Genomic DNA, 57,306 nt, shown 5'->3' with positions numbered 1-57,306 from the left:
TTTAAGGAGCGCGGACTATGTTGTTTCCCGAGTTAATGGTGGTGCTGATCGCCATCTGGCTGGGTGCCCGGTTAGGGGGTATCGGCATCGGCTTTGCCGGCGGATTTGGCGTGCTGGTGTTAACGCTGGTGTTTCAAATCAAACCCGGGGCCATCCCCTTCGATGTGATTGAAATCATTATGGCGGTGATCGCCGCGATTGCCGCGATGCAGATCGCCGGCGGTATGGATTACCTGGTCAGCCTGGCGGAACGCCTGTTGCGCCGCCATCCGCGCTATATCACCCTGCTGGCACCGCTGGTCACCTACGGTATGACGCTGCTGGCCGGCACCGGGCACACCGCTTTCTCCACCCTGCCGGTGATCGCCGAAGTGGCTAAAGAGCAGGGCGTGCGTCCGTCGCGCCCGCTGTCGATCGCCGTAGTCGCGTCGCAGATCGCCATTACCGCCTCGCCAATCTCCGCGGCGGTGGTATTTATGGCCGCGCTGCTGGAGCCGAAAGGCATCAGCTACCTGGCGCTGCTGGCGGTGGCGATCCCCTCCACCATGGTGGCAATATTTCTGGCGGCGCTGGTGACCAGCTTCCTCGGCGGAGAGCTGAAGGATGACCCGGTGTATCAGGCGCGGCTGGCAAAGGGCGAAATCACCCTGCGCGGTGCCAGCAAGTTCGAAGCGAAGCCCGGTGCGAAACGCGCCGTGCTGCTGTTCCTGCTCGGCATTATCGCGGTAGTCGGTTACGCCACCGCGATCAGCGATGCGGTAGGGCTAATCAGCAACCCGGTGCTGCCGCGTAACGAGGCGATCGTGGTGTTTATGCTGACGGTGGCGATGCTAATCTGCTTTTGCTGCAAAATTGACTGCGGCGAGATCCTCAGCGCCAGCACCTTCAAATCGGGCATGAGCGCCTGCATCTGCGTAATGGGCGTCGCCTGGCTGGGGGATACCTTCGTGAAGGCGCACCTCAGCGAAATCCAGGGCGCGGCCGGCCAGCTGCTCAACGACTACCCGTGGATGCTGGCGGTGGTGCTGTTCTTCGCCTCCACCCTGCTCTACTCGCAGGCCGCCACGACCAAGGCGCTGATGCCCGCCGCGCTGCTGCTGGGCGTGTCTCCCCTCACCGCCGTCGCTTCCTTTGCCGCAGTCTCCGCGCTGTTTGTGCTGCCAACCTACCCGACGCTGCTGGCGGCGGTAGAGATGGACGACACCGGCTCAACGCGCATCGGACGTTTTGTGTTTAACCACTCGTTCCTGATCCCCGGCACGCTGGCGATCGTGCTGTCAGTGGCGTTTGGCTTCCTGGTGGGTCACCTGGTGCTGTAGTCGCCCGGAGTCGGGCCGGGTGACACCGGCTCTGCTCCCTGTCAGGGCCCCGCATTCGCCTTAAATCTTCTTAATTTTCTGCATTTCAGTCATCAACTCTGGTCGTTACATCCTGAAAAAGTTACCGTCATCGCATCATGCTATCATTCGCCCATTCAGTATAAGGAACGTCCGGCCGGCCTCGGTTTCATCGTCTGAGCTGGCGGGCTTATTCACCGCGTCAGCAAGGATTAAGAGAACATCTTTATGGCTCAGCGCCTGATCACCCCCCTTTTGCTGCTGCTCAGCCTGCTGTGCAGCACTACCGCCAGCGCCTCATTATTTGGCCCGAAGAACAACAGCCAGTTTGTGCCGTCCAGCCAGGCGTTTGCCTTTGATTTCAGCCAGCAGGAGCGCCAGCTGACCCTCAACTGGCAGGTTAAACCCGGCTATTACCTCTATCGCCAGCAGATCAAAATCAGCGTACAGGGTGCTACCCTGGCGCAGTGGAGCCTGCCCGCCGGCGAGCCTCACGAAGATGAGTTTTACGGTAAAACCGAGATCTACCCGAACAACCTGACCCTGCCGTTTAACGTACTGCAGGCGGCCAGCGGCGCAGAGATGAGCGTCACCTGGCAGGGCTGTGCCGCCGCCGGTTTCTGCTACCCGCCGGAGACGCGTATCGTGCCGCTGAACGCGGTGGCAGACGCAGGAGCAGCAAACAGTGCCACTGCGGGCAGCCCCCCAACATCCGGGAATTCTGCACTCCACTCCTCCCCTGCTGAAGAGGTCACCAGCAGCGATCCGACTTCATCAGTGCCGGTATCGCCCACGGCTACTGGCCCGTCAGGCGCTTCCTCTGATAGTCAGCCCACTGCCGGAAGTGCTGCTGCGAGTCGTGTCATGCCTGGCAGCACAGCGCCTCAAGCGGCTGGCGACACATCTGCTGCAGCCGAACATAACGTTTCATCCGCGCCTGACCCCGTCTCCGCCCCGCTGCCCTTCTCCCCGCTGTGGGCACTGCTGATCGGCATCGGCGTGGCCTTTACCCCCTGCGTGCTGCCGATGTACCCGCTGATCTCCGGCATCATCCTCGGCGGCAACCGCCGCTACGGCATGAAGCGGCTGTTTGCGCTGGCGATGGTCTACGTACAGGGGATGGCGCTGACCTACACGCTGATGGGCATCGTAGTCGCCGCGGCCGGGCTGCGCTTCCAGGCCGCCCTGCAGGCCCCTGCGGTGCTGATCGGCCTGTCGGCACTGTTTATCCTGCTGGCGCTGTCGATGTTCGGCCTGTTCAGCCTGCAGCTGCCCTCCTCGCTGCAGACCCGGCTGACGCTGTGGAGCAACCGCCAGCAGGGCGGCTCGCTGCCGGGAGTATTCCTGATGGGCGCGCTGGCCGGGCTGATCTGTTCGCCCTGCACCACCGCGCCGCTCAGCGCCATCCTGCTGTATATCGCCCAGAGCGGCAATATGCTGGCCGGTGCCGGCACCCTCTACCTCTATGCGCTGGGCATGGGCCTGCCGCTGGTGCTGATCACCCTGTTTGGCAGCCGCGTACTGCCGAAAAGCGGCCCGTGGATGCAGACGGTCAAAGAGGGCTTTGGCTTTGTGATTCTGGCGCTGCCGGTGTTCCTGCTGGAGCGGGTGATCGGCGATGCCTGGGGGCTACGCCTGTGGAGCCTGCTTGGCGTAGCGTTCTTCGGCTGGGCGTTTATCACCAGCCTGAACAGCCCGCGCGGCTGGCGACGGGTGCTGCAGATCCTGCTGCTGGGCGCGATGCTGATCGCCGCCCGTCCGCTACAGGACTGGGCGTTCGGTGCGCCGCAGACGGCGGCCAGCGCCGCGCATATTAACTTTACCCCGGTCAGCACCACGCAACAGCTTGATCGGCAACTGCAGCAGGCGCAGGGACGCATCAGCATGCTCGACCTTTACGCCGACTGGTGCGTGGCCTGTAAAGAGTTTGAGAAGTACACCTTCAGCGACGCGGCGGTGCAGCAGACGCTGAAAAATATGCAGCTGCTGCAGGCGAACGTCACCGCTAACAACGCGACAGACGGCGCGCTGTTACAGCATCTGCAGGTGCTCGGGCTGCCAACCATCCTGTTCTTTGACGCGCAGGGCCGGGAGATCCCCGGATCGCGCGTGACCGGCTTTATGCGGCCCGCAGCGTTTAACGCGCATTTGCAGAAACTGGCCGACTCAGCAACACTAAGGTCTCAACCCTGACCGAGAGTCCGAGATAAGGAGCACCCCGTGCAGCGAGAAGCAGTTCTGGATCATGCACTGAACGTGCTGGAAATTAATGGCCTGGCGGCGACCACGCTGAGTATGATGGCCGGAGAAACCGGCAGCAGCGAGGCTGACCTGCGCGCCTTCTGGCCGGACCGCGAGGCGCTGCTGTATGACGCGCTGCGCTACCACGGCGAACAGATTGACAGCTGGCGGCGCCAGCTGCTGCTGGATGAGACCCTCAGCCCGGAAAAGAAGCTGCTGGCGCGCTATGAACGACTGGCCGAGGCGGTCAACAACCAGCGCTACCCCGGCTGCCTGTTTATCGCCGCCTGCAGCTTCTGGCCGCAGCCGGATCACCCGATTCACCAGCTGGCCGAACGGCAGAAGCAGGCATCGTGGCAGTACACCCACGAACTGCTGACCCGGCTGGAGGCCGATAATCCGGCGCTGGTCGCCCACCAGATGGAGCTGATTCTGGAAGGCTGCCTGTCGCGCCTGCTGGTTAAACGCAAGGTGCATGAAGTGGACATCGCGCGCAGCCTGGCGGAAGACGTGCTGACCATTGCGCTGTGCCGTAAGAACGGAGCGCTGGGCTGATCGCATTTTGCGCTGTAAGCCTAAAAATCACCCGCTCAGCATGATTTGGCGAAGTTTTTATGACAAAGCCGTTGACGTCGAACGGCCTTTACAGTTTAATACGCCCCGTTGCCCGGATAGCTCAGTCGGTAGAGCAGGGGATTGAAAATCCCCGTGTCCTTGGTTCGATTCCGAGTCCGGGCACCACTATTTAAAGAACCCAGCCACTGGCTGGGTTTTTGCTTTTCTGGGTACTGAATTCTGTATCTGACTCTCTTAAGTCACTGTTCTTGCCCATGAGCACTCCCCCTCCCCTACAGATCCGCCCCCGCGCTTCCCGACCAAAGATAAGCCGATAAAAAATGCGCCTTCGGATCAGGTGATGGTGGACTACCGTGATGTAGTCTATATTGTAGATATTCGATATATGGTCAAACTGTCACCGGGAGTCAAATCATGATTACACGGGAAAAAGACGCTGATTTTGAGGTTATTGCCGTCCCGGCAGATAACATCTCGTACTTTAAAACCAGTCGAGAGCATGCTGACATCTCCATTTCATTGCCAGAAGTTGACAATCGCCGGGATAATCAGACAAAGCATTACTATGTTGTGAAACGTCCGGCTTCCATTGATGACGCCGCCTTTAAAGTTGCCCTTGAGGCCGCTTTCCGCGCCGTAAGCAACCTTATCCTTCTGGCTACTGACGAAAAAACAATTACTGTTACTCGTGATGTTACCACCGAAAACAGAGTGGGTAACGCCACTCTAACCAACACCGAACGGCTGGAAAAACTCAAAAAGACCATCCTTGATGACAGTGAGTGGCTACCTGCTCAGGAAGTTTCACGCCGTGGCGGGGGAAGTATTACAGTAAGAAACCCCAGTGGCTTACCCAATCGTTGGAAGCGGGCTAGGAAAATCTTTGCCATCACATCAGAAGGCAGAGACCTCTATCCGGCTTACGCGCTGGATATTGGCGGGCAGCCGCTGCCACTGATGAAGAAAATCATCGATGTATTCGGAGAAACCAAAACCCCCTGGTCACTCGCCGTCTGGTTTGGCACTCTGAATAGCTGGCTGGGCAATAAAAAGCCTAAAGATCTCCTGATATCAGAACCCAATAAGGTACTGGAAGCGGCACGACGGGCTAAGGAAGGACCGGTACATGGCTAAAAAAATTAACACGCCTGGAAAAAATGCCGATCTCTCAGCCAGCCTGGTCGCCTGGCCGAAAGGGAAAATCATTGAGCGAATTCACCCATCGCAATATGGCGCAACAGAATTTAACCCCGGAGCAGGGAAAAGCCGCTTCAGCCCCATAAATGACGGTGAAGGGAAAAGCATTTCGACATTATACGGCGGAGATAGCCTGCCCGTTGCGTTGATGGAGACGGTGTTACACGATCTCCCTACTCCCTGTGAAGATGCCCCCATCGAACTGTCCGTGCTGGACAAGCTTGCCCGAAGTCAGATATCGCCTCGGAAAGATATTCAGTTTGTTGATCTCAATCCCCGTTTCATGAAAAAACATGGTATTACGCAGGGCGATTTACTGGGGTCCTCTGCAGATCATTATCCCGAAACGCGTCAGTGGGCAGAGAAAATCCACGATGATAACCCTGAAGCTCAGGGGATCCGGTGGTCTTCTAAACAGCATGGCGACAAGGCTGTTATGTTGTTTGGCGATCGTATTAATACCAGCGACCTTGACGTCACGATTGATTCCGAATCAGCCTCAACTTCAGTCGCAGTCACTAAAGCGATGGAAAACCTTGCCAGTGAAATGGCGCTGGTGCTGATTCCAGGCGGGTTAATCTAGATAAATCCTGAGTGGGCTGAACGCCCCGCGGTCGGCGTTCGACGGTCGGCGTTCGACGGTCGGCGTTCGGCGTTTGGCGTTTGGCGGTCGGCGGTCGGCGGTCGGCGGTCGGCGGCCGCAGTGAGCCAGCGGTTCGCTGCCGGGATAAATAGTCAGGCTAGAGCAAAGTAGCGAACCCTGAGCCGCCTCAGCTCTTCCTTACCTTCAGATAGTGCCAGAACCGCTCTGCCGTCAGGTTTAACCGCGCGCCGGAGCGGTAAACGTAGGCGGCAATATTCAGTGACAGGCTCGGGTCCATAATCGCCAGCCGTCCCTCCTCCAGATCCTGCTGAATCGAGTAGTAGGGCAGCCAGCCGACGCCGTCTCCCTTGAGGATCATCCGCTTCAGCAATTCACTCATCGATGAGACAAAGCGCAGCTGGAAGACGATCTCCGGATGGCGGTCAATCACCTGGTTCACCTGGCGGCCCATATAGCTGTCGTTGGCGTACTTCATCAGCGGCAGCGTGTCGCCGTCGAGGCTGAACAGCGGCTGGCCGTGCGGGTCGCAGGGGGTGACGAGGTGCAGCGCAGAATCGAAGATCTTGTGGTTGATAAACGGGTAGTTCATCAGCTCTTCGTTGTAGAACGACAGGATAAAGTCGCTCTTGCCCTCTTTCAGGTTAAACACCGCGTCATTGACATTGATCGATTCAACGAAGAACACCTTATCCGGGCCGTCGGTGTACTCCGCCAGCAGGTCGGGCAGCAGCAGCACCGAGAGCGACGGGGCGGCGTCAATGCGGATGCTCTGCTTGAGCTTGTGATCGCCTTTGATGCGGCCGATCTGAAAGTCCATATCGTCGAGCATATTGCGCGCGTAGCCGACGAATATTCTGCCCTGCGGCGTTAACTGAGGAGGATTGACGCTGCGATCAAACACGCTGAAGCCCAGTGCGGCCTCCAGCGACTTAATGCGTCGGCTGAACGAAGGCTGCGAAATATTGCGTTTTTCCGCCGCCAGCGTAAAGCTGCGGCACTCTTCCAGTGCGATCACGTCGTACAACCACTTCACTTCAAGATTACTGAGCACCGTCACAAATCCTTCAACAAGTCCGCCAACGCTATGCAAATTTAGCATGACGCATAGCATTTATGCAATTTATGCATCAGAAGCCCGGTGTTAATATCCGCCTATTCCATCGGGCCGGAATAGTTCCGCCCCGCACGTCATCCATTGAGTCAGGTAGCGTATGTCGATTATTGCATCAGTTAAAGAACACCTTTTAAGCCTCGGCATCAGGGATGTCGGTGAGATAATCCATAACCCGCATTACGATCTGCTGATCGCACACGAAACGGCAGCCGATCTGACCGGCCCGGCGCGCGGCGTGATGACCGCCTCCGGCGCCGTGGCGGTGGATACCGGCGAGTTCACCGGCCGTTCACCGCGCGATAAGTACATCGTGCGCGACGATCTGACGCAGAACACCCTGTGGTGGTCCGACGCCGGCCTCGGTCGCAACGACAACAAACCAATGACGCAGCAGGTCTGGAGCAGCCTGAAAGGCCTGGTGGCGCAGCAACTCTCCGCCAAACCGCTGTACATCATTGATGCCTGGTGCGGTGCCAGCAACGATACCCGTCTGGCGGTGCGCTTTGTGACCGAAATCGCCTGGCAGGCGCACTTCGTCAAAAACATGTTTATCGCCCCACAGGACGACGAGCTGGCCAGCTTTACGCCGGACTTTACGGTAATCAACGGCGCGGGCTGCACCAACCCGCACTGGCAGGCGCAGGGCCTTAATTCAGAGAACTTCGTCGCCTTTAACCTGAGCGAAAAAATTCAGCTGATCGGCGGCACCTGGTACGGCGGCGAAATGAAGAAAGGGCTGTTCTCGGTGATGAACTACCTGCTGCCGCTGCAGGGCATTGCCTCGATGCACTGCTCGGCCAACCGCGGCGAAGCGGGCGACGTAGCGCTGTTCTTCGGCCTGTCCGGCACCGGTAAAACCACCCTCTCCACTGACCCACAGCGCCAGCTGATCGGTGACGACGAGCACGGCTGGGACGACGACGGCGTATTTAACTTCGAGGGCGGCTGCTACGCCAAAACCATCAACCTGAAGCAGGAAGCGGAGCCGGAAATCTATGCCGCGATCCGCCGCAACGCGCTGCTTGAGAACGTGGTGGTGCGCGAGGACGGCAGCGTGGACTACGCCGACGGTTCAAAAACCGAAAACACCCGCGTCTCCTATCCGATCGATCATATTGAGAACATCGTGCGTCCGGTATCGCGCGCCGGCCAGCCTGCGCGCATTATCTTCCTGGCGGCGGACGCCTTCGGCGTGCTGCCGGCGGTATCACGCCTGACCCCGGACCAGATGCAGTATCACTTCCTCTCCGGCTTTACCTCCAAGCTGGCGGGCACCGAGCGCGGCATCACCGCGCCGACGCCTACCTTCTCCGCCTGCTACGGTGCGGCGTTCCTGCTGCTGCACCCGACCCAGTACGCAGACGTGCTGGCGGCCAAAGTGGCGCAGAGCGGTGCCGAAGCCTGGCTGGTCAATACCGGCTGGAACGGCGCGGGCGAGCGTCTGTCGCTGAAGGACACGCGGGCGATTATCAGCGCGATTCTGGAAGGCACCGCCGGTGATAACCAGACAGAAACCCTGCCGATCTTCAACCTGGCGATCCCGGCATCCATTCCGGGCGTGGAGAGCGCGAAGCTCGACCCGCGTAACGCCAACGGCAACTGGCAGGCAGAGGCGGAGAAGCTGGCGCAGCTGTTTATCAGTAACTTCGCGCACTACGCGACCACCGAAGCCGGTGCGCGTATTCAGTCGGCCGGCCCGGCGCTGTAATTCCGGCGGTTGAGTTCCCCGGCCTCTGAGTCGCCGGGAAAAGAAAATCCGTGGTACATGCCTGCCACGGATTTTTTTTGTCTGACGCCAGCCTCTCCCCCCGGCAAATGGCTCCCTGCTTCCTCGCCTCCTTTGTCACCTCTACCTGGCTCTGCAATCCTGGCGACGTCTCGCTCCCTGCTCAGCCAGAACTTCCAGCTCCCCTTCCTTTTATTGCATCTGATAAGTTCGGCATGATCAATACCTGTGTGACCTCCCTCCTGACCGGTCATTTTATTCCGCGAACCTTTATAAAGTGATTTAACTCACAAAAGCGTTCATTGACGATCGTAACCTGTCGCTGAATAAAACATTACCTGGCTCACAAAATTAAATTCATTATTAAACATGCAGTTAACCTATCCAGCCTGTATTGCAGAGATAAATAGAGTGATTTAAATCACAAATTTACCTCTTTAAAATCGCTGTCAAGATCGGCTCACCGGGAAAAACCTTAGCAAAGTGTGACCCACTTCTAAAAACGGAATCCCCCCATCATTAACATCAATCTTACTTTTAACGGCTCCCTTAACTCTGAGGTCAACCATGAAAATAGGATTAGTGATTAGTGGTGGTGATGTCAGCGGCATGAACAACTTTCTGTTTCAGATAAACCGGATGACCGACTCTGAAATAGTGGTCTTTGACGGCGGCATTAATGGTCTTATCGCCAACCGGGCGAAAGAAATATCCCGCCGTGACCTGGTCGATTTGTCGATATCCTCAGTACCGCTGATCGCCTCCGGCCGTAAAGAGGAGAAGTGTAAGAAGTCTGACTATGAGAAAATCGTTAAAAATATCCGGCAAAAGAAAATTGACTGCCTGATTATGGGCGGCGGTGACGGCTCTTTTCAGTTTCTTAAGGTGCTGAGCGGTTACGGCATCAACTGCTACGGCATCGGCATGACCATTGATAACGATATCAGCGGCAACAGTTATACCGTCGGTTTCTCCACCGCCTGCGAACAGGTGATTGCCGAGGTCGGCAAATTACGCAATACCGGCCGTGGCCTGCCGGGGCGGGTATTTATGATTGAGCTGCTGGGCGGCTACTGTGGCGAACTGACCCTGCAGGCGGCGCTGAAAAGCAACGCGGATATCGCGCTGATCCCGGAATCAGTCTGGGATATCGACCTGCTGGCGGAAAAAATAAAGAATAAAATCAAACAGCAGAACAGCGTGGTGATTTTATGCTCCGAGGGTTACACCAAAGAGTATACGCCGGGTTTCCAGGGCGCGATTGATACCATGATTGGAAAACTTGAGCACAAAATTGGTATTCGTATCCGTAAAACGATTCTTGGCTATGGGCTGAGAAGCGGTATGCCCACCGGCGAAGAGATTATTCAGGGCGCGATCCTGGCAGAGGAAGTGGTCAGATGTATTCACAGCGGCCTGAGCAATAAAATTATTGTCATCAATAATAACAACAAAGCCATACCGATAGATCTTGAAAACTCTGAAAAACGCCTGGTCGATAAAGAGAGCAATCTTTATAAGCTGGCGAAAATAACTCACCTTATCTGAGGGTCTACCATGCTTAAAGTACTCTGCGTATGTGGCTGCGGCCTCGGCTCCAGCTTTGCCATCGAAATGAGCGCCAAGTCGGTGTTGCAGAAGCTGTCGATTGACGCGGATATCGATCACACCACGGTATCCGAAGCCTCGTCATTTAAATATGACATTATTCTGACTCAGAAAATGTTTGCCGACATTTTAAATTCAGACGCCAGCGAAGAGGATAAACGTAAAGTGATTATCCTCAACCGGTTGACGGATAAGAAAGAGATTGAAGAAAAAATTCTTGCTTATATTAACGCAAAATAACAGGCGAGGTGTCACGTGGACGCAATTATCCATTTTATTGTGAAAGACTTTTTAGGCCAGGCGTCGATCCTGATTGCACTGATCGCCATGCTCGGGCTGATCCTGCAGAAAAAATCGATCGGCAAGACGGTGGAGGGAACCTTTAAAACCCTGCTCGGCTTCCTGATCATGATGGCCGGCATCAACATCATTGTGGAAGCGCTGACCTTCCTCAACGATATCTTCACCAGCGGCTTTGGTATGAAGGGCTACATTACCGACGTGGCGGCGATTGCCGGCGTGGCCAACCGCGAGCTGGGTTCAGAAGTGGCGCTGACGCTGCTGGTGATCTTCGCGGTCAATATCCTGATTGCCCGCATCACGCCGTTTAAATACATCTTCCTCACCGGCCAGGCGCTGCTGTGGATGGCGACCATTGGTACGGTGATCGGCTACAAGGCCGGGCTGACCGGCGCCACGCTGATCCTCACCGGTGGCATCTTCGGCGGCATCATGGCGGTGCTGATGCCGGCGATTGCCCAGCCTATCGTGCGCAAAATCACCGACTCGGATGACGTTGCCCTCGGCCACTTCTGCACCATCGGCTATCTGGTGCAGGCGGCGGTGGCACGGGTGATTGGCAAGAACTCACGCTCGACCGAGGACCTGGAACTGCCGGACAACTTTAAGTTCCTGCAGGACACCTATCTGTCGATGGCGGTGATTATGGTGCCGATGTACATCATCCCGGCGCTGTTCGCCGGGCCGACTTATATCGCCCAGTTTGCCGGTGAAACCAACTACGTCATGTATTCGTTTATGCAGTCGATGCAGTTTGTCGCCGGCGTCTTCGTGCTGTACAGCGGCGTGCGACTGCTGCTGAACGAACTGGTGCCGGCCTTCCGTGGTATCGCCATGCGCCTGGTGCCCAACGCCAAACCGGCGCTCGACTGCCCGGTGCTGTTCCCTTACGCCCCTAATGCGGTGATCGTCGGCTTCCTCGCCACCACCGTCGGCTCGATTATCGGCATGATCGTCTTCCCGATGTTTGGCCTGGCGATGATCCTGCCCGGCCTGCTGACCAACTTCTTCGCCGGCGGAGCAGCCGGGGTGTTTGGCAACGCGATGGGCGGCCGCAAAGGGGCGATTATCGGCGGCGTGGTACACGGCCTGTTTATTACCCTGCTACCGGCGATTCTGGTACCGCTGCTGGAGACCTTTGGCTTTAAAGGGGTCACCTTCAGCGATTCCGATGTAATCAGCACCGGGCTGGTACTCGGCCACGCCTTCCAGAATGACTGGGGCTTTGTCGCCGGCTTTATCGCCTTCGTGGTGTTTATCGTCTGGTTTGCTAACCGCAAGCTGAATAAGTAACGCGGGGAGTCATCCACCGCGTTACCCCTGGCCGGTGGAAACAATCCGCCACTGAGGAGGCAATATGCTGTCAATGTTGAAGAAGCTGTTTCATTCATCTGCGCCGCAGGCAGAGCCCGAAGATGAGGCGGCGGCAGAGCAAATAGCCCAGACGCTGCTGCAACTGGAAACCGAGTTAGCGGCCAACCCGGCAGATAATGCCACTCAGAAGCAGCTGATGGTGAAATATAACCAGGCAATCAAAATCTACTCCGCTCAGCCGCGTTACCGCCAGCGCGTTGATGATATTTTCGTAAAAATGGATGAACTCAGAAACACCATCCGCAGAAATCTATGAGGTGATATGAGCATTAAACAGTTTCTTTCCCGACACCCTTTTATTCAGGTAAAGAAAGAGATTAACACCTGGAATGAAATTATCGCTACCGCGGCCACGCCGCTGATTACAGGAGGGTTTGTTACAGCGGAGTATCCGCAGGCCGTGATTAATAACACGCTGGAGTACGGTGCTTATTACGTGTTTGATGAAGGTATTGCTATTCCACACGCCCGGCCGGAGTGTGGCGTGATTAAAAACTGCTTCAGTCTGGTGACGTTAAATCAGCCGGTCTCTATTCACGGCAGTGAGCCGGTGGACATTATCGTAATGTTCGGTGGCGTAAACGGTGATTCGCATATTACCGAAGGGATTGCATCAATCGTCGGACTACTGGAGCAGGAAGAAACGCTGTTGCAAATCAGGCAGGCCACCACGGCTGAAGATATTCTTGGGTTACTATGAAAACACTTATTCTGGTCAATGGCGTTCCGGCGTCAGGAAAAAGTTCGGTTGCCAGAGTCCTGGCTGACCGGTTTAGTTTCCCGCTACTGAGCATCGATCTGATTAAAGAACCTTTTATGGTGCAGTTTGCAGACATTATTGACCGACCGTTAAACCGGAAGCTGGGGCATGCCGCCTACGCCGCGATGTTCGATATTGTCAAAAATGCGCCGCCGGAAGTGAACTTTATTATGGATGCCTGGTTTGGCTTCCGCGAAAAAAACGTGCTGGAAGCCTATATCGCCTCAAGCGGCTGCCAGCAGGTCATTGAAATATGGAATCAGATAGCACCGGAAACGGTGGCACAACGCTACCGGTCACGCTGCGAGTGCCGTGTTAAAGGGCACCCCGGTGCGGAATATATTCCCGAATTAATGCAGCTGGCAGAAAAAGCCCGGCCAATGGCGGTCGGTGAGGTGTATACGCTGGACCAGGATCGCGCTGGTGACAGCGAAGAATTAATACGCTGGGTTCAGCAACGGCTGGATCCGAATAAATCGAAAATTACCCGTCTCTGAATGAGGATTAACGCAATGAATAAAATGACTACGGCCGAACGTCGCGGCTATCAGATGATTTGTGATGCCAACGGTTCAATGATGGTGGTGGCCTGCGACCAGCGTGGCGGCATGCGCACCCTGCTAGCGGCCACGCCGGAAGAGCAGGCGGGTATCAGTAACGCCACGCTGGGTGAAACCAAGTATGACATCACCAGCTATCTTGCCGCCGAAGCGGGCTGCGTGCTGGTTGATCCAATCTGCGCCGTACCGGGCATCGTCGACCAGGGGGTGATCCCGCGTAACACTGGCCTGCTGGTCGGCCTCGACGCCTCCGGCTGGAGCACCTCGCCGGAAGGCTACCGCATCTCTAATATGGTGGAGGGGATCACCGCCCGCCGCGTGCGTGAGCTTGGTGCCACCGGCGGTAAAATCATGATCTACCTGCGTACCGATACGCCAGCGGCCAATACCGCTAACCTGGCGACGCTGCGCGAGGTGATTGCCGATTTCGCCCGTGAAGACCTGTTCCTGGTGGTGGAGTTCCTCACCTATCAGCTGGAGAACGAGAGCAAAGAGGCCTATCAGCAGGCCTTCTCGCAGCTGATTGAAGACGGCTGCCGGGCCTGTATCGACTGCGGCTCGAAAGTGCTGAAGATCCCGTATCCGGGCAGCGAAGCGGCCTGCGCCCGCGTCACCGAAATCTGCGGCGATATTCCGTGGGCGGTGCTGTCGGCCGGCGTCGATCACGCCACCTTCTTAGGCCAGGTGGATATCTCGCTGCGCAACGGCGCGTCCGGGGTAATTGCCGGCCGTTCGCTGTGGAAAGACTGCATCTCGCTCGACCGTAACGTGTCGAAAGAGAAGCTCTCGTCGGTAGCGATCGGCCGCCTGCGTGATATCCAGGCGCTGCTGGCGAAATATAAAAAATCCCCGGCTCACGCCTGAACCGGTGACTGACTATCCGGGCCGTCCGCCTCAGTGCGGACGGCCCGCTTTGCGTTGAGGTGAGCAATGAATCCCCCGCTTGATTTGATTATCTTTGACTGCGATGGCGTGCTGGTCGACTCCGAGATTATCGGCATCACGCTGACCCGATCGCTGCTGGCGGAGCACGGCGTCGCGATCGGTTTTGAGGCGTTTTGCACCCACTACAGCGGGTTGCACTGGGATACGCTGATCGCAAAGGTGCAGGCCAGTACCGGCGTGCCCCTGCCGGCCAGCCTGTATCAGACCTTTTACGCCGCGCTGCTGGCGGAGTTCGACGCCCGGCTGACGCGGATTCCCGGTACCCGTGAGGCGATCGGCACGCTGACCCTGCCGAAATGCATCTGCTCCAACTCGGCCAGCGCGCAGCTGGAGCTGATGCTCAGTAAGGTCGGGCTGCAGGATCTGTTCGCGGGGGCGATCTACTCGGCGGCCGACCTCGGCCCCGGACGCGGCAAACCGCTGCCCGACATCTTCCTGCACGCGGCGGCCTGCTTTAAGGCCGATCCCGCCCGCACGCTGGTGATCGAAGACTCGGTGCCCGGCGTCACGGCCGCCAAACGTGCCGGCATGCAGGTCATTGGCTTCACCGGCGGGGCCCACACTTTCCCCCAGCACGGCGACAGGCTGCTGGCCGCCGGGGCGGATCGGCTGATGGCGGAGATGGCGCATTTGCCGCAGGTGCTGGCAGAACGGACTTAGCGGGCCGATGGCAAAAGAGGCCAGCCTGACTGGGGGCCAGAAACCACCGGCTTCCGGATTGAGTAAAGGGGGCCCGACAGTCCGAATCCGCCAGGTTCAGCAGATAGGTGTCAGAAGCTACCGGCTTTCCCGCCTGTCGGGAAAGCCGGCATTCAGGCGATCAGGATCGCACGGATGTCGTTAACGTTGGTCAGGGTGGGTCCGGTGATAATCAGATCTCCGGTGGCCTGGAAGTAGCTGTAGCTGTCGTGACCCTCCAGATACCCGGTCGCCTCCAGCCCGGCCTCACGGCCCCGCGCCAGCGTATCCGGGGCGACGAATGCCCCCGCCGCGTCCTCGGTGCCGTCGATGCCGTCGCTGTCGCCGGCGATCGCCCAGATCCCCGCTTCCCCCTGCAGCGCGCAGGCCAGGCTGAGCAGAAATTCGGTATTTCGTCCGCCCTTGCCCGCCCGGCCACCGCTGACCGTTACCGTGGTCTCGCCGCCCGACAGCAGCACCGCCGGGCCGCTCAGCGGCTGGCCGTACTGCTTCACCGAGCGGGCGATGCCGGCCATCACGATCGCCACCTCGCGGCTCTCGCCTTCAAGGGCGTCGCCGAGGATCAGCGGGGTGATGCCGCGCCGCCGCGCCGCTTCGGCCGCCGCCTGCAGCGCCAGCGCCGGGGTGGCAATCATCCGCACCTCGCCGTTGCCTGCAGCGGATGCCGTCGTGGCCAGCGGCTGGCTCAGCAACCGCTGCACCGCCGCCGGTACCTCAATGCGGTAGCGCTGCAGCACCGCCAGCGCCTGCTGCGGCGTGCTGCCATCCGCCACCGTCGGCCCGGAGGCGATATCCGCCGGGTTATCCCCCGGTACGTCGCTGATCATCAACGACACCAGCCGCGCCGGCTGCGCCAGCGCCGCCAGCTTACCGCCCTTCACCGCCGACAGATGGCGGCGCACCAGGTTCATCTCCTTAATCGTCGCCCCGCTGTGCAGCAGCGCGCGGACGATCGCCTGCTTATCCGCCAGGGTAATCCCTGCTGCCGGCAGCGCCATCACCGCCGAACCGCCGCCGGAGATCAGCGCCAGCACCAGATCGTCGGCGGTCAGCCCCTGTAACACCGCCACGATCTCCCGCGCGGCAAACTCAGACATCGCATCTGCCACCGGGTGCGCCGCTTCGAGAATGCGGATGCGCCCGGCCGGTACCGCATGGCCGTAGCGGGTCACCACCACTCCGCTCAGCGCCACGTCCGGCCAGGCGGCCTCCACGGCGGCGGCCATCGCCGCCGAGGCCTTACCTGCGCCTATCACCACGCAGCGCCCGCGCGGTTTTTCCGGCAGCGCCGGCGGAATAACCAGCCCGGGGCGGGCGCGGTCAACGGCCCGATTGAAGATATCCTGCAGCACGGCTGCGGCCTGTTGATGATCCATCAGACGGTCTCAGCAACGGTGGAGCGTGCGGTGATAAATTCCACTACCGCCTGCGTGACGTCGGCCGTGGTGGCGCTACCGCCCACGTCCGGCGTCAGCACTCCTTTACGGCAGGCGTGCTCAATCCCGGCCATCAGCCGCGCGGCGGCGTCATGCTCGCCGAGGTGCTCCAGCATCTGCACCGCGGTCCAGAAGCTGGCCACCGGGTTGGCGATGCCTTTACCGGTGATATCGAAGGCCGAGCCGTGGATCGGTTCAAACATCGACGGGAAACGGCGCTGCGGATCGATATTGGCGGTCGGGGCCACGCCGAGGCTGCCCGCCAGCGCGCCGGCCAGATCGGAGAGAATATCGGCGTGCAGGTTGGTGGCGACGATGGTGTCGAGGCTCTGCGGATGCAGCGTCATACGGTGGGTCATCGCGTCCACCAGCATCTTGTCCCACTGCACGTCCGGGAACTCCTGCGCCACTTCCGCAGCGATCTCATCCCACATCACCATACCATGGCGCTGGGCGTTAGATTTGGTCACCACGGTCAGCAGCCTGCGCGGACGCGACTGCGCCAGGGTAAAGGCATAGCGCATAATGCGGGTGACGCCGACGCGGGTGAAGATCGCCACCTCGGTGCCGACCTCTTCCGGCAGCCCACGGTGCGCACGACCGCCGTTGCCGGAGTACTCGCCTTCCGAGTTCTCGCGGACAATCACCCAGTCCAGATCGCCGGGGCCGCAGTTGCGCAGCGGCGGCGTGATGCCCGGCAGGATTTTGGTTGGCCGTACGTTAGCGTACTGGTCAAAGCCCTGGCAGATCGGCAGGCGCAGGCCCCACAGGGTGATGTGGTCAGGTACGTCCGGCGCGCCCACCGCACCAAAGTAGATGGCGTCAAACGCTTTGAGGGTCTGCAGGCCGCTCTCCGGCATCATCACCCCGTGCTGCTTATAGTAGTCAGAGCCCCAGTCAAAGGTTTCAATGGCAAAGCTCAGCTGCGGATCGTGGCGCTCCAGCGCCCGCAGCACTTCGACGCCGGCAGAAATCACTTCAGGGCCGATACCGTCGGCAGGGATGGCAGCAATCTTGTAGTTACGCATAATAGTCTCCGAATGGGTTCAGTGTGTTTCAGGATGAGAAAGTTTGCTGGCCTGCGGCTTTGCGCCTCTGGCCGAGAGGATCAGCACGGTCAGCGCCGAGATAACCAGCAGCCCGGCGACAAAGTACAAGCCGCCGGTGTAGCTGCCGGTCTGCTGGCGGATGATGCCGATCATCATCGGCCCAACGAAGCCACCCAGGTTGCCGATTGAGTTAATGGTGGCGATGCCCGCCGCCGCCGCCGGACCGGAGAGGAACAGGGTCGGCATACTCCACAGCGGCGGTTTCGAGGCGCTGATGCCGACGGTGACCAGCGTTAACGCGAGGATCACGCTAAGCAGCGAACTGACGCTGCCGGCATAGATCAGCCCGGCCGCCGCCAGCAGGCAGGCACCGATCACGTGCCAGCTGCGCTCGTTGCTGCGGTCCGAGTGGCGCGCCCACAGGATCATGCCGATCACCCCGACCACCGCCGGTGCGGCGTTGAGGAAACCGATCTCCATTGAGGAAGCGCCGAAGCTGTGAATAATCTGCGGTGACCAGATGCCCAGCGTATAGAGCCCCGCCGAAGTGCCGAAATAGACCAGCGCCAGCGCCAGCACGCGCTTGTCCGCCAGCCCGCGCCATGCGCTGCTGTGGCTCTGTTTCGACGCCCGCGCCTGCTCCTCCGCCAGCATGGTCGTCTCCAGCCACTCGCGCTCTTCATCGGTCAGCCACCGGGCTTTCGCCGGCCGGTCGGTGAGGAAGAACAGCACCACGATGCCGAGCAGCACCGCCGGAATGGCCTCCAGCACAAACATCCACTGCCAGCCGGCATAGCCGAGGAATCCGTGCATCTCCAGCAGCGCGGCGGAAATCGGTGAGCCGAGCGCGGTAGAGAGCGGCGCGGCGGCCATAAAGATCGCCGTTACCTGCGCACGCCGTGCCGCCGGGAACCAGTAGCTGAGATAGAGGATGATGCCGGGAAAGAAACCGGCTTCGGCGACGCCGAGCAGAAAGCGCAGGGTGTAGAAGCTGGTAGTACCCTGCACGAAGGCCATACAGCCGGAGACCAGCCCCCAGGTGATCATCACCCGGGCGATCCAGATCCGCGCCCCCACCTTGTGCAATATCAGGTTGGAGGGCACCTCAAAAAGAAAATAACCCAGGAAGAAGATCCCCGCACCGAGGCCAAATATGGTGGGCGAGAAACCTAAATCCTGATTCATGGTGAGCGCGGCAAAACCAATATTGACGCGATCGAGAAAAGCGATGAAGTAGAGCAGCATGATGAAGGGAATAATGCGTAACGTCACTTTACGCATCACCCTTTTTTCGAGGTGATGATTCATATTAACGTGCTCCGATTTTTGTAGGGTTGTGTTATTTTTTTGTAGTCGAAGTCAGTATGCTGATTTGCGGCGGCGGGTCATTAATGCCAGATTATATAAATAATTTGAACAATGTTTTCAGGGGTGAAAAGTGGATATAAATCAACTGCGTTGTCTGATTTCCGTCGGTGAAGAGCTGCACTTCGGCCGCGCGGCCCAAAAGCTGGAAATGATGCCTGCGTCACTTTCCCGCTTCATTCGCCTGCTGGAAGATGACCTGGGCGTACGGTTGTTAAACCGCTCAACGCGCAATGTTTCGCTCACCGCCGAAGGGGCTATTTTTTTTGACGAAGCTCAAAAAATTATCGAGCGATTTGACGCGCTGGCGCAGCGATTTAAAGGCGGATTAAAAGACGACCGCCGCACCTTACGTATTGGTGCGATTGACAGTGCGGCCCGCGGATTAGTCCCCGCGCTGTTAAATCTGTTTGTGCCGCTGCACCCGAACAGCGATATTCATATTATCGAAGACAAGACCAGTAACCTTATTCCACGACTGAAGTCCGGCTGGCTGGATATGATCTTCTTTCGTGAACCGCAAACCCTCGACGCCAGCCTGGCGGTGCGTTTTATCACCCGCGAGAGTTGCGTGCTGGCCGTGCCGCTTGACCATCCGCTGGCCGCGCGCGGCCGGGTCAGCGTCGCTGACTTCAGCCACGAAGCGATGATTATCCCCGAACGGCGTACCCGCCCGCACAGTCACGATCTGACCATGACGATGTTCAAACTGGCCGGGATCAGCCCGCATATTGGCCAGTTTGCCGAAGAGAAGCAGACCATCCTGAGCCTGGTAGCCGCCGGGCTGGGTCTGGCGGTGGTGCCGGCCTCCTACCGCAATATGAACAGCGACGCCGTCGCCTATATCGACCTGGATCTGCACGCCGACCTGAAAGGGCTGCCGCTGAGTATTGCCTGGCAAAAAGGCAGCGAGGATCGCTATCTGCTGGAGATGCTGCGGCTGCTTGACGAGCATGAAAGCGTGCTGACCGGCCGGTTGTAGCGGCTGCGTTGTTGCCAGCACCTGAACAAGCTACGCTAAACCCTCAGCGATCGGCCCGGCGTTTACGCAGACCATGGCAAACCGGAAGCGTACAGCCCTGCTCCTGCGCCAACGCTGCTCAACCGGCACCTGTCGACCTGCCCTGCAAAAGGATTGCCACGCGTTAATTAACCGCTGGCGGTTAGTCCTCTCCTGTATCATGCCGCTGAAATAGAGGAACCTGTTTACGAGGTGTGAGGGTTAATCACTTTCCTGACGTTTGATGACTTATTTATTCAGCGATCTCTCCACCGATCGCGGTGAATTTTCGCCCGTGGGTTGGTTGACCGATTCACTTCAAATGTTCTACTATTTCGCCGTTTTTGCAGGCATCTCAGGCGGCAGTCGCGTGGCAGCATACGGGAAAGACTGCATGCATTAACCGGGGTTTCTCAAGGCATTACGCCAACAACACGATAACCACTGCGGACCAACCCACCTCATGGGGTGCCTCAGGCAGAACGTGTTAACTTAAGTCAAACTTTATCTCTATCAGGCTGAAATAACGCCCTGCGCCGTCATTAATGACGGTGAGCGGATTATTTTGGCCAGCGATCTCCAACGTCGGACCAGCACAACGCTATTCCGGCGCAGACCAAAAATAATGCGACGATTATTTCGCAACGAGAATAAACGGATATTTTGGCTTTTTAGGGCAGGGTAAGGAGAGAAATTGAAACGCTATAAGTTACGGAAAATAAGCCTGGTCACCGCGGTGGTGACGCTGACGTCAAGCTGCGCCGGAATGCACCAGGCCGGGCAGGATTACGGCACCGCCATCGGCTGCGTCGGCGGCGCCACCCTCGGCGGCGGCCTGACTTACCTGATCACCGGCGATGCGAAAAAAGCCCTCGTCGGCGGGTTAATTGGCGGCGTGGCGGGCTGCGTGGCCGGTAACGTCTGGCAGAACCGCGAAAAGGCGCTGGCTAAAATCGCCGCGGAAGAGCATATCGCCATTCGAACCCGCACGCTGGAAGCCCAGGCCAAAAGCAGCAAGCAGGCGGTAGGGCTGGTGGCGCAGGTCGAGGACAAAGGCATGTTCGATACCGACAGCGCCCGCCTCTCCAGCGATGGCCTGCGTCAGGTGAAGAAACTGGCGGCCGCGATGAAAGAGGGCGACCAGGGTGGAGTGATCCTGATCGTCGGCCATACCGATGCCAGCGGCAATGCGCTGTCGAACCAGCGGCTGTCAGAACAGCGCGCGCAGACCGTCGGGCGGGTGCTGGAACAGGCCGGTCTGAGCGCGAAAAACCTCTATTTCCAGGGCGCCGGCTCCTCACGTCCGGTGGCCGATAACGCCACCGTTGACGGCCGTGCGGCCAACCGCCGCGTGGAGCTCACCGCGCTGGCCAGCGAGGCGCTACTGAAACAGCGCCTCGAGCAGGAGGGCAGCAACCTCGCCTATCTGCGCTACGGCACCACTGCTACGCCGGTAGCTTCCCCGACGCGGCGCAGCACAACTGCGGTGAAAACCTCACGTTCGGCGTCAACTGCTTCGGTGTCTGCATCTGCCTCTGCATCGTCATCGGCTACGGCATCCGCCCCTGCATCATCGTCGTCGCCGGTTTCTGCCGCTGCGTCAGCCTCCTCTGCATCGCCAGCGTCCTCCACTTCATCCTCCCGTACCGCCGCCGCTGAGAAGCCGACTACGACAGCAAAAAACGCTGCACGCGCCGGTGGCCCGGTGGCGCTGGTTGATTTTGGCGGCCAGCCGGTCAGCAGCGGTACGCCGTCGCTGGCGCTGAACCTGAAACCGCGCAGCAGCGGCTTCAGCCTGATCTCCGAAGCCAACGCCGGTGGCGTGATGAAAAGCTGCTACAGCGACAGCGCCCGCTTCAGCGGCCAGGCGAAAAACCTCGCCAGCGGCAAAGCGGTCGATACCGCCACCAAAGCGTATCTGCCGGGCATGAACGGCCGCGCCTGGGCCGGACTGGTTAACGGCCATCTGGTGACGCTTTCCCCGGTGTGGGTGCTCAGCGATGACGCCACGGTAACGCAGAATCCGAAGGTCTATATCACCCGCGACTACCAGAAGAACAACCGCAAACCCGACGCCGCGCTGAGCGCGGTGGCCAACGCCTGGCAGGGTGAAGACGGCATTCTGTACCGCGTCTGGCTGCAGGATGCGCAACAGCAGCCGATCTCCTGTATCGATCTGCTGGTGCCCAATAAGGCCAAACAGGCGCAGCAGGGACAACTGTTTTACAGCAATCACAACAGCGAATATATGGCCGGCTATACCCCGGTACGCAGCTAATTCAAGGAACTCAGATGGAATTTTTGCAAAGTCTTATGGAGGCGTTCTCCCTGTATCGCCATATCGTTGTGCCGGTGCTCAGCCTGCTGGTACTGACGGTGGTGGTGATCCGCTGGTGGGATCAGGTCAGCTATTTCTTCCTGAACCTGATGTGCAGCCTGCCGGTGATCGGCCATATTGCGCGTCTGTCACGCGCCAGTGAACCGCGCCGAACCGGCACCGGTCAGGGCCTGTGGTATCCGTCCGAGGAGGCGATCTGCGCCAAGTACTGGAAGTACTACCGCACCTCCAATCACACCGCCGACTTCTATCTGCACTGCGTCGACTACCTGAGCAAGGTGGACGAGCGCGGCCGTAAACCAACCAGCCTGCTGCTGTGGTTCTGCACCGCCGGGCTGGTGGCGCTGGAAGCCTTTATCTTTGCGCTGGTGCTGTCACCGTTTATCGCCACCAATATTACCGCCAACCAGGCCGAAGCCTCAGCGATCGTGGTCTCGGTGCTGATCGGGGTGATCCTGGTACCGGCCACCCACCGCATGGGTAAAGAGCTGCACCGCAATACCCTGCTGAAGAAGATTCGCTACTGGCACACCGAAGCCCGCCACAGTAATACGGCGCTGGCGCTGCAGAATGACAAAGATATTTCGCTGGAAACCACTTACCAGGATGACAACCAGCCGAACTATCTGCAGATGCTCAACCGCGTACCGCACAACGCTCAGGTGACGCCGCAGTACTGGGCCACCGGGATTGCCGTGGCGCTGATCCTGTTCTTTGCCATCGGTGCCTACTTTGTCCGCGCCGCCACCATCGATAACCAGGACACCCAGGCCGTGAACGGTTCACCGTTCAGCCAGCAGGTCAGCCCTGCGGCGTCGCCGTTCGATCTGCCCGCAGAGGCGGTGGCCGATAACGCGGCGGCGGATAACAAGGCCGGCGCAGAGATTGCCAGCAACCGGGTGTTTGCCTCCAAGCTGACCTTTATCATCCTGTCGGTGATCTTCGTCGGCGTACAGCTGATCGGCATCCTGATCGGCATGTACTACTCGCTGGTCGGGATTGACTCGAAGGCGGCGGCGAAGTACGTCGGCGATTTCAGCAGCTCGCAGGAATTTGCCGACTTCCACGCCATGCGCCGTGAGCAGGTGGCGCGCAGCGCCCAGGATAAACTCGCCACCCTGCAGAACCGGCTGCTGATGAAACGCAGCCTGAGCCAGAGTGAAGCGCTTACGCGCCTGCCGACCTTCCAGGACTATATTGAAGGCAAGCAGCAGGAAGCCGACAAGCGTGAAGCCGACCAGCAGGCACGCCAGCTGAAAAAAGCGGCTGAAGCCCAGGCCGTCAGCGCCGCCGCCGCCGCCGTCGCCGCATCCGTTGTGCCGGCCGTGGCGTCGGTAACGCCTGCGGCTCCGCTGGCCCCTGCCGCTGCGCCGGTACAAAACGTGGCCCCGGCTGCGCCCGCCGCCGCGCCGGCAGAAAACGTGGCTCCGACGGTAACGGCGGCCGGCTATACCCCGGCGGCAGTGACCTCTGCCGGCTATGCGCCAGCCCCGACGGCGGCTCCGGCTGGCGGTAGCCCGGCGAATAGCGCCCCCGTCGCTACGGTGACAGCGGCAGCCCCCGCAGCCCCGGCTCCGGTGCCCGCTGAAGCCCCTGCAGCAACGACGTTAACCGCCGCAACCGCACCGGCCAACCCGGCCGCAGAGGCTGAGCTGAAGCAGCGTATCAGCGAGCTGGGTGACCTGACCGTGCTCAATCAGGAAGATTTGGAAGTGATGGCCGAAGGGACGGATCTGCCGCTGGCCGCGCTGGTGAAACATCAGAAGCTGCAGCAGGTGATGAATAAAGCGCGGGGAGCCACGGTATGAAGCGTCTGATGGCCCTGCTGCTGCTGGCGGCTTCCGCTGGCGGTTATGCTGCCGACCGTAACGACATTCCAAGCTGCTACAGCTTTGCCAGACTGGACGCCCAGCGTCCGGCCAGCGGCGGCCGTGAGCTGGTGCTGATCGTCGATCAGACGGTCAAAGTGCCGGACGACCTGAAAAAGTCGATCTGGCAGCAGGTGGTGCGCTACACCCAGCCCGGCGACCATATCATCATGTATCAGTTCTCGGCGCTGCTGCAGGACAACTACATGAAGCGCGCCTTCGACGGCACGCTGGAACGTCCGTTCACTGACCAGAAAGCGCGCAACAGCCTGGGTATGGACAGCCTGAAATCACTGGACGGCTGCCTGCTGCAGCAGAAGCAGTTCTTTGACCAGAGCATCGGCAAAAAGATGGCTGCGGCCTTCGCCGGTCAGGGCGATAACGTGGCGAAAAGTGAAATTATGGACAGCCTGAAGCGTATTGCCGACGATCTGAAAGCCACCCCGGCCGAACAGCGTACCGTGCTGCTGGTCTCCGATATGCTGGAGAACAGCGATTTCGGCAGCTTCTACAGCAGTAATCAGATCCGCCTGCTGGCCCCGGCGAAAGAGATGGCGCGGGTCAGCCAGCAGCAGCTGCTGGCCGATTTTGCCGGCAGCCGGGTCTATATCGCCGGCGCCGGGTTAATCGACACGGATGCGAAGAATAACTACCGTTCCGGAAAAATCATGCAGCAGCTGGAAACCTTCTGGCGCGGCTGGTTTGAGGCCTCCCATGCGACGGTGGTCAGCTTTGGCGCGCCGGAGCTGACGGTAGATCTGCGTTAATCCTCCCGGGCAGGCCACGTGCAGAACGTCGCGTGGCCTGCCCTCCTCTCACCGGAACGCGCGACGCGTTCACCACCTGGTACCCCTTCCCGACCTGTACTGCGATCCTCAGCCAGTGACGTTGCCCCCCTTCAGCGCCCGCCCGGGCGCCGGGCGCCACTCATCACCGGCATCGCTTCACGCATCATCGCCAGAAACATGCGTAAGCGCGCCGGGTAGTAGCGCGCGTGCGGATAGACCAGATACACCGGCAGCGACGCCGCCTGCCAGGCCGGGGCCAGCTGCAGCAGCCGCCCCTGGGCAATATCCTCCTGCACCACCCACGCCGACGAAATGCCGACACCCAGACCGGCCAGCACCGCGTTGCGCAGCGCGTACAGGCTGTCGGTCAGCAGGCGTGGCTGAATATCGAAACGCTGCACCTCTCCGCCCTGTGTACGGGTCAGCGCCACGCTGTGACGATAGAAGGTGCTCAGCGCCAGCCAGGGCAGCGTTTGCAGCTGCTGCGGCCGGTCGGGCACCGCACGGCCCTGCAGCAACGAGGGGGCGGCAATCACGATACGCGGCACTTCCGCCACCTTCACCGCCACCACCGAAGGCTCGGTGACTTCACCAACGTGTACCGCGCAGTCGATGCCCTCGGCCAGAAAATCCGCCTGCCTGTCGTGCAGCATCCACTCAACGGTGACCTGCGGGTAGCGCTGCAGATAGGCCTGCAGCGGGGCGATCATCTGGTCCTGACCAAACGCATGCGGTACCAGCACCCGCAGCACCCCCTGCGGCTCTTCGGTGACGCCGCGCAGATCGTCCTCGATCCCCTGCCAGTTCTCCAGCAGGCGGCAGGCGTGCTGATAACAGCGTTCGCCATCCTCGGTCAGCTTCATCTGGTGGGTGGTGCGCTGGATCAGCTTCAGGCCGAGCAGGCTCTCCAGCGCCTGCAGGCGTCGGCTGACGGTAGGCTGGGTGGTGGCAAGACGCGCCGCCGCCGCGGAGAGGCTGCCGGCCTCGACGATACGCACAAAGGTCTGCATCAGTTCTATGCGATCGGTGGCAGGTGATTTAATTATATTCATACGTATGACGTATAACACTTCTACCTTTCAGCCGTCTACCGGGCATCACGGCAACCCCGCACAATAGCGCCATCTTAACGACCTAATCAGGTAATCAATCATGTCCACTGACACCCTGCTCTCTTCTGCTGAACAGCCCGCGTCACCGCTGGCCGCGCGCACCGTACTGATGCTGGCGGCGGGCGCCGGCTTCAGCGTCGCCTCAATCTACTACAGCCAGCCGATGCTGGAGCTGCTCGCCTCCGGGCTGCGGGCCGGCGTCAGCACCGCCGGGCTGGTGCCGACGCTGACTCAAGTGGGCTATGCGCTGGGCATCCTGCTGCTGGCCCCGCTCGGCGACCGTTACGATCGCCGCACCATCATCACCCTGAAAGGCGTGCTGCTGACGCTGGCGCTGCTGATGAGCGCGGCGGCGGGCAGTATCACGCTGCTGCTGATTGCCAGCCTGGCGATCGGCATTACCGCCACCATGGCGCAGGATATCGTGCCGGCCTCCGCCAGCCTCTCACCGGCCGCGCAGCGCGGCAAAACCGTCGGCACGGTGATGACCGGCCTGCTGCTCGGCATCCTGCTGTCGCGGGTGGTCAGCGGTGCGGTGGCAGAGTATGCCGGCTGGCGGGCAATGTTTATGCTGGCCGCCGGGCTGGTGCTGGCGATCACGCTGATCCTCTGGCGCCGCCTGCCGCATATCGCCCCCAGCACCCGCCTCAGCTATCCGGCGCTGCTGGCCTCGATGCGTCACCTGTGGCTGCGCCATGGCGCACTGCGCCGTGCGGCGCTGGCTCAGGGACTGTTATCGGTAGGTTTTAGCGCCTTCTGGTCGACGCTGGCGGTGATGCTGCACGGCCGTTACGGGCTGGGCAGCGCCAGCGCCGGGGCGTTCGGCCTGGCCGGGGCAGCCGGTGCGCTGGCCGCGCCGCTGGCGGGCATGATGGCCGACCGTCACGGCCCGGCGCTGGTCACCCGCGTTGCCACCGCGCTGGCTACCGTCTCCTTCGCTACGCTGTTCCTGCTGCCGCTGCTGCCGGTTCCGCTGCAGCTGGCGCTGATTGCCGTCTCGGCGGTGGGCTTTGATTTTGGCGTGCAGGCCACGCTGGTGTCCCATCAGACGCTGATTTTCGGCCTCGAACCGGCCGCCCGCAGCCGCCTGAATGCGCTGATGTTTACCGGCGTGTTTATCGGCATGGCCGTTGGATCGGCGCTGGGCAGTCTGGTGCTGGAAAAAGCCGGCTGGAACGGCGTGGTAGTGCTGCTGACGCTGGCGGGGGCCGCCAGTTTTGTGGTGAGAATCAGCGAGCGTCGTACGCCGCTGGCGCAGGGCTGCACAGAGTAGCCACGCCGGGATGCAGATCAACCTGTCCGACGGGTCACCCGGTATGTCGGACAGGTCATAAGCGTTTACAATAGTTTCCGCTTTATTGACTCAAGATTTCCCCTTATTACCGGATAGTAGCCTGGCGGCATAAAACCGGCCGCCTTCTCTCTGATAAAAGCCACTGCTGCACCCGCAGAGGCGATAAAAGGGGAAAAAACCGCAAAAACCAACCTCTTTTTCATGCATGATTTTCCCGCGATGATGACGGAAGTTGTTCTTTCTACTGACCCGGGGCCTGGCAAAATGATTAAAATGATCGCCGTCGATATGGACGGCACCTTTCTGAATGATGAGAAACGCTACAATAAAGCGCGCTTTCTTGAGCAGTATCAGCAGATTAAACAGCAGGAGATCAAGTTTGTCGTCGCCAGCGGCAACCAGTACTACCAGCTGATCAGTTTTTTCCCGGATATCCGCGATGAGATCGCCTTCGTTGCCGAAAATGGCGCCAATATTGTCGATAAAGGCGAAACGCTGTTTTGCGGCGAACTGAGTCAGGACCACCTGGCAAAGGTGCTGTCGGTGCTGTCCGACCTGCCCTACGTTCACGTGGTAGTCTGCGGCCCGCGCAGCGCTTACATGCTGGATACGTCGCCGCCGGCGCTGGTCACGCTGATGTCGAAACACTACCACCGGCTGGAGCTGCGTCAGGATTTCAGCCAGCTGAACGACACCATCTTTAAGTTTTCGCTGAATATGGATGACGAACATATCCCGCAGCTGATGGCCCACGTCGGCCATGCCCTTGACGGCATTGTCACCCCGGTCTCCAGCGGCTTTGGTTTTGTCGACCTGATTATCCCCGGCGTGCACAAGGCGCACGGCCTGGCGCTGTTGCAACAGCGCTGGCAGATTGCAGATAGTGAAGTGGTGGCGGTAGGCGACAGCGGTAATGATGTCGAGATGGTCGCTCACGCCGGCTTTGGCTTCGCGATGGCTAACGCACAACCGGCGGTAAAACAGGTGGCGCGCTTCCATACCGAAAGTAACAACCATGAAGGGGCGCTGAACGTGATCGATCGCGTACTCAACCGCCAGCCACCTTTCGCCTGATCCACGCGTATGAACGCCGCGAGGTTTCTGCCCGCTTATTCAACTTCCGCCCACAGCCGATCCAGAGAGTCCTGCTGCAGCTGCTGATAGAGGCTGAACTCATCAATCACCGCGCGGCCCAGCGCCTGCTCAAACAGGCCCTGGCTGGGGTTGCCGCTGTTCACCTGGCCCTTATCCGTGCCGAGGTTGGACTGGAAAATTCCCGCCGCGCTGACCGGCAGAAAATCTTCGTAGATAATCGGTTCGGCCACCACCGCCCCGCGGGCGATCAGCGCATCCAGATCTTCACCCGGCTCTGCCGGGACCTGCGGGTTACGCCGGAAGCGATACCAGGCCAGCCCTTCGCGGCGCAGCGTATCGTCATCATCCGGGAAGGCGGCAAACACCGCGCTGAGGTGGCGCTGGTGGCTGGCGTTATCCGCCTGTTTCTCCTGTGATGCCTCCAGCAGCAGGCGGTCGTAGAGTGCGCGCCCCTTACGGGTCAGCGCCACGCCGCGCTGTTCGATTTCACCAAAGCGGGCGGTGTGGGTGCCCTGCTGCCGATCGGCAAAGTAAATCTCCTCGTTCAGCGCCTTGAAACTGGTCTGCCGCAGCAGGATCGGGCAGCGCCGCCGCGGTGGCCCTTCGATGATCTCTTTCGGCGTAATACCGTACTCCGGCATCAGCTGCTGCACCCGATCGATATCCAGCGTGCGCGGCGTCAGATGGTTGATATGCGGCCCACGGAAGCAGGCAACGTCGGCCACCAGCCGGTGCTGGCCGAGCAGGGCCTGGTAGGTGGCAAGATCGACGGACGCCTGCTGATGCCAGCGGAAGGTTTCCAGCGCCTGGCGCACAAATTCGTCGGCCTCACCGTCGTCAAATCCCCCCTGCTGCTGCCACAACGCCAGCAGCTCGCGCAGGCGCGGGGTAAAGATATCGCGCTGTGCCACCACCTCACACACCGTCTGGCGCAGCGCCGGGTCCTCAATCAGCTCTGGTCGCAGCAGCGAGGTAAACACGCGAAACGGGTTAATCTGCAGCGCCTGCTCGCTGACCGGGCGGAACGCCGTGGAGTGCACCGGCACGCCGGCGGCAGAGAGATCGTAATAGCCCACCGGTTCCATCCCCATTACCGCAAACAGCTGGCGCAGGGTGGCAAGCTCGGCCGCGCTGCCGAGGCGAATTGCCCCGTGGCGCTCCACGCTCAGCCGGTTCAGGGCAGCGGGCCACTCTTCCGTGGGCAGCGGCAGCGGCGTGTCCTGCAGCACCTGCTGATTCACCTCACGTACCAGCTGCAGCAGGGTGCCGTACTGCGGCACTTCCGTCTGATACATCGCCGACATGGCCTTAGAAAAACGATCGCGAATATGGTCCGCGCTGATAAATCTTTCACCCATTTATTTTCTCCTGACAACGTCGGTAAAACGCCCCATCGCAGGATAGCAGCCAGCCAGCCGTTAAGTGTTAGTTGCATCACAGAACGTAAACGGAGATTAAAAACAGATTGCAGCGGCAACCTCAGCTGATAGAGAATCTTCTTAGCGAAATATTTAGACATGAGTTAGTTAATTGCAACACAGGGTTGTTACTGTTTTTCGGCATGCCGATTAACGGGCAAAACCTGAATGACGTCAGCGCGTAGTGAATGCTACGACCGCGACGTCATTCAGGTTTTTTTTTGCTCAAAAAAAGGCCAGAACAAGGTGGGGGAATTGCCAGCGTCAGAGAAAAAAATATAAAACGCTTTTAAAAACATCTCGCTGCCGGAGGGATTGCAGCGATTAAATAATGCCAGTCAGCAGGTTGACCGGCAGGGGATTTTATTACCTTTAATTAATAATAATTCACCAGGGGAAACTCAAAAGTGAAAAAACATGCCCTTAAGATGATAGCGGTTTTAATGACTTCGGCACTGGCTACGCCCCACGTATTCGCGGCGAAGCTGACCCTCGAACAGCGTCTGGAATTATTAGAGAAAGAGCTGCAACAGACTAAAAGCGAATTCCGTGAATATAAGGCACAGCACGAAAATCAGACTATAGCAAAACGTGCTGCCACCCGGCCGACCACGGCAAACGCCGCGGATCTGGATACCTCTGGCACCGCTGGCAGCGCGACGGCTCCCGTGCCGGTTGACGCCAGCTCCACCGTCGACGTGGCCAGCAGCAACGGCCAGAACAGCCAGCCGGTCAGCCTGAAAGATATCAGCAAGTACGTGAAAGAGGATATCGGCTTCAGCTACAACGGCTATATCCGCACCGGCTGGGCAACCGGTAACCACGGTTCACCGAAATCCTACGCTATCGGTTCGGTAGGCCGCTTCGGCAACGAGCACTCCGGCTGGTACGATCTGCAGTTTAAACAGCGGGTGTATAACCAGAACGGTAAAACCGCCCACGCGGTGGTGATGCTGGACGGTAACGTTGGCCAGCAGTACGGCTCCGGCTGGTTCGGTGAAAACGCCGGCAACGAAAACATCATGCAGTTCTCCGATATGTACCTGACCACCACCGGCTTCCTGCCGTTTGCACCGGAAGCGGACTTCTGGGTCGGTAAACACGGTCTGAAGAAATATGAAATCCAGATGCTCGACTGGAAAAGCCTGCGTACCGACGTCGGCGGCGGCCTTGGCATAGAAAACTGGCAGGTGGGCGCCGGTAAACTGGACCTCGCTCTGACCCGGGAAGACTTCGACGTCTACTCGCGCGATCTGAGCAGCAAAACCCAGATGAACAGCAACTCGGTGGAAGCACGTTATAACGATCTGCCGCTGTGGGACAGCGCCACGCTGAGCCTGATGGCCAAGTACACCATGGCCAATAAAAATGACACGCAGAAGAGCGCTGAAAATGACAAAAGCTACTTCGCGGTCAAGGATTCTGCCCTGTTAACGGCGATCCTGCACCAGAAGATCGGTGAGAAAGGCTACAACGATATCGGCCTGCAGGGGGCCACCAACTCCTCAGCCAGCAGCTTTGCTAACTACTCGGGTGCCAGCTCGGCGATGAGCTTCAACGGCTACTATTATGGCGACCACACCAACGGTACCGCCTACCGCCTGTTCTCGCAGGGCGAAGCCTACCTCAGCGACAGGATCATTATGGCCAACGCCGTGGTGCTGTCACAGGGTAGTGACGTCTACAGCTATGACACCGGCGCGCACAGCGACTTTAGCAGCGTGCGCACCGTGGTACGTCCGGCGTGGATCTGGGACACCTATAATCAGACCGGCGTAGAGCTGGGCTGGTTTACCCAGACCAACAAAAAAGAGGACGGCGAGAAGCTGAAAGAGTCTGGTTACAAAACCACCCTCTACCATGCGCTGAAGGTGGATACCAGCATCCTCAACTCGCGTCCGGAGATCCGCTTCTACGGCACCTGGCTGCGTATGCTGGATAATGAGCTGTCCAACTACAGCTTTGCCGATAACAAAAAAGACCAGTTTACCGTCGGCGTGCAGGCTGAGGTCTGGTGGTAATACGCCCGGCTAATCACGCGAAATAAGGAAACCGACCATGAAGAAACGTACGCTTACACTGCTGTTCTCCAGCCTGCTGCTGGGGGGCACCCTGCCCGCTCAGGCGCTGACGCTGCCGGCGGATTTTCCGACCCTGCCACCGCAGGATCGGGCGGTCACGCAGTATGTGACCGGCGTTAACGCGGACAACAGCATCACCTTCCGCCTGTTTGCACCCCAGGCAAAACAGGTGACGCTGTTTACCAGCGTGCCACCGGAAACCATCGTCTCACAGCCGATGACCCGCGACGCCGACGGTATCTGGAGCTTCCGCTCCGCGCGGCTGCAGCCGAACCTGTATGAGTACTTCTTCACCGTAGACGGTTTCCGCAGCGTGGATACCGGCACCGCCAGCGTTAAGCCGCAGCGCCAGGTCAATACCAGCCTGGTGCTGGTGCCGGGCAGCGTGCTGGATGAACGCCAGGTGCCGCACGGCGAGCTGCGCGCGCTGACCTATCACTCGGCTGAGCTTAAACGCGAACGCCAGGTGCTGGTGTGGACGCCGCCGGGCTACGATGGCCGTGGGGCACCGCTGCCGGTGCTCTACTTCTATCACGGCTTTGGTGACAGCATCCGCTCGGCGGTGGATCAGGGACGTTTCCCACAGATCATGGATAACCTGCTGGCAGAGGGGAAGATCAAACCGATGCTGCTGGTGATCCCGGATACCGAAACCGATACCGCCACCACCACCCCGGAAACCTACGTGCCGAAAGAGCGCCGCAAGGAGTTCTATCCGCGTAACGCCGATGCGGCCGACCGTGAGCTGATCCACGATATTATTCCGCTGATTAACCAGCGCTTTAACGTCCGTCGCGACGCCGGCGGCCGCGCGCTGGCCGGGCTGTCGCAGGGCGGCTATCAGGCGCTGGTCTCCGGCATGCGCCACCTGGAGTCGTTCAGCGCGCTGGCGACCTTAAGCGGCGTGACGGTGACCACGGTGCCGGATGCAAAAGTATCGGCACAGCTGGCGCGGCCGGATGAGATCAACCGCCAGCTGGTGAATTTCACCGTGGCGGTGGGCGCTGAGGACAGCATCACCGGTAAGGATATCGCCGGGCTGAAGCAGACGCTGGAGCAGAACGGCGTGAAGTTTGACTATCAGTCGGTGCCGGACCGCGGCCACGAGATGGATTTCTGGCGGCCGGCCTATATCCGCTTCGTGGAGAAGCTGTTCCGCTAACGAGGGTGATTTTTTATCAATGATGAATTATTGACCTGATAAAAGGTTGCGATTAACCTCTCATCGTTAACGGTGGGTGCATGTGATAATCGTCTTACGGGCAACCACCAACTGCCCCAAAGACAAAAAAAAAGAATCTGGCGTTAAGCCAGATTCTTTTTTTTACCTGCGGAAATTTGTCGGCAAGAGCGCGGGCAGCTGTGCCGCCCGCGGCCGGTTACAGGTCCGGATACATCTCCAGCAGGCGGCGCGTCACGCCGTTGGTCCAGCCGAAGCCGTCCTGCAGCGGATACTCGCCGCCGCCGCCGAGCAGTGCCGCATCGCCGGTTACATTGTACTTCTCCACCATCTTATGGTGCTGCTGATAGGTGGCGCTGACCGTATGCAGCCAGCGGCGGGCGATCTCCTGCGCCAGCAGCGCGTCACCGTAGCTGCTGAAGCCTTTAATCGCCATCCACTGCAGCGGTGCCCAGCCGTTGGGGCTGTCCCACTGTTCGCCGCTCTCCTCCATGCTGCTCAGCAGCCCGCCCGGCGCCAGCAGGTAGTCGCGCACCGCCTTCGCGGTACGGGCAGCCTGGTCGAGGCTGGACATGCCCACGTAGACCGGCGTCACCGCCGCCGCCGAAAACGTCGCCTGCCCGCCTTCGCGCCAGTTATAGTCGCGGTAGAGTCCGGCCTGGTCATCCCACAGGTAGTGATTAACCGCCTTACGGCGTTTCAGCGCCAGCTGCTGGAAGCGCTCGGCGGTATCCAGATCGCCTTCGGCGGCCGAAAGACGCGCAATCGCGGTTTCCAGCTTATAAATCAGCGCGTTCAGATCGACCGGCACGATACTGGTGGTCTGGATGCTCTCCATCCGCCCTGCTTCACTCAGCCAGCGTGAGCTGAAATCCCAGCCGGACGCCGCCCCGGCGCGCAGATCGCGATACACCTCGCTGGCCGGGCGCGCTGAACGGCGGGCGGTTTCCACATCCTCAAAGTACGACTCATCGCGCGGCGTATCGCGGTCGTCCCAGTAGCGGTTCAGCACCGATCCGTCAGGCATCCTTACCACATGGCGGTAAGCCTGGTTCGGGACAAGGTCATCCTGCCCGTCCATCCAGAAGGCGTATTCGCTTTTCAGCTGCTTCAGGTAGCGCGTCGCTTCATTAATGCCGTTTTTCTCGAACAGTTCGACCATCATCGCGAATACCGGCGGCTGCGAACGGCTGAGATAGTAGGTCCGGTTACCGTTAGGGATATGGCCGTAGGTATCAATCATCCAGGCAAAATTGTCCGCCATATGCCGCAGCAGATCGCCGCGCCCGCTGGCGGCAAAACCGAGCATGCTGAAGTACGAATCCCAGTAGTAGGCTTCACCAAACCGCCCGCCCGGTACCACATAGGGTTTTGGCAGCGGCAGCAGCGACGAAAACTCGCCGTGGCTGGCCGGATGGCGGGTCAGAACCGGCCACAGCCCGTCAATATGTTCCGCCATGCTGTTTTGCGGATCGGAAACGTAATGGCTCTCATGGACGACCGGCAGCTCGAAGTTCTCCAGCACAAAATCCAGCAGACTGAAGTCGTCGCGCTCGCGCGCCAGGTAGTAGCGGAACAGGATCTGCTCCGGCTCCCGCTTCGGGGTACAGTCGGCAAAAGTTTTGCTGTCCGCAAAGACGCGTGACATCTGCACCGCCTCAAACAGGTCCTGATAACGATCTGCCGGGGTGAGGATATCCGAAACCGGCAGGCCGCGAATGGTCTCCGGCTGCGGTTCAACTACCGCGTCCGGTCCGGCTTCGTAATCGTGGTACCAGGCTTCATATTCAGTATGGTTGTTGTCGATCATCGCTTGATTCTGATTAAAAGTGATAAGAACCTCCTGATGCCAAACGCTACTGGCAATAATTAGCGTGGTGAATGTTATGGCGAACACTCATTATAGTCGTCAGGAGTGACACTGCAACCCAATGTTTCTATTACAGTTAATATGTAAATATGTCTAAAAATAACTGTGGCGTGAGAATATTTCTATTTACCGGAAAACGCTGAGTTTATTTTCTCCCTCAGGGTAAAGTCAGGTAAATAATCAGGCTCACCGGTGATATTACAGATTTGTAAACTCTAACAATTGCCCGTTTTTTGCGCAATGATTTTGCAATAAGCAGTGATAAAACCTGGCCGGCAGCCTCGCGCCTCACGCTCTGCAGCACCTTCCCGGATTACCCCTTTGCCACCTGTATCCTGCGTACGGCAGCCGCGAGCCGCACAGACCCCAGCACCCAGACGCACAAATTTTACCGCTGTGATTTACTTCTCACTGCCGGGAAAATAAACTATCGCACCATTGTAGAATGACCCGATTTCTGTATTCACCCGCGCCCCTCAGGCAGAGGGTTAACCTGAAAGGATTGATATGACCCTGCATCTCTGGCTGGCTTATACCGGCGTGATCGCCGCGCTGATCGCCATCCCCGGCCCGTCGGCACTCATCAGCATGACCCACGGCCTGCGCTACGGCCGCCAGAAGGCGCTGGCCACCATCACCGGTGGGGTGCTGGCCGCGCTGATGCTGATGACCGCCTCGGCGCTGGGCCTCGGCGCGATTCTGGCCGCCTCGACCACGGCGTTTACCGTGCTGAAAGTGGTGGGTGCCGCTTATCTGATCTGGCTGGGCATCTCCGCCTGGCGCGATAAAGGCGATGAAACGCCGATGGCGACGCCGGATGTGGAAGAGTCCGCCGGTGCGCTGCGTCTGTTCCGCAAAGGCTTTATGGTCGGCATCAGCAACCCGAAAGACCTGCTGTTCTTCGCGGCGCTGTTCCCGAACTTTATCGATGCCAGCCAGCCGCATGCGCTGCAGTTTGCCACCCTGGCGCTGACCTGGGCGGTGCTGGACGGCAGCATTATGTTCGCCTATGCCTGCGCCGGTCGCCGTCTCTCCGGGCTGTTCGCTAACCCGAAACGCCTGCGCCTGCTGAACCGCTCGACCGGCACGCTGTTTGTGTTTGCCGGCGGTGCGCTGGTCGCCTCGGCGAAATAAGCCCGTCCCGCCGCTCTGGCGCGACCCGGAAAGCTAAAAGCCTGCATTTTCGCAGGCTTTTTTTATGCGGCCGCTGGCGCGTGCATAGGCAAACAGCCCGCCCGCGGCAATGATATTTGCCAGCTCACCCACCGGTTCAATCTCTGCCGTCTCACCGCTGCTCAGCAATCGGACCCGTTGCGTCAGCGGGTCAATTTCGACCCGATCGCCGGTCTGCAACCGCTCGCACAACCGTGCCGGTGACGCCACCGGCAGCACTTCGCCGGTTGCCACGCAGTTGCGGAAAAAGATACGTGCATAGGACTGAGCAATCACCGCCTGCACCCCGGCCGCCCCCAGCGCGATCACCGCGTGCTCGCGCGACGACCCGCAGCCAAAGTTGTTGCCGGCAACGATAATCGGGTACGCCGCCCGCTTACCGCTGGCATCAAGGAATGGCGCTGCCCCTGGCGGCAGCCCGCACATCGCCAGACCGGCCAGCTGGGCATAGCCCGCAGGCGTTGACGGATTGACCTTGAGATATTCAGCGGTGAGGATCTGATCGGTATCAATATTGTCACCCAGCACGTAGACCGGACCTGTGATGATGTGATTCATGGGCATACTCCTGCCAGCAGGGCCGGATCGGTGATTTCACCGCGCACGGCGGCGGCGGCCACCGCATAGGGTGAGGCGAGGTAAATCTGCGCGCTTTTGTGCCCCATGCGGCCGACAAAGTTACGGTTAGTGGTGGAAATCACCGACACCGGCTCGTTCACCCGGCCAAAGGTGTCGGCTGGCCCTCCGCAGCAGGCGGCGCAGCCTGGCTCGGGGGAGAGCTGCACTCCGGCACCGGTGAGGATCTGGTACACCGATTCGCCCTCGATTTGCGTCATAATCAGCCGGTGAAACACCTCTCTGGTGGCCGGCACGGCAAAGGTAGGGATCGCGACCTTCTGCCCGCGCAGGATCTGCGCCACCGCGATAAAGTCCTCCAGCTTGCCGCCGGTGCAGGACCCGATATAGGCGCGGGCGACCTGCACATTGCGCAGCCGACCGATCGGCACCACGTTATCCGGCGAGTGCGGCCGCGCCACCAGCGGCTGCATGGCGCTGACGTCAATCTCCACCACCCGGCTGTAGACGGCGTCCGCATCCGGTTCAACTACGGCGTAAGGCACGTCGGTGCGCGTGGCCAGATAGTCGAGGGTGGCCTGGTTCGGCACCATAATGCCGTTTTTGGCCCCGCACTCCACCACCATATTGCACATCGTCATCCGTTCCTCCACCGACATCGCCTCGATCGCCGGGCCGCCGAACTCGATGCTTTCATAGGTGGCACCGTCGACGGTCAGCTCGGCCAGCAGCGCGAGGATCAGATCTTTGGCCTGCACGTAGCGCGGCTTCACGCCGCGGTAGTTGACGCGAATGCTGGCCGGCACCTTGAGCGGGATCTCACCGGTGCCCAGCGCATAGGCGGCGTCGGTGATGCCAAGCCCGATGGCGAAGCAGCCAAACGCCCCGGCGGTCACGGTGTGCGAGTCGGTGCCCAGCAGCACCTCGCCGGGGCGGGTGTGGCCGCCCTCTGCCAGGCCAATATGGCACACGCCTTTATAATCCGGCGTGCCGACGTCATAGAAATATTTCACCCCCTGCTCACGGGCGAATTCACGCATCACGCGAATATTCTGATTGGCCTGCGGGTCGGCGGAATAGACGAAGTGATCCGGTATTAAAATAAACCGCTCTGCATCCCATATTTTTGCCCGTTCGCCAAACTCTTTTTTAAATACGCTGGCGACGCCTGGCATACAGGGATCGTGCGACATTAATATATCCACTTTTGCCCAGACAATTTCTCCGGGCAATACGCTATCGCGCCCGCTGGCTTGAGCGAGAATTTTCTGACTGATGGTCTGCCCCATTTAAATTGCTCTCTTTTTTATTGAACCCACATTGCCGTTGCTGTTATTTATTAACTTACTCTTTTTCTCTGCGCAGTAAACCGGGAACATGCTAATATCAGCCATTGTTTCCCTCTAAAAACAATCCAGGACCGAGATGAGCGATTTTGAAAACCTGAGCGGGATGATTATTTTTGCCAAAGTGGTCGAGACGCTGAGCTATACGGAGACGGCAAAAGTACTCGGGCTGGCAAAATCGTCGATCAGCAAGGAGATCTCCGCGCTGGAAGTGCGTCTCGGTGCCCGTCTGCTGGAGCGTACCACCCGGCGAATTAAGGTCACCGAAGTTGGCATGACCTACTATCACTACTGCTATCGCATCCTGCAGGAGGTGAAAAGCGCCGACCTGTTTATCCGCCAGTTTCATGAAGAGCCAACCGGCAGCCTGCGGGTGGCAGCCCCGGTGACCTTCGGCTGCCAGTGCATCGTGCCGGTGCTCAATCAGTTCGTCGCCAGCAATATTCACGTCAGCGTCGATCTCGATCTGACCGACCGCCCGGTCAGCCTCGACGACGACGGCGTTGACCTGGTGATTGCCATCCGCCGCGAGCTGCCCGGCCACGGCCACTATCGCCCGCTGATGGATATCGCCTGGGGGCTGTACGCCGCGCCAGGCTATTTACAGCAGCATCCGGCCATCAGCACCCCTGACGATCTGCCGCGCCACGACTTTATTCTTTTCCGCGGGCCAGCCCACACCATTTCACTGCCGTTTCGCAAAGAGAAGCTGAAAAAAGATATTGAGGTGCGCAGCCGTTTTCGCGCTAATAACAGTATTGCACTGTTAACCTCAGCACAGGCGCAAACGGGGATTGCCTATCTTCCCAGCTATATTGCGGAAGAGGCGGTGGCCAGCGGCAGCCTGGTACAGGTATTGCCCGACTGGGAAATGGATGTGTATAAATCTTACGTGATTATGAAGAGTGAAAACTATATCTCTCCACGCGTGCGCTTATTTGTGGAAGCGTTACAGAAAGCATTAGCAGAATAAAAATCCCGCAGGCGTTCGCTTTACGTTCCGGGCACCGCCTTACAGCAACGAAAAAGCCCGCAGTATGCGGGCTTAAGTCTGTTTAACCTGAGCGGGTTAAGCGGCTGAATTAATAGTAGTTACCGTGGCGGTAGTCCCAGGTGGTAAAGGTGTCAGACAGCATCGACATAATCTTATCCACGTCCAGACCTTTACGGATCAGTACCGGGCATGGCGTGATGTTGCGCTCGCCTTTCTGCTCAGGAACCAGTTTACCGGTTTCGTCTACCATCGCCACCATCACACCCTGCTCGTAACGGGTCTTTTCAGACTCATTTGGCTGGATAGATTTCACGTAGTCGTTGGCCGCAATAATCAGGTCAGCGTGCTGCTCGATGCGCTCGCCGATGCCTTCCACCAGGCCACGGTTGCCTTTGCCAGACGGGTTAGCCGAGCTGGCGAAGGAGAACTTACCGTGGTTTTCCCACAGCTCTTTCGCCAGGTTTTCGCCCGGGACACCAAACTTGATCACGAAGCAGCTGGTCTGACGGCCGTCCATCATCAGGTCTTTGGAACCGTCTTCAGGAATACGCGCCACCGCTTCTTCTTTCCACGGCAGGATGCAGCCCAGCAGCACGTCCTGGTCCCAGTGCTGCTGATACAGCGATTCGATTTCCGGGTTCAGCTGCGCCAGCTCTTTCAGCTGCTCCAGCGAGCCGCACAGCACCACGCCCGGCTTGTTACGGTTACGCTGCTTGGCGTCGAACTTGCGCTCCAGGCCTTTGGCATCAGAGGTCATGATGATGTAGCCGACTTTGGTCGGGCAGACGATCATGCCGCCTTCAGCAGACAGGATCTCAACGGCTTCCGGCTGTAAGCCACCATTCCAGTTAACTACTTTATCGTTCATCGCTACACCTTCGTATTCGGATTTGGTTCAAAAGAGTGTGGGTCATTTCCCGTTGAAACCATCCTGCCACAGCCAGATTTCTTCGCAACAATTAAGCGATTAAACCCTTAATTGTTTCCCACAGGAAACAACTGTGCGGTCTCAGCCGTCAATCGCAGGTCAGCAGAGCGTACAGACCGCAGTTTAACCATGAAAACCCAGTTCGGCGGAGATGGCTTTCGCCGTCGCCACCACCGGTGCCATCAGCTTCTTCACGCCGATCTGCTGCATCTTGGCGGTCGGCAGTGAAACGGAGACCGCGTACTGCACCTGCTGATTGATATCAAAAACCGGCGCGGCGATACAGGAGACGCCCAGTTCGTTCTCCTCCCTGTCCATCGCGGTCTGATGCTGGCGGATGCTCTGCAGCTCCTGCAGCATCTCCGGCAGGCCGGTGATGGTATTTCTGGTCAGCGGCTGAATAACGTCCTGATGGGTCTGCCAGTAGTGCGCCGGATACTCTGCGTTATCCCACGCCATAAAGATCTTGCCCATCGCCGAGCAGTACAGCGGCATATGCTGGCCGATATAGGCGCGGGTGCGCAGCATACCGGTAGTCGGTTCCAGCTTGTAAATCAGGATCACATGGTCGTCTTCGCGGCTGGAGAAGTTGATGGTTTCTCCCACCTCAAGATTCAGCCTCTCCAGATGCGGGGCCGCCACGTGGATCACGTTCAGCGACGACAGCGCCTTCTGCCCGACCGAGATAAACTTCGTGGTCAGCCGGTAGCTGCCCGCTGACGGTGCCTGGGTGACGTAGCCGCTGCTGTGCAGCCCCTGCAGCAGGCGGTGCACGGTACTTTTATTCATCCCCGACAGCTCAGACAGGTGGGCCAGCGGGCAGCCGTTCGGATAGTTACTCAGAATTTCAATCAGCTGCAGTCCGCGAAACAGGCTCTGGGTACCGGCAGGCTGCTCTTTTTTATCATCCTTCACTTCATTTTCCGCCTTGGTGCGCATCCACGCTTCCTCTTGGTTTCACCGGGTTGCCAGAGGGTAACTCAGCCCTGGCAGATTGGGAATATGGCACGGTGTTTTCCCCATTGTAGCGGTCATCCCGGCCGGCGAACAGCGGCAATCAGAAGTGAGCAGTCCATCACAATTCCGCAACAACAAAAATAAGTCACTGTTTTTAAATAACAAATAAAATGTCTGACCCTTTGCTTTCCCGGTTCAGGAAGAATACTATTTTTGAAACTTGATTTCGCATGTTGGAATTAGTTGAACCATTAATCGCCATGTCATTGCCGTCGCCGTTGTAAACATTCACCTGTTGCAGGAGGCCATAATGCCGTCATCTCCCGATCCCGTTCTGACGCTTGCGCACATTACCAAACGCTTCGGCGGCACCCTCGCCGTTAACGATGTCAGTCTGGACGTTCACCCCGGCGAGGTCCTCGCCCTGCTGGGCGAGAACGGTGCCGGCAAATCCACGCTGATCAAAGTGCTGGCCGGGGTCTACCCGCGTGACGGCGGCGACATCATTTTCCACGGGCAGAGCATCAGCTCCGCAGCACAGTTGAAAACCGCGCAGCGCCAGCCGATCGCCTTTATCCATCAGGATCTCGGGCTGATCGAGTGGATGACGGTAGCGGAGAACATGGCGCTGGTGATGGGATTCCGCCGCAGGCTGGGGCTGATCGACTGGCGTGCCGTGCGTGAACGTTCCCGCGCCGCGCTGGAGGAAGTCGGTATCGCCCTCGACCCGGATGCGCGGGTTTTTGAGCTGACGCGCACCGAAAAATCGCTGCTGGCCATCGCCCGTGCGGTAGCGGTGAATGCCGAAGTGCTGGTGCTGGATGAACCCACCGCCTCGCTGCCCGCCAACGACGTGCGCCACCTGTTCGGCGTAATCGAACGGCTGAAAACGAAAAAGGTCGGCATGATCTACGTCACCCACCGGCTGGATGAGGTGATCGAAATCGCCGACCGGGTCTGCGTGATGCGTGACGGCCGGCGCGTGGCAGGGGGGCACACCAGCGAGTACAGCCTGCGGGGCCTGGTGGAAACCATCGTCGGCGAAGCGCTGGCCGATAACCAGCGCCTGCCGCTGCCGGAGCAGCGTGACCCGGTGCTCAGCCTGCAGCAGCTGCGCACTGGCGAGGTCGGTCCGATCTCCTTTGACCTGCAGCCGGGAGAAATGCTGGCGCTGGCCGGGTTGCGCGGCGCCGGGCAGGAGGAGATCGGTCGCCTGCTGTTCGGCCTGCGCCAGGCCAGCGCGGGCTCTATTCAGTTCCGCCAGCAGCGTTATCAGCCGCAGTCGCCGCGCCAGGCGATGGATGCCGGCGTCTCGCTGGTGGCCGGCGATCGCACCGGTGAGAGCCTGGTGATGTCAATGAGCGTGCGCGAAAACCTGTTTATTAATCCCTGCGCCAGCGGCCACCGTCTGCTGTCGCGCTACGGCCGGCGCGCCGAAATTGGCGCCAGCTGGTGGAAGGTGCAGCTGTTTGACGTGCGCCCGAAAGACGTCAACCTCGATATCAGCGCGCTCTCCGGCGGCAACCAGCAGAAGGTGGTGATGGCGCGCTGGATGCACCTCAACGCCCCGCTGCTGATCCTCGAAGACCCGACCGCCGGGGTCGACGTCGGCGCGCGTGAAGAGATCTACCACCTGCTGAACAAAGCGCTGGCCGACGGCGTGGCGGTGCTGGTGATCTCCAGCGACTTTGAAGAGATCGCCCATATCTGTAACCGCGCGCTGGTGTTTAACCGCGGCCAGGTGGTGGGTGAACTGAGAAACGAGCAGGTGACCTTTGCCCAATTACTGGAACTGGCTTCGGCCAGCTCCACCGCCCCGTTAGCCACTGTCTGAGCCACTACGCCGCCCGGAAGGTGGCAGGAGAAGCGATATGTCCAACAAAACATCCGTTAAGTCTACGGCACTGGAGCAGCGGGTCAGCCTCGGCCAGCACGGCATTGGCCCCTGGTCGATGCAGGTGATCACCCGCTACGGCCTGCTGCTGCTGTGCGTGCTGCTGACGCTGCTGTTCTCGCTGCTGTCGCCGTCGTTCGCCAGCATGCTGACCCTGCAGGCGATCCTCGCCAGCAAAGCCAAAATCGCCCTGCTGGCGCTGGCGGCCACCCTGCCGATGATCGTCGGTAAAATCGACCTTAACGTCGGCTTCGGCATCGTGCTGTGGCACATCCTTGCCATCACGCTGCAGGTGCAGTACGGCTTCTCGTGGCAGATGGCGGTGCTGACGGTGCTGGCGATCTCGGCGCTGTACGGGCTGCTGAACGGCATCCTGGTCGCGCTGGCCGATATCGACAGCTTTGTCGCCACGCTGGGCTCCGGCACCGTGCTCTACGCGGTGGCGCTGTGGCACTCCGGCGGCCGCCAGATCGTCGGCGACCTGCCCGATGCCTTCACCGCGCTGCAGTACACCGAGCTGTTCGGCATTCCGATCGGGGCGTTTTACGTGCTGGCGGTGGCGGTGGTGCTGTGGCTGGTAACCGAACATACCCCGCTCGGCCGCTGCATGTACGCGGTGGGCGGAAACCCGGCGGCGGCGCGGCTGAACGGCATCGCGGTGAATAAATTTACCATCGGCGCGTTTATCGCCTCCAGCGTGCTGACCGGCTTTAGCGGCGTGCTGATCGCCGCCGAACAGGGCGTCGGCCAGGCCAGCGTCGGCATGGACTACCTGTTACCGGCGCTGGTCGGCGCCTTCCTCGGCAGCACCACCATTCGTCCGGGGCGGGTCAACGTCTGGGGCACCGTGGTCGGTATCGCTATTCTCGCCATCGGCATCGCCGGCATCCAGCAGTTTGGCGGGGAATTCTGGGTCGAACCGCTGTTTAACGGTGCCACCCTGCTGCTGTCAATCACCCTTGCCGGTTACGCCCAGCGCCGCCGGATGCTCAATCAGAAAGCCGTAGTGCGCAACCAGAGCACCCCGGCCAGCACGCCAGACAATAATCAGAAAACCATCACTCCAGGGAGTTCGCTATGAAACGTCATGTTCCTGCTCTTGCCCTCTGTACCCTGCTTGCCGGATCGCTGCCCGCCTGGGCCGACAGCTACCTTGACCAGGCCACGGCGGCGGTCACCAGAGCCACCGCCAGCGTCAGCGAGTGGGACGGCCCGACCAGCGGCCCGCGTCTGCAGCCGAATAAAAAGGTGATTTTCATCGCCGCCGATATGAAAAACGGCGGCATCCAGGGCGTGCAGCAGGGGCTGAGCGACGCCGCGAAGGCGGCAGGCTGGCAGCTGGACACCCTGGACGGCGGGGGTTCGGTGAAAGATCAGCTGGCGGCGCTGAACCAGGCGATCGCCCAGCGCCCGGACGGCATTGTGATCGGCGGCTGGGATCCGAACGTGGCGAAAATCCTGCTGAAGAAAGCCCACCAGCAGAAGATCGTGCTGATGGCCTGGCACGCCAAACCGCAGCCGGGGCCGCTGGCGCAGTACAATATCGTCACCAACATTACTTCTGACTCTAACGAGGTGGCCCGCCTCGCCGCGCAGTACGCGGTGGTGAAATCCGGCGGCACCGCGAAGGTGCTGATCTTCACCGACTCGCTGTACCAGATCGCGCTGGATAAGGCCAACGTGATGAAGGCGGAGATCGCCAAATGCAGTGGCTGTCAGCTGGTGGAGTTTATCGATACGCCGCTGGCGGATACCGCCAACCGCATGCCGTCGATGACCTTCAGCCTGCTGCAGAAGTACGGCGACCGCTTCCAGTACGCGCTGGCGATCAACGATCTCTACTTTGACTTTATGGCCCCGGCGCTGAAAACCGCCGGTAAAGGCGGCAGCAACGCGCCGTATAACATCTCCGCCGGCGACGGCTCGATCTCGGCCTTCCAGCGCATCCGCAACGGCGACAGCCAGCTGGGCACGGTGGCTGAACCGCTGGCGCTGCACGGCTGGCAGCTGCTGGACGAGTTTAACCGCGCCTTTGCCGGCCAGCCGCCGTCCGGCTATATCACCCCGGCGCACCTGATCACTAAAGAGAATATCGGCAGCGACGGCGGGCCGCAGAACCACTACGACCCGCAAAATGACTACCAGGGGCACTACAAGGCCATCTGGGGCGTGAAATAACGGAGGACCTATGTCAGTAACGGACGGACTCATCCTGGAAAAACTCTGCTCGCCGGCCATCTGGGCCGAAGGGCCGGTATGGCTGCCGCAGCAGGATGCGGTGGTGTTCAGCGACGTGAAAGGCAACCGCATGTTCCGCTGGCAGCGCAACGGTGAGCTGAGCCTGTGGCGCTCACCGTCACACTACGCTAACGGCAACGCGCTGGACCGCGAAGGGCGGGTGGTGAGCTGTGAACACGGCCGCCGCGCCATCAGCCGCACCGAGGCGGACGGCAGCGTCCGGCTGCTGGTGGAGAAGGTCGACGGCAAGCGCTTCAACTCGCCGAACGACGTGGTGGTGCGCTCCGACGGGACGATCTGGTTTACCGATCCCCCCTACGGCATTATCAGCGACGACGAGGGCTACCACGCGCACAGCCAGGTGATCGGCTGCTACGTATATTGCTTCGATCCGGCCACCCGGCAGCTAAGTATCGCCGCCAGCGACGTGCAGCGCCCAAACGGGCTGGCGTTTTCACCGGATGAAAGCCTGCTCTACGTGGCGGATATGTCGGTTATCGACTTTCCGACGCTGGGCCGCCGTGAGCTGCGGGTCTACCGGGTTGACGGCATGCAGCTGGTGGACGGGCGCCAGTTTGCCGGGGTGGATCCGGGCATCCCGGACGGCTTCTGCGTCGATCCGTCAGGATCGATCTGGTGCAGCTGCGATGACGGCGTGATCCTGTTCGACAGCCAGGGACAGCGCCAGGGCAAGATCGCGGTGCCGGAGCGGGTGTCGAACTGTACCCTCGGCGGCCCGGACGGTGACGAGCTGTATATCACCGCCACCACCTCGCTCTACCGGGTGCGGATCGGGCGGTAAGGGTCGCCGGCCACGTGCAGGCCAGCCGTAAAGCCACCGCGCCGTATCCCGCCCGCTAACCTGCCTGCCAGTGTCGACCACTGCGCCAGTAACAGAGCGGGATTGCAGCGGCCGCCGCTGACCTGCACATAACAGCCTCCCCCCTGTTTTCTACGGGGGAGGATCCACAGATCGGTCTGACTGTTCTGCGATGCCCCGCGCCCCATCCCCGCCCGATGTGCCCGCGATCACAGAAGCCAAACACGGTTTTATTTCATTGATTTTTAAAGAAAAATTTACACCCTCTTTTTTTGACTTCCCCCGCTGTTCCCCATAGGATTTATTTGAAACGTCATTCCATATATTGAAATTACGCCGCCAGTACCGGGTGCGTACCCGGCGGCAGGGAACCAGCAGAATGAGAATCAGCTACGCGCAGTTAAAGCAAGAGTTCTTAAGAGTGTTACTGGCACGCGGCGTGACGGAGGAGAAAGCCGACGCCTGCGCCACCCTGTTTGCCGACACCAGCGAAAACGGCGTCTATTCCCACGGCGTCAACCGCTTCCCGCGCTTTATCCAGCAGCTGGACGCCGGGCATATCGTACCGGACGCCGAGCCGCAGAAGATCCTGTCGCTGGGGGCGATCGAACAGTGGGACGCCCACCGCGCCATCGGTAACCTCACCGGCCGGAGCATGATGGATCGCGCCATGGCGCTGGCCGACGATCACGGCATCGGCCTGGTGGCGCTGCGTAACGCCAACCACTGGATGCGCGGCGGCAGCTACGGCTGGCAGGCGGCAGAAAAGGGCTATATCAGCGTCTGCTGGACCAACTCGATTGCGGTAATGCCGCCGTGGGGGGCAAAAAACTGCGCCATCGGTACCAATCCGCTGATCGTCGCCGTACCGGGCGATCCGATCACCATGGTCGATATGTCGATGTCGATGTTCTCCTACGGCATGCTGGAAATTAACCGCCTGGCGGGCAATACGCTGCCGGTGGACGGCGGCTTTGACGACGACGGCCACTACACCCGCGACCCGGCCACCATTGAGGCTAACCGCCGCATTCTGCCGATGGGTTACTGGAAGGGATCGGCGCTCTCCATCGTGCTGGATATGGTCGCCACCCTGCTCTCTAACGGTGCCTCGGTGACCGAGGTGACCGAGGACAACGGCGACGAATTCGGTATCTCCCAGGTGTTTATCGCCATCGACGTTGACCGGCTGATCGACGGCCCAACCCGCGACAGCAAGCTGCAGCGCATCCGCGAGTCGATCAGCGGTGCCGAACGTGCCGACAGCCAGCAGGCGATCCGCCTGCCCGGCCACAAATTCCCCGGCATTCGCGCTGAAAACCAGCGGCTCGGTATCCCGGTTGATGAACGCGTCTGGGCACGTATCCAGGCCCTGTAAGGAGCAACGCGATGATCTTTGGTCACATTGAGAATACCGATACCCGCCACTATCCCGCCGCCATCGCCCGCGCGCTCGACTACCTGCGCGGCCATGACCTGGCGGCGATGGCCGCCGGGCGCTATCAGGACGACGCCACCGGCTGGGTGGTGCAGGTGCTGGATCTGCAGACCTCGCCGGGCCATGAGAACTTCCCGGAAGCGCACCGCCGCCATCTCGACGTGCAGTTCCTGGTGAGCGGCAGCGAGCTGATCGGTGTCGCAACGGCGCAGGCCGATCTGCCCGTGCAGCAGCCCTACGATGAAGAACGCGACATCGTGTTCTATCAGGACGCAACGCATGAGAGCCAGCTGCTGATGCAGCCGGGCAACTTTGCGGTGTTCTATCCGCAAGATATTCACCGCCCGAACGGCATGCTGGAGACGCCACAGGCGATCCGCAAGGTGGTGGTAAAAATTCCTGTCGCCGACCTGGCCTGAGCAACGAGGATCGCTATGAGTCTGACCTCCACCACTGACACCCGCGACGCGGTCCCGGCGATGCGCTGGCTGCGCATCGTGCCGCCGATCCTGATCACCTGCATCATCTCCTATATGGACCGGGTGAATATCGCCTTCGCCATGCCCGGCGGTATGGATGCCGACCTCGGCATCAGCGCCTCGATGGCCGGCCTGGCCGGCGGCATCTTCTTTATCGGCTACCTGTTTCTGCAGGTGCCCGGCGGCAGGCTGGCGGTGTACGGCAACGGCAAGCGCTTTATCGGCTGGTCGCTGCTGGCCTGGGCGGTGATCTCGGTGCTGACCGGCTTTGCCAGCAACCATTATCAGCTGCTGGCGCTGCGCTTTGCGCTCGGCGTCTCCGAGGGCGGTATGCTGCCGGTGGTGCTGACCATGATCGGCAACTGGTTCCCGGACGCCGAGCGCGGCCGCGCCAACGCCATCGTGATCATGTTCGTGCCGATCGCCGGCATCCTCACCGCCCCGCTCTCCGGCTGGATCATCACCGGCTGGGACTGGCGCATGCTGTTCTTCGTTGAGGGGGGCATGTCGCTGGTGGTGATGGCGCTGTGGCACTTTACCATCAGCAACCGTCCGCAGGAGGCGAAGTGGATCTCCGCCGCCGAGAAGCAGTATCTGATTAAAACGCTGCACGATGAACAGCTGCAGATCAAAGGCCAGAACACCCGCAAAGCCTCGCTGCGCCAGGTGATGCGCGAACCGGTGATGTGGCGGCTGATTATGGTCAACTTCTTCTATCAGACCGGTATCTACGGCTACACGCTGTGGCTGCCGACCATCCTGAAAGAGCTGACCCACGGCAATATTGCCCAGGTCGGCTGGCTGGCGATCCTGCCTTACGTCGGGGCTATTTTCGGCATGTTTCTGTTCTCCAGCCTGTCGGACGCCAGCGGCCGCCGCAGGCTGTTCGTAACGCTGCCGCTGGCCGGCTTTGCGCTGTGCATGGCGCTGTCGGTGGTGCTGAAGGCGCATATCTGGTGGTCCTACGCCGCGCTGGTCGGCTGCGGGGTGTTTATTCAGTCGGCGGCCGGGGTGTTCTGGAGTATTCCGCCGCGGCTGTTTAACGCCGAAGTGGCCGGCGGCGCGCGCGGGGTGATTAACGCGCTGGGCAACCTTGGCGGTTTCTGCGGCCCCTATATGGTTGGCGTACTGATCGCCGAATACAGCAAGGATGCCGGCGTTTACAGCCTGGCGGTCTCGCTGGCGCTGGCCTCGCTGCTGGCGCTGACCCTGCCAGCCCGCTGCGATAACGCACGTAAGGCGGTCGTATGAGCTACTGGTTAGGGCTTGACTGCGGCGGCACCTTTATTAAGGCCGGGCTGTATAACGCACAGGGCCGCGAGCTGGCGGTCGCCCGGCAGAGCCTGCCGGTGCTGGTGCCGGAACCGGGCCGCGCCGAGCGCGACCTGCACCAGCTGTGGCAACAGGCGGCGACGGTAATCCGTCAGGTGCTGGAGAACAGCGGGCTGGACGCCGCGCAGGTGGCCGGGGTGGGCATCTCCGCACAGGGTAAAGGGCTGTTTCTGCTGGATAAGCAGGGCGAGCCGCTCGGCAACGGCATCCTCTCCTCCGACCGCCGGGCGCTGGCGCTGGTGCAGCAGTGGCAGCGCGACGGGGTGCCCGCCGCGCTCTACCCGGTCACCCGCCAGACGCTGTGGACCGGCCACCCGGTGTCGCTGCTGCGCTGGGTGAAACTGCATGAACCGCAGCGTTATGCCGCCATTGGCAGCGTGCTGATGGCGCACGACTACCTGCGCTACCGCCTGACCGGCGAGCTGGCCTGTGAAGAGACCAATATCTCCGAATCCAACCTGTACGATATGCAGCAGGGCGACTTTTCGCCCGCGCTGGCACAGCGGCTGGGAATTGCAGAGATCCTGCCGGCCCTGCCAGCGATTATCGGCTCTGCTGCTGTGGCGGGTACGGTGACGGCCGGGGCCGCCGCGCTGTGCGGGCTTAAGCCGGGTACGCCGGTGGTCGGCGGGCTGTTTGACGTGGTCTCCACCGCGCTGTGCGCCGGGCTGGATGACGACACCCGCATCAACGCGGTAATGGGCACCTGGTCGGTGACCAGCGGCATCACCGACCGCCTGAGCGATGAGGTCGACTACCCGTTTGTTTACGGCCGCTACGCCATCGACGGCCAGTACATTATTCACGAGGCCAGCCCGACCTCCGCCGCCAACCTCGAGTGGTTCTGCCAGCAGTGGGGGCTGAACGACTACCCGCGCCTTAATCAGTGGGTGGCGGAACTGCCACCGGCGGCCAGCTCGCTGCTGTTTGTCCCCTTCCTGTACGGCAATAACGCCGGGGGCAATCTGCACGCCAGTTTCTACGGCCTGCAGGCTGCACACCAGCGCGGCCATCTGTTACAGGCGATCTACGAGGGGGTGGTGTTCGCCCATCTGACTCACCTCAACCGCATCCGCCAGCGCTTCCCGCGCGTCACGGCCCTGCGCCTCAGCGGTGGCCCGACCCGCTCTGCCTGCTGGATGCAGATGTTCGCCGACATCAGCGGCCTGCCGGTGGAGATCCCGCAGATTGAGGAGAGCGGCTGCCTGGGCGCGGCGCTGGTGGCGATGACCGGCACCGGGGCGTATCCGTCGCTGCTGGCCGCACAGCAGACTCTGGCACCGGAAGTCGTCTGTTATCAGCCGGATGCGGAACGCCATCGGCTCTACCAACAAAAATATCAGCGCTATCAGCGGCTGGTGGCGGCACTGACCGCCGTGGAACAGGAAACCACACCATGAACCGTCACCCCTTGCCACAGCTGCAGCTGGCGCTGGATCACACCCGGCTGGAGCAGGCGCTGGACGCCGCCCGGCGGCTGCATGCCCATGTGGATATCGTGGAAGCTGGCACCCTGCTGTGCCTGAGCGAAGGCGCTGCCGCGGTGCGCGCGCTGCGCGAACTACTGCCCGAAAAAACGCTGGTCGCCGACTTTAAAGTTGCCGACGCCGGCAGCACGCTGGCCGCACTGGCGTTTCAGGCCGGGGCCAGCTGGATGACGGTGATCTGCGCCGCGCCGCTGGCCACCTTTGCCAGCGCACAGCAGGTGGCCGAGGCGCACGGCGGCGAGATCCAGATCGAGCTGTTCGGCCACTGGACGCTGGACGACGCCCGCGAATGGCGGCGTCTCGGGCTGCGCCAGGCGATTTACCACCGCGGACGCGATGCCCAGGCCAGCGGCCAGCAGTGGGGGCCACAGGATCTGGACGCGATGAAGGCGCTCTCCGATCTCGGCTTCGCCCTGTCGGTGACCGGCGGCATCACCCCCGCCGACCTGCCGCAGTTTGCACAGATTAACGTGAAGGCGTTTATCGCCGGACGCGCGCTGACCGACGGCCCGCACGGCGTGGCCGTGGCGGCGGAATTTCATCAGGCAATTGACGCCATCTGGGGGAAAAAATGATGCGCCAGCACCCACTGGGAATTTATGAGAAAGCGCTGCCCGCCAACCTCAGCTGGCCGGAACGGCTGGCGCTGGCGAAGGCCTGCGGCTTTGATTTTGTTGAGATGTCGGTGGACGAAACGGACATCCGGCTGGCGCGGCTGCAGTGGAGCCGCGAGCAGCGGCTGTCGCTGGTCAACGCGATGCTGGAAACCGGCGTCACCGTGCCCTCGATGTGCCTCTCCGGCCACCGCCGCTTCCCGTTCGGCAGCCGCGATCCGGCGGTGCGCCAGCAGGCCTATACGCTGATGGAGCAGGCGATTCAGCTGGCGAAGGATGTCGGTATCCGCACCATTCAGCTGGCCGGCTATGACGTCTACTACGAACCGCGCGACGAAGGTACGGTGGCACGTTTCGCCGAGGGCATCGCCTGGGCGGTGGATCGCGCCGCCGCCGCCCAAGTGATGCTGGCGGTAGAGATTATGGACACTGAATTTATGAACGCCATCAGCAAGTGGAAACAGTGGGACCAGCAGCAGGCCTCGCCGTGGTTCACGGTCTACCCCGACGTCGGCAACCTCAGCGCCTGGGGCAACGACGTCGCCGCGGAGCTGGCGCTGGGCATTGACCGCATCGCCGCCATCCACCTGAAGGACACCCAGCCGGTCACCGACCGTTCGCCGGGGCAGTTCCGCGACGTGCCCTTTGGTGAGGGCTGCGTCGATTTCGTTGGCGTGTTCCGCACGCTGAAGCAGCTTAACTATCGCGGCGCGTTTCTGATTGAGATGTGGACCGAAAAAGCCGAAGAGCCGGTGGCCGAGATCGTGCAGGCACGGCGCTGGATTGAACAGAAAATGCAGGAAGGAGGATTACAATGAGCTTATCTTCGCTGAAACAGCAGGTTTTAGAGGCTAATCTGGCGCTGCCGCGCCACCGGCTGGTGACCTTTACCTGGGGCAACGTCAGCGCCATCGATCGCGCCAGCGGCCGGGTGGCGATTAAGCCGTCCGGCGTCGACTATGAGGGCATGACGGTGGACGATATCGTGGTGGTCGATGTGGAGAGCGGCCGGGTCGTCGAGGGCAGCAAAAAGCCCTCTTCGGATACCGCCACTCACCTGGCGCTGTACCGCGCCTTTGCCGATATCGGCGGCATCGTGCACACCCACTCGCGCCACGCCACCATCTGGGCGCAGGCCGGGCTGGATCTGCCCGCCTGGGGCACCACCCACGCCGACTACTTCTACGGCGCGATCCCCTGCACCAGGCTGATGACGCCGCAGGAGATCGCCAGCGACTACGAGCACAACACCGGCGAAGTGATTATCGACACCTTCCGCCGCCGCGGGATCAGCCCGACGGCGATCCCGGCGGTGCTGGTCAACGCCCACGGCCCGTTCGCCTGGGGCAGCAGCGCAGACAATGCGGTACATAACGCGGTGGTACTGGAAGAGATAGCCTATATGAACCTGTTCTCACGCCAGCTGACGCCGGGGATCGCCTCGATGCAGCAGGTGCTGCTGGATAAACACTATCTGCGCAAGCACGGGGCGTCCGCCTATTACGGTCAGTGACAAAACGGGGCCGGTGGTCAACCGGCCCCTTATGCTAAATAGCGCATTACATGCACCTCATTGCTCCCCCTGCTGATGGTAGTTTTCGGCCTTGTGATCCACATAAAGTAAACCTTAAGGTTGACAAAATGACACAAGGAAAAGAGAATAAAAAAACAGCAAAACGCTACCCGGTGATGTTACTGGCAGCGGCGAGAAAAGAGCTTTTCGACCTGAATCCCGCTAACAGAGCAGAGTTTATCGCAGCCATTGAGACTTTCGAAAAGCACGGTCCCGCTTCAGGTATACCGGACGTTGAGAAGATTCAGGGCGATATGTACGAACTGAAAACACAGTCATCCAGCCACTGGATGAGAGGGTTTTATTTTCATTATCATGAAAGTAAATACATCATCACCCATATCTTTGCCAAAAAGAGCAATGCCACGCCCCAGGCGAATAAGCACAAGGGGTTGAAGCGCTGGCAAGACTTTATAGCCGTGCGCCAAATACAAAATCGTCAGTGCGACCGGAGCAGGAATCAATGAAAGAAAGCCACGATTTACACGCATGGGATGACGTTCGGACAGAACTACTGCAAGACGAAGAAACGGCTAAAGCTTACGCGGTGGTGCTGAAAAGACAGGAACTGATGGCACAGTTTGTTGATATGCGTAAAAACCGTAATCTGACTCAAAACGACATTGCAAAGTCCGTTGGCGTCAGCCGTCAGGCGATCAGCAAACTGGAGAAAGGCAGGGCATCACCGACCATTGATACCCTTATCGGCTACGCCGCTGCCATGGGCGTTGATTTCGTCACACCACTTAAAAAAGTGCTGGTTTAACGCTTTTGAAGGGCCGGTGGTAAACCGGCCCCTGAATAGCTGTCGTTACGGCGTCAGCTTCTCCACGTCGGCGTTACCCTGGCGCCCGGCCACCGTTTCATCCTTGCGCAGTTTCGCCACGTCGCGGGCGGAAACGGTTGATTTCGCGGTATTGCCCCAGCTGGTGCGGATAAAGTTGACCACGTCCGCCACCTGCTGGTCGTTCAGCCGCCAGCCGAAGGCCGGCATGGTGATGGTCGACGGAGCACCCTGCACGCCCGGCAGCTGTGCGCCGGTCAGCACGATATGGATCAGCGAGGTCGGATCCTCAGCCAGCACCACCGGGTTACCGCGCAGCGCCGGGAAGAAGCGCTGATAGCCGCTGCCGTCGGTCTTATGGCAGGCAGCGCAGCTGTCCACGTAGGCCGCCGCCCCTGTTTTACCGTCATCCCCTTGCCACAGCGCCTTCGCCACCGTGTCATCCGGGGCAAAACCGGCCTGATTCGGGTCTTTCGCCCCCAGCGACTTCAGATAACGGGCAATCGCCGTGATATCGTCCGCGGTCAGATACTGCAGGCTGTGCTGCACCACGTCGGTCATGCCGCCAAATACCGCAGTATGGTCGTTGCGGCCGTAGCGCAGGAACTGCGCGAGATCGTCTTCGCTCCAGCGACCCAGCCCGTCACGGCCGTCGCCTCTGAGGTTGCTGGCGGTCCAGCCGTCGATCGGCGCACTGCTGCCGGAGAGGAAGTCGCTGCCCTGATGGTCGTTCAGCGCCTTCTCCTGCATGGTGATGCTGCGCGGCGTATGGCAGGCGCCGCAGTGGCCCAGCCCCTCCACCAGATACTGGCCGCGCGCCAGCGTCGCATCCTGCCCCGGTAATGGCCGGAAGGCCTTCACGTCCGGGGCAAATACGCCGCGCCAGACAGCCAGCGGCCAGCGCATCGACAGCGGCCAGGGAATATCGCTTTCCCGGTTCGCCTGTGCCACCGGCTGCACGCCGTGCATAAAGTACGCGTACAGCGCCTGCATATCCTCGTCGCTGACCACCGCGTAGGACGGATACGGCATCGCCGGGTAGAGCGTGTCGCCGTTCTTCGCCACGCCGTGACGCACCGCTTTCTGGAAGTCGTCGTAGCTGTAGTCGCCGATCCCGCTCTGCTTATCCGGGGTGATATTGGTGGAGTAAATGGTACCGATCGGCGTCGCCATCGGCAGCCCGCCGGCAAACGGCTGACCGCCAGCCTGGGTGTGGCAGGCCACGCAGTCACCGGCGCGTGCCAGGTACTCACCGCGCCGGATCAGCGCCGCCCCGCTCTCCTCGCCCGCCGCCTGTGCGGTCGCGTTATCTGCTGCCGCTGTGTTGGCGGTCGCTGCGGATGCGCCAAACGCCGCCATGCCCAGCAGCAGGCCTGAAATCATCTTTTTCATCTGCGTGTCCTTATGCCTGTACCAGCGGGCCGGGGTTTTTCAGATACTGCTCGCGAATCGCCTTCGCCGACCAGTAGGTCAGCGCGGCCACCATCCCGGTCGGGTTATAACCCAGCCCCTGCGGGAAGGCGGAAGCGCCCGGCACAAACACGTTCGGCACGTCCCAGCTCTGCAGATAGCGGTTCAGCGCGCTGGTTTTCGGGTCTTCACCCATAATCGCACCGCCGTTCATATGGGTGGTCTGATACACGGTGGTATCAAAGTGGGTACCCGGCATTTTCGGCGCGCCGCTGATCAGCTGCGGATTCATTGCTTCGGCAATTTTGTGCATGCGCCCGTGCATAAACTGCGACATTTTGATGTCGTTTTCCTGCCAGTCGAAGGTCATACGCAGCAGCGGCTGACCGTAAACGTTTCTGTAGTTCGGATCGAGATCGAGGTAGTTACTGCGGTACGACTGGTGCGCGCCGTGAGCATCCATCGACACGTGATGGGTGTAGCGATCGGCCACCGCCGCCTTCCACTGGCTGCCCCAGTTCGGCGTGCCCGGCGGGGTCGGCAGGCCGGAGATCGGCTTCACGCCCGCCTGGTTGACCCACATCGGCGATCCACCGACAAAGCCGTACTGCGCGTGGTCGAAGTTATCGGCGTTAAAGTCATCAACGCCAACGCCCGCGCCGCCGGCACCAATAAAGTTGTTGGTAAACACGTCTTTATCAAAGAACGCTTTGATGGTGGAGATGTTCTGGTAGGCAAAGTTACGCCCGATGGTGCCTTCATTGGTCACCGGATCGTAAGGTTTGCCGATGCCGGAAAGCAGCATCAGGTGCACGTTATGGAACTGGAAGGCGGAGAGGATCACCAGATCGGCCGGCTGCTCCTGCTCGCGCCCGAGGCCATCGACGTAGGTCACGCCGGTGGCACGTTTCTTATCGTCGGTAAGGTTTACCCGCAGCACGTAGGCGTTGTTACGCAGCTCGAACTTCGCCTCCTGGCGCAGCGCGGGCAGCACGTTAACGTTCGGTGATGCCTTCGAATACATATAGCAGGCGTAGCCGCTGCAGTAACCGCAGAAGTTGCACGGCCCCATCTGCGCGCCGTAGGTATTGGTGTACGGGCCGGAGGTGTTGGCCGACGGCAGATCGTAGGGATGATAGCCGATGCTTTCGGCCGCCTGTGCAAATAGCTGCGCCGAGTAGGTGCGCTTCTGTGCCGGCAGCGGGAAGTCCGCCGAGCGGTCCGGGGCAAACGGGTTACCTTTGCCGCCCTGACCGACCACCTTACCCTTCACGCTCCACGCCGAGCCGGAGGTGCCAAACACCTTTTCCGCCTGGTCAAAGAACGGCTCCAGCTCGTCATAGCTGACGCCGAAGTCCTGGATGGTCATCCCTTCCGGAATAAAGTTTTTGCCGTAGCGCTCTTCGTAGTGGCTGCGCATCCGCAGCTCGATCGGGTCGACGCGGAAGTGAACGCCGGACCAGTGCAGCCCCGCGCCGCCGGTGCCGGTGCCCGGCAGAAACGCCGCCAGCTGACGGTAGGGCTGTGCGGTCTGCGCCGCGTTATGCCGGATGGTCACGGTGCTTTTCGACAGATCCTGGAACAGCTTTTTGCGGATGTTGTAGGTCAGCTCGTCAATCACCTGCGGATAGGCACCGTCAGGATAGGTATCACGATGCGGGCCGCGCTCCAGCGCCACCACGTTAAGACCGGCTTCGGTCAGCTCTTTCGCCATGATCGATCCGGCCCAGCCGAAACCAACGATCACCGCGTCCACTTTTTTCAGTACGTTTGCCATGTTTACGATCTCTCCCCGCGAATCCCCACCGGCGGCAGCGTATAGCGCTCACCGCGTTCCACCCAGTCCATAAAGTCGGCGCGCGCGCCCGGGAAGTTGATCAGCTTCCAGCCCACCAGCCCCTGATTACCGCCGTGGATCGGGTCGCTGAAGAAGCCTTCGCGGGTGTTCTGCAGCAGGAAAGAGAAGAAGGTTTTCGCCGGCAGCTGCGGCAGCGCCGCGTTGCCGGATTCCAGCGCCTGCAGGAAAGCGTCCTGCTGTTCCGCATTCAGCTGTGCAAACACTTTGCCGTGCTGCTGTTTTGCCAGTGCGTCAGCATCAGCGAGCCCGAGACGATAGATGTCACGTGGGACCAGCGGCAGCTGGTAGCCCAGCGCTTTATCGGCATCCGAGTGGAACGGGCCCTGCATATACCAGTTGGCACCGGTGGCATACGGGGTGTTCATCTGTCGATCGATATACTCCGGCACGCCGGCCTCCAGCGCGCCGGGGCCACGATCGTCCGCCGGGATCAGCCGGGCGACCGCCGCGCGGATAAAGGCAAACTCTTC

51 protein-coding genes and 1 tRNA gene (1 of these 52 running past the window's edge) are annotated in these 57,306 nt (G+C 60.3%); 38 read left to right on the top strand and 14 right to left on the bottom strand.

The window, feature by feature from the left end; genetic code table 11:
- The first annotated feature begins 17 nt into the window (after positions 1 to 17).
- The 6 genes from ASF13_RS09555 (at position 18) to ASF13_RS09530 (ending at position 5,934) form a co-directional block, all read left to right on the top strand.
- The gene (locus ASF13_RS09555) at positions 18 to 1,319 is read left to right on the top strand and encodes an anaerobic C4-dicarboxylate transporter (protein WP_056235344.1); all 1,302 of its coding nucleotides are present in this window, start codon (positions 18 to 20) and stop codon (positions 1,317 to 1,319) included.
- 246 nt (positions 1,320 to 1,565) lie between these two features.
- Positions 1,566 to 3,530 (top strand): protein-disulfide reductase DsbD, encoded by a 1,965-nt coding sequence (dsbD, locus tag ASF13_RS09550; RefSeq protein ID WP_056235341.1) that lies wholly within the window; start codon positions 1,566 to 1,568, stop codon positions 3,528 to 3,530.
- A 27-nt stretch (positions 3,531 to 3,557) separates the two neighbouring features.
- The gene (locus ASF13_RS09545; protein WP_056235338.1) at positions 3,558 to 4,133 is read left to right on the top strand and encodes a transcriptional regulator; all 576 of its coding nucleotides are present in this window, start codon (positions 3,558 to 3,560) and stop codon (positions 4,131 to 4,133) included.
- Positions 4,134 to 4,243: 110 nt separating this feature from the next.
- Positions 4,244 to 4,319: transfer RNA gene (locus ASF13_RS09540), tRNA-Phe, on the top strand.
- A gap of 249 nt (positions 4,320 to 4,568) precedes the next feature.
- Entirely contained in the window at positions 4,569 to 5,288 is a 720-nt protein-coding gene (locus tag ASF13_RS09535; protein ID WP_056235336.1) for a hypothetical protein, read from the top strand.
- Positions 5,281 to 5,934 (top strand): RES family NAD+ phosphorylase, encoded by a 654-nt coding sequence (locus tag ASF13_RS09530; protein WP_056235333.1) that lies wholly within the window; start codon positions 5,281 to 5,283, stop codon positions 5,932 to 5,934. The genes ASF13_RS09535 and ASF13_RS09530 overlap by 8 nt, the downstream gene beginning before the upstream one ends.
- 187 nt (positions 5,935 to 6,121) lie before the next feature.
- Here the strand turns inward: ASF13_RS09530 and ASF13_RS09525 are convergent, their stop codons facing one another.
- Complete coding sequence (locus tag ASF13_RS09525; RefSeq protein ID WP_056235330.1) at positions 6,122 to 7,006, bottom strand: LysR substrate-binding domain-containing protein; 885 nt, start codon at positions 7,004 to 7,006, stop codon at positions 6,122 to 6,124.
- A gap of 160 nt (positions 7,007 to 7,166) precedes the next feature.
- Between ASF13_RS09525 and pckA the strand changes: the two genes are divergently transcribed.
- The 9 genes from pckA to ASF13_RS09475 all read left to right on the top strand — a co-directional run bounded on the left by pckA (position 7,167) and on the right by ASF13_RS09475 (position 15,002).
- Positions 7,167 to 8,777, top strand: a complete 1,611-nt coding sequence (gene pckA, locus ASF13_RS09520; RefSeq protein WP_056235326.1) for a phosphoenolpyruvate carboxykinase (ATP) — start codon at positions 7,167 to 7,169, stop codon at positions 8,775 to 8,777.
- A gap of 585 nt (positions 8,778 to 9,362) precedes the next feature.
- A complete protein-coding gene (locus ASF13_RS09510; protein WP_056235320.1) occupies positions 9,363 to 10,343 on the top strand; it encodes a 6-phosphofructokinase in 981 nt (326 codons plus the stop codon).
- 9 nt (positions 10,344 to 10,352) lie between these two features.
- Positions 10,353 to 10,643, top strand: coding sequence for a PTS sugar transporter subunit IIB (locus tag ASF13_RS09505; protein ID WP_056235317.1), 291 nt, complete (start codon positions 10,353 to 10,355; stop codon positions 10,641 to 10,643).
- Positions 10,644 to 10,658: 15 nt separating this feature from the next.
- Positions 10,659 to 11,996: a PTS sugar transporter subunit IIC gene (locus tag ASF13_RS09500; protein WP_056235314.1), complete on the top strand. Its 1,338-nt coding sequence runs from the start codon at positions 10,659 to 10,661 to the stop codon at positions 11,994 to 11,996.
- Between the two features lie 73 nt (positions 11,997 to 12,069).
- On the top strand, positions 12,070 to 12,333 hold the full coding sequence (locus tag ASF13_RS09495; RefSeq protein ID WP_146005490.1) for a hypothetical protein: 264 nt from the start codon (positions 12,070 to 12,072) through the stop codon (positions 12,331 to 12,333).
- Positions 12,334 to 12,339: 6 nt separating this feature from the next.
- Entirely contained in the window at positions 12,340 to 12,777 is a 438-nt protein-coding gene (locus ASF13_RS09490) for a PTS sugar transporter subunit IIA (RefSeq protein ID WP_056235309.1), read from the top strand.
- Positions 12,774 to 13,334: an AAA family ATPase gene (locus tag ASF13_RS09485; RefSeq protein ID WP_056235304.1), complete on the top strand. Its 561-nt coding sequence runs from the start codon at positions 12,774 to 12,776 to the stop codon at positions 13,332 to 13,334. The genes ASF13_RS09490 and ASF13_RS09485 overlap by 4 nt, the downstream gene beginning before the upstream one ends.
- Positions 13,335 to 13,349: 15 nt before the next feature.
- A complete protein-coding gene (locus ASF13_RS09480; RefSeq protein ID WP_056235301.1) occupies positions 13,350 to 14,261 on the top strand; it encodes a tagatose-bisphosphate aldolase in 912 nt (303 codons plus the stop codon).
- 66 nt (positions 14,262 to 14,327) lie between these two features.
- On the top strand, positions 14,328 to 15,002 hold the full coding sequence (locus ASF13_RS09475) for an HAD family hydrolase (protein WP_056235299.1): 675 nt from the start codon (positions 14,328 to 14,330) through the stop codon (positions 15,000 to 15,002).
- A 152-nt stretch (positions 15,003 to 15,154) separates the two neighbouring features.
- Here ASF13_RS09475 and ASF13_RS09470 read toward each other — a convergent pair whose 3' ends face one another.
- Genes ASF13_RS09470 through ASF13_RS09460 form a run of 3 tightly spaced genes read right to left on the bottom strand, consistent with a single transcriptional unit; the run spans position 15,155 to position 18,834 of the window.
- Positions 15,155 to 16,417, bottom strand: a complete 1,263-nt coding sequence (locus ASF13_RS09470; RefSeq protein WP_056235296.1) for a glycerate kinase — start codon at positions 16,415 to 16,417, stop codon at positions 15,155 to 15,157.
- Positions 16,417 to 17,505, bottom strand: coding sequence for a tartrate dehydrogenase (locus ASF13_RS09465; protein WP_056235292.1), 1,089 nt, complete (start codon positions 17,503 to 17,505; stop codon positions 16,417 to 16,419). Before ASF13_RS09465 ends, ASF13_RS09470 begins: the two co-directional genes overlap by 1 nt.
- Positions 17,506 to 17,523: 18 nt before the next feature.
- Complete coding sequence (locus ASF13_RS09460; protein WP_056235289.1) at positions 17,524 to 18,834, bottom strand: MFS transporter; 1,311 nt, start codon at positions 18,832 to 18,834, stop codon at positions 17,524 to 17,526.
- Between the two features lie 130 nt (positions 18,835 to 18,964).
- On the opposite strand from ASF13_RS09460, the gene ASF13_RS09455 reads away from it, so the two are divergent.
- From ASF13_RS09455 to ASF13_RS09440, 4 genes are all read left to right on the top strand, one after another.
- Positions 18,965 to 19,873, top strand: coding sequence for a LysR family transcriptional regulator (locus ASF13_RS09455; protein WP_056235286.1), 909 nt, complete (start codon positions 18,965 to 18,967; stop codon positions 19,871 to 19,873).
- A 712-nt stretch (positions 19,874 to 20,585) separates the two neighbouring features.
- A complete protein-coding gene (locus ASF13_RS09450; protein ID WP_056235283.1) occupies positions 20,586 to 22,169 on the top strand; it encodes an OmpA family protein in 1,584 nt (527 codons plus the stop codon).
- 14 nt (positions 22,170 to 22,183) lie between these two features.
- Entirely contained in the window at positions 22,184 to 24,037 is a 1,854-nt protein-coding gene (locus ASF13_RS09445; RefSeq protein ID WP_056235281.1) for a hypothetical protein, read from the top strand.
- A complete protein-coding gene (locus ASF13_RS09440) occupies positions 24,034 to 24,864 on the top strand; it encodes a hypothetical protein (protein WP_056235278.1) in 831 nt (276 codons plus the stop codon). Before ASF13_RS09445 ends, ASF13_RS09440 begins: the two co-directional genes overlap by 4 nt.
- Positions 24,865 to 24,995: 131 nt before the next feature.
- Here ASF13_RS09440 and ASF13_RS09435 read toward each other — a convergent pair whose 3' ends face one another.
- The gene (locus ASF13_RS09435) at positions 24,996 to 25,937 is read right to left on the bottom strand and encodes a LysR family transcriptional regulator (RefSeq protein ID WP_056235277.1); all 942 of its coding nucleotides are present in this window, start codon (positions 25,935 to 25,937) and stop codon (positions 24,996 to 24,998) included.
- A gap of 100 nt (positions 25,938 to 26,037) precedes the next feature.
- On the opposite strand from ASF13_RS09435, the gene ASF13_RS09430 reads away from it, so the two are divergent.
- Positions 26,038 to 27,270 carry an MFS transporter gene (locus tag ASF13_RS09430; protein WP_056235274.1) on the top strand — a complete coding sequence of 411 codons (1,233 nt, stop codon included), beginning with the start codon at positions 26,038 to 26,040 and terminating at the stop codon, positions 27,268 to 27,270.
- Between the two features lie 285 nt (positions 27,271 to 27,555).
- Positions 27,556 to 28,365 carry a Cof-type HAD-IIB family hydrolase gene (locus ASF13_RS09425; RefSeq protein ID WP_056235272.1) on the top strand — a complete coding sequence of 270 codons (810 nt, stop codon included), beginning with the start codon at positions 27,556 to 27,558 and terminating at the stop codon, positions 28,363 to 28,365.
- A gap of 35 nt (positions 28,366 to 28,400) precedes the next feature.
- Here the strand turns inward: ASF13_RS09425 and ASF13_RS09420 are convergent, their stop codons facing one another.
- A complete protein-coding gene (locus ASF13_RS09420) occupies positions 28,401 to 29,744 on the bottom strand; it encodes a VOC family protein (RefSeq protein WP_056235271.1) in 1,344 nt (447 codons plus the stop codon).
- A gap of 503 nt (positions 29,745 to 30,247) precedes the next feature.
- Between ASF13_RS09420 and ASF13_RS09415 the strand changes: the two genes are divergently transcribed.
- Together ASF13_RS09415 and ASF13_RS09410 are read left to right on the top strand one after the other, a co-directional pair.
- Positions 30,248 to 31,825, top strand: a complete 1,578-nt coding sequence (locus tag ASF13_RS09415) for a carbohydrate porin (RefSeq protein WP_233208990.1) — start codon at positions 30,248 to 30,250, stop codon at positions 31,823 to 31,825.
- A 37-nt stretch (positions 31,826 to 31,862) separates the two neighbouring features.
- Positions 31,863 to 33,047, top strand: coding sequence for an esterase (locus ASF13_RS09410; RefSeq protein ID WP_056235269.1), 1,185 nt, complete (start codon positions 31,863 to 31,865; stop codon positions 33,045 to 33,047).
- 217 nt (positions 33,048 to 33,264) lie between these two features.
- Here ASF13_RS09410 and treF read toward each other — a convergent pair whose 3' ends face one another.
- Positions 33,265 to 34,899: an alpha,alpha-trehalase TreF gene (gene treF, locus ASF13_RS09405; protein ID WP_255354441.1), complete on the bottom strand. Its 1,635-nt coding sequence runs from the start codon at positions 34,897 to 34,899 to the stop codon at positions 33,265 to 33,267.
- A 543-nt stretch (positions 34,900 to 35,442) separates the two neighbouring features.
- Here treF and ASF13_RS09400 point away from each other — a divergent pair.
- Complete coding sequence (locus ASF13_RS09400; RefSeq protein WP_056235261.1) at positions 35,443 to 36,069, top strand: LysE family translocator; 627 nt, start codon at positions 35,443 to 35,445, stop codon at positions 36,067 to 36,069.
- A 33-nt stretch (positions 36,070 to 36,102) separates the two neighbouring features.
- Here ASF13_RS09400 and ASF13_RS09395 read toward each other — a convergent pair whose 3' ends face one another.
- Positions 36,103 to 36,672 (bottom strand): 3-isopropylmalate dehydratase, encoded by a 570-nt coding sequence (locus ASF13_RS09395; RefSeq protein WP_056235260.1) that lies wholly within the window; start codon positions 36,670 to 36,672, stop codon positions 36,103 to 36,105.
- A complete protein-coding gene (locus ASF13_RS09390) occupies positions 36,663 to 37,973 on the bottom strand; it encodes an aconitase/3-isopropylmalate dehydratase large subunit family protein (RefSeq protein WP_056235257.1) in 1,311 nt (436 codons plus the stop codon). Before ASF13_RS09390 ends, ASF13_RS09395 begins: the two co-directional genes overlap by 10 nt.
- A gap of 136 nt (positions 37,974 to 38,109) precedes the next feature.
- Between ASF13_RS09390 and ASF13_RS09385 the strand changes: the two genes are divergently transcribed.
- Positions 38,110 to 39,003 carry a LysR family transcriptional regulator gene (locus ASF13_RS09385; RefSeq protein WP_056235254.1) on the top strand — a complete coding sequence of 298 codons (894 nt, stop codon included), beginning with the start codon at positions 38,110 to 38,112 and terminating at the stop codon, positions 39,001 to 39,003.
- A gap of 109 nt (positions 39,004 to 39,112) precedes the next feature.
- On the opposite strand, the gene ASF13_RS09380 is transcribed toward ASF13_RS09385, so the two are convergent.
- Complete coding sequence (locus ASF13_RS09380; RefSeq protein WP_056235251.1) at positions 39,113 to 39,892, bottom strand: L-threonylcarbamoyladenylate synthase; 780 nt, start codon at positions 39,890 to 39,892, stop codon at positions 39,113 to 39,115.
- 183 nt (positions 39,893 to 40,075) lie between these two features.
- Positions 40,076 to 40,891, bottom strand: a complete 816-nt coding sequence (locus ASF13_RS09375; RefSeq protein ID WP_056235246.1) for an IclR family transcriptional regulator — start codon at positions 40,889 to 40,891, stop codon at positions 40,076 to 40,078.
- A 328-nt stretch (positions 40,892 to 41,219) separates the two neighbouring features.
- On the opposite strand from ASF13_RS09375, the gene ASF13_RS09370 reads away from it, so the two are divergent.
- The 13 genes from ASF13_RS09370 (at position 41,220) to ASF13_RS09310 (ending at position 53,550) form a co-directional block, all read left to right on the top strand.
- A complete protein-coding gene (locus tag ASF13_RS09370) occupies positions 41,220 to 42,743 on the top strand; it encodes a sugar ABC transporter ATP-binding protein (RefSeq protein WP_056235244.1) in 1,524 nt (507 codons plus the stop codon).
- 37 nt (positions 42,744 to 42,780) lie between these two features.
- A complete protein-coding gene (locus ASF13_RS09365; protein ID WP_056235240.1) occupies positions 42,781 to 43,884 on the top strand; it encodes an ABC transporter permease in 1,104 nt (367 codons plus the stop codon).
- Positions 43,881 to 44,981 (top strand): substrate-binding domain-containing protein, encoded by a 1,101-nt coding sequence (locus ASF13_RS09360; protein ID WP_056235238.1) that lies wholly within the window; start codon positions 43,881 to 43,883, stop codon positions 44,979 to 44,981. Before ASF13_RS09365 ends, ASF13_RS09360 begins: the two co-directional genes overlap by 4 nt.
- A gap of 10 nt (positions 44,982 to 44,991) precedes the next feature.
- Positions 44,992 to 45,843 (top strand): SMP-30/gluconolactonase/LRE family protein, encoded by an 852-nt coding sequence (locus ASF13_RS09355; protein ID WP_056235235.1) that lies wholly within the window; start codon positions 44,992 to 44,994, stop codon positions 45,841 to 45,843.
- Positions 45,844 to 46,240: 397 nt separating this feature from the next.
- A complete protein-coding gene (gene yiaK, locus ASF13_RS09350; RefSeq protein ID WP_056235234.1) occupies positions 46,241 to 47,239 on the top strand; it encodes a 3-dehydro-L-gulonate 2-dehydrogenase in 999 nt (332 codons plus the stop codon).
- 11 nt (positions 47,240 to 47,250) lie between these two features.
- Complete coding sequence (locus tag ASF13_RS09345) at positions 47,251 to 47,718, top strand: YhcH/YjgK/YiaL family protein (RefSeq protein WP_056235231.1); 468 nt, start codon at positions 47,251 to 47,253, stop codon at positions 47,716 to 47,718.
- Between the two features lie 15 nt (positions 47,719 to 47,733).
- Positions 47,734 to 49,029, top strand: coding sequence for an MFS transporter (locus ASF13_RS09340; RefSeq protein WP_056235228.1), 1,296 nt, complete (start codon positions 47,734 to 47,736; stop codon positions 49,027 to 49,029).
- Positions 49,026 to 50,510, top strand: coding sequence for an FGGY-family carbohydrate kinase (locus tag ASF13_RS09335; protein WP_056235225.1), 1,485 nt, complete (start codon positions 49,026 to 49,028; stop codon positions 50,508 to 50,510). The genes ASF13_RS09340 and ASF13_RS09335 overlap by 4 nt, the downstream gene beginning before the upstream one ends.
- Complete coding sequence (gene ulaD / locus ASF13_RS09330) at positions 50,507 to 51,172, top strand: 3-keto-L-gulonate-6-phosphate decarboxylase UlaD (RefSeq protein WP_056235223.1); 666 nt, start codon at positions 50,507 to 50,509, stop codon at positions 51,170 to 51,172. Before ASF13_RS09335 ends, ulaD begins: the two co-directional genes overlap by 4 nt.
- Entirely contained in the window at positions 51,172 to 52,029 is an 858-nt protein-coding gene (locus ASF13_RS09325) for an L-ribulose-5-phosphate 3-epimerase (RefSeq protein ID WP_056236359.1), read from the top strand. The genes ulaD and ASF13_RS09325 overlap by 1 nt, the downstream gene beginning before the upstream one ends.
- Entirely contained in the window at positions 52,026 to 52,724 is a 699-nt protein-coding gene (gene araD / locus ASF13_RS09320; RefSeq protein WP_056235221.1) for an L-ribulose-5-phosphate 4-epimerase, read from the top strand. The genes ASF13_RS09325 and araD overlap by 4 nt, the downstream gene beginning before the upstream one ends.
- A 128-nt stretch (positions 52,725 to 52,852) precedes the next feature.
- Positions 52,853 to 53,251: a type II toxin-antitoxin system RelE/ParE family toxin gene (locus ASF13_RS09315; protein ID WP_056235218.1), complete on the top strand. Its 399-nt coding sequence runs from the start codon at positions 52,853 to 52,855 to the stop codon at positions 53,249 to 53,251.
- The gene (locus tag ASF13_RS09310) at positions 53,248 to 53,550 is read left to right on the top strand and encodes a helix-turn-helix transcriptional regulator (protein WP_056235216.1); all 303 of its coding nucleotides are present in this window, start codon (positions 53,248 to 53,250) and stop codon (positions 53,548 to 53,550) included. The genes ASF13_RS09315 and ASF13_RS09310 overlap by 4 nt, the downstream gene beginning before the upstream one ends.
- A 45-nt stretch (positions 53,551 to 53,595) precedes the next feature.
- Here ASF13_RS09310 and ASF13_RS09305 read toward each other — a convergent pair whose 3' ends face one another.
- The 3 genes in view from ASF13_RS09305 to ASF13_RS09295 are tightly spaced (at most 10 nt apart) and all read right to left on the bottom strand, a layout consistent with a single transcriptional unit that may run on beyond the window.
- Positions 53,596 to 54,960, bottom strand: coding sequence for a cytochrome c (locus ASF13_RS09305; RefSeq protein ID WP_056235214.1), 1,365 nt, complete (start codon positions 54,958 to 54,960; stop codon positions 53,596 to 53,598).
- 10 nt (positions 54,961 to 54,970) lie between these two features.
- Entirely contained in the window at positions 54,971 to 56,755 is a 1,785-nt protein-coding gene (locus tag ASF13_RS09300) for a GMC family oxidoreductase (RefSeq protein WP_056235212.1), read from the bottom strand.
- Positions 56,756 to 56,757: 2 nt separating this feature from the next.
- On the bottom strand, positions 56,758 to 57,306 hold the 3' portion of the coding sequence (locus ASF13_RS09295) for a gluconate 2-dehydrogenase subunit 3 family protein (protein WP_056235211.1). It continues 192 nt past the right edge of the window; the window shows 549 of its 741 coding nt (coding positions 193–741); its start codon lies beyond the right edge, outside the window; the stop codon is at positions 56,758 to 56,760.

Source organism: Erwinia sp. Leaf53 (genome assembly GCF_001422605.1).
Lineage (GTDB): Bacteria > Pseudomonadota > Gammaproteobacteria > Enterobacterales > Enterobacteriaceae > Erwinia.
This window is presented reverse-complemented; position numbering and strand designations above follow the sequence as displayed.

What these genes read in the sequence shown, in the direction of transcription:
- ASF13_RS09555 (WP_056235344.1), top strand. Translation starts at nt 18, where the DNA reads ATGTTGTTTCCCGAGTTAATGGTGGTGCTGATCGCCATCTGGCTGGGT.
- dsbD (WP_056235341.1), top strand. Translation starts at nt 1,566, where the DNA reads ATGGCTCAGCGCCTGATCACCCCCCTTTTGCTGCTGCTCAGCCTGCTG.
- ASF13_RS09535 (WP_056235336.1), top strand. Translation starts at nt 4,569, where the DNA reads ATGATTACACGGGAAAAAGACGCTGATTTTGAGGTTATTGCCGTCCCG.
- ASF13_RS09530 (WP_056235333.1), top strand. Translation starts at nt 5,281, where the DNA reads ATGGCTAAAAAAATTAACACGCCTGGAAAAAATGCCGATCTCTCAGCC.
- pckA (WP_056235326.1), top strand. Translation starts at nt 7,167, where the DNA reads ATGTCGATTATTGCATCAGTTAAAGAACACCTTTTAAGCCTCGGCATC.
- ASF13_RS09510 (WP_056235320.1), top strand. Translation starts at nt 9,363, where the DNA reads ATGAAAATAGGATTAGTGATTAGTGGTGGTGATGTCAGCGGCATGAAC.
- ASF13_RS09505 (WP_056235317.1), top strand. Translation starts at nt 10,353, where the DNA reads ATGCTTAAAGTACTCTGCGTATGTGGCTGCGGCCTCGGCTCCAGCTTT.
- ASF13_RS09495 (WP_146005490.1), top strand. Translation starts at nt 12,070, where the DNA reads ATGTTGAAGAAGCTGTTTCATTCATCTGCGCCGCAGGCAGAGCCCGAA.
- ASF13_RS09490 (WP_056235309.1), top strand. Translation starts at nt 12,340, where the DNA reads ATGAGCATTAAACAGTTTCTTTCCCGACACCCTTTTATTCAGGTAAAG.
- ASF13_RS09485 (WP_056235304.1), top strand. Translation starts at nt 12,774, where the DNA reads ATGAAAACACTTATTCTGGTCAATGGCGTTCCGGCGTCAGGAAAAAGT.
- ASF13_RS09480 (WP_056235301.1), top strand. Translation starts at nt 13,350, where the DNA reads ATGAATAAAATGACTACGGCCGAACGTCGCGGCTATCAGATGATTTGT.
- ASF13_RS09475 (WP_056235299.1), top strand. Translation starts at nt 14,328, where the DNA reads ATGAATCCCCCGCTTGATTTGATTATCTTTGACTGCGATGGCGTGCTG.
- ASF13_RS09470 (WP_056235296.1), bottom strand. Translation starts at nt 16,417, where the DNA reads ATGGATCATCAACAGGCCGCAGCCGTGCTGCAGGATATCTTCAATCGG.
- ASF13_RS09465 (WP_056235292.1), bottom strand. Translation starts at nt 17,505, where the DNA reads ATGCGTAACTACAAGATTGCTGCCATCCCTGCCGACGGTATCGGCCCT.
- ASF13_RS09460 (WP_056235289.1), bottom strand. Translation starts at nt 18,834, where the DNA reads ATGAATCATCACCTCGAAAAAAGGGTGATGCGTAAAGTGACGTTACGC.
- ASF13_RS09445 (WP_056235281.1), top strand. Translation starts at nt 22,184, where the DNA reads ATGGAATTTTTGCAAAGTCTTATGGAGGCGTTCTCCCTGTATCGCCAT.
- ASF13_RS09440 (WP_056235278.1), top strand. Translation starts at nt 24,034, where the DNA reads ATGAAGCGTCTGATGGCCCTGCTGCTGCTGGCGGCTTCCGCTGGCGGT.
- ASF13_RS09435 (WP_056235277.1), bottom strand. Translation starts at nt 25,937, where the DNA reads ATGAATATAATTAAATCACCTGCCACCGATCGCATAGAACTGATGCAG.
- ASF13_RS09430 (WP_056235274.1), top strand. Translation starts at nt 26,038, where the DNA reads ATGTCCACTGACACCCTGCTCTCTTCTGCTGAACAGCCCGCGTCACCG.
- ASF13_RS09425 (WP_056235272.1), top strand. Translation starts at nt 27,556, where the DNA reads ATGATTAAAATGATCGCCGTCGATATGGACGGCACCTTTCTGAATGAT.
- ASF13_RS09420 (WP_056235271.1), bottom strand. Translation starts at nt 29,744, where the DNA reads ATGGGTGAAAGATTTATCAGCGCGGACCATATTCGCGATCGTTTTTCT.
- ASF13_RS09415 (WP_233208990.1), top strand. Translation starts at nt 30,248, where the DNA reads ATGACTTCGGCACTGGCTACGCCCCACGTATTCGCGGCGAAGCTGACC.
- ASF13_RS09410 (WP_056235269.1), top strand. Translation starts at nt 31,863, where the DNA reads ATGAAGAAACGTACGCTTACACTGCTGTTCTCCAGCCTGCTGCTGGGG.
- ASF13_RS09400 (WP_056235261.1), top strand. Translation starts at nt 35,443, where the DNA reads ATGACCCTGCATCTCTGGCTGGCTTATACCGGCGTGATCGCCGCGCTG.
- ASF13_RS09395 (WP_056235260.1), bottom strand. Translation starts at nt 36,672, where the DNA reads ATGCCCATGAATCACATCATCACAGGTCCGGTCTACGTGCTGGGTGAC.
- ASF13_RS09390 (WP_056235257.1), bottom strand. Translation starts at nt 37,973, where the DNA reads ATGGGGCAGACCATCAGTCAGAAAATTCTCGCTCAAGCCAGCGGGCGC.
- ASF13_RS09385 (WP_056235254.1), top strand. Translation starts at nt 38,110, where the DNA reads ATGAGCGATTTTGAAAACCTGAGCGGGATGATTATTTTTGCCAAAGTG.
- ASF13_RS09380 (WP_056235251.1), bottom strand. Translation starts at nt 39,892, where the DNA reads ATGAACGATAAAGTAGTTAACTGGAATGGTGGCTTACAGCCGGAAGCC.
- ASF13_RS09375 (WP_056235246.1), bottom strand. Translation starts at nt 40,891, where the DNA reads ATGCGCACCAAGGCGGAAAATGAAGTGAAGGATGATAAAAAAGAGCAG.
- ASF13_RS09370 (WP_056235244.1), top strand. Translation starts at nt 41,220, where the DNA reads ATGCCGTCATCTCCCGATCCCGTTCTGACGCTTGCGCACATTACCAAA.
- ASF13_RS09365 (WP_056235240.1), top strand. Translation starts at nt 42,781, where the DNA reads ATGTCCAACAAAACATCCGTTAAGTCTACGGCACTGGAGCAGCGGGTC.
- ASF13_RS09360 (WP_056235238.1), top strand. Translation starts at nt 43,881, where the DNA reads ATGAAACGTCATGTTCCTGCTCTTGCCCTCTGTACCCTGCTTGCCGGA.
- ASF13_RS09355 (WP_056235235.1), top strand. Translation starts at nt 44,992, where the DNA reads ATGTCAGTAACGGACGGACTCATCCTGGAAAAACTCTGCTCGCCGGCC.
- yiaK (WP_056235234.1), top strand. Translation starts at nt 46,241, where the DNA reads ATGAGAATCAGCTACGCGCAGTTAAAGCAAGAGTTCTTAAGAGTGTTA.
- ASF13_RS09345 (WP_056235231.1), top strand. Translation starts at nt 47,251, where the DNA reads ATGATCTTTGGTCACATTGAGAATACCGATACCCGCCACTATCCCGCC.
- ASF13_RS09340 (WP_056235228.1), top strand. Translation starts at nt 47,734, where the DNA reads ATGAGTCTGACCTCCACCACTGACACCCGCGACGCGGTCCCGGCGATG.
- ASF13_RS09335 (WP_056235225.1), top strand. Translation starts at nt 49,026, where the DNA reads ATGAGCTACTGGTTAGGGCTTGACTGCGGCGGCACCTTTATTAAGGCC.
- ulaD (WP_056235223.1), top strand. Translation starts at nt 50,507, where the DNA reads ATGAACCGTCACCCCTTGCCACAGCTGCAGCTGGCGCTGGATCACACC.
- ASF13_RS09325 (WP_056236359.1), top strand. Translation starts at nt 51,172, where the DNA reads ATGCGCCAGCACCCACTGGGAATTTATGAGAAAGCGCTGCCCGCCAAC.
- araD (WP_056235221.1), top strand. Translation starts at nt 52,026, where the DNA reads ATGAGCTTATCTTCGCTGAAACAGCAGGTTTTAGAGGCTAATCTGGCG.
- ASF13_RS09315 (WP_056235218.1), top strand. Translation starts at nt 52,853, where the DNA reads ATGACACAAGGAAAAGAGAATAAAAAAACAGCAAAACGCTACCCGGTG.
- ASF13_RS09310 (WP_056235216.1), top strand. Translation starts at nt 53,248, where the DNA reads ATGAAAGAAAGCCACGATTTACACGCATGGGATGACGTTCGGACAGAA.
- ASF13_RS09305 (WP_056235214.1), bottom strand. Translation starts at nt 54,960, where the DNA reads ATGAAAAAGATGATTTCAGGCCTGCTGCTGGGCATGGCGGCGTTTGGC.
- ASF13_RS09300 (WP_056235212.1), bottom strand. Translation starts at nt 56,755, where the DNA reads ATGGCAAACGTACTGAAAAAAGTGGACGCGGTGATCGTTGGTTTCGGC.